The 44,229-nt window shown below is 70.7% G+C and carries 41 protein-coding genes; 18 read left to right on the top strand and 23 right to left on the bottom strand.

Annotated features, from left to right (window positions below; genetic code table 11):
- Nucleotides 1–258 precede the first annotated feature (258 nt).
- From D7W79_RS05365 to D7W79_RS05345, 5 genes are all read right to left on the bottom strand, one after another.
- Entirely contained in the window at nucleotides 259–1,674 is a 1,416-nt protein-coding gene (locus D7W79_RS05365; protein ID WP_244221608.1) for a sigma 54-interacting transcriptional regulator, read from the bottom strand.
- A gap of 90 nt (nucleotides 1,675–1,764) precedes the next feature.
- Entirely contained in the window at nucleotides 1,765–2,562 is a 798-nt protein-coding gene (locus tag D7W79_RS05360; protein ID WP_120524243.1) for a ZIP family metal transporter, read from the bottom strand.
- Nucleotides 2,563–2,666: 104 nt separating this feature from the next.
- Entirely contained in the window at nucleotides 2,667–3,671 is a 1,005-nt protein-coding gene (locus D7W79_RS05355; RefSeq protein ID WP_120524242.1) for a HEAT repeat domain-containing protein, read from the bottom strand.
- A complete protein-coding gene (locus D7W79_RS05350; RefSeq protein ID WP_120524241.1) occupies nucleotides 3,671–4,837 on the bottom strand; it encodes a HEAT repeat domain-containing protein in 1,167 nt (388 codons plus the stop codon). The genes D7W79_RS05355 and D7W79_RS05350 overlap by 1 nt, the downstream gene beginning before the upstream one ends.
- A gap of 109 nt (nucleotides 4,838–4,946) precedes the next feature.
- Nucleotides 4,947–5,492 (bottom strand): M23 family metallopeptidase, encoded by a 546-nt coding sequence (locus D7W79_RS05345; RefSeq protein ID WP_120524240.1) that lies wholly within the window; start codon nucleotides 5,490–5,492, stop codon nucleotides 4,947–4,949.
- 277 nt (nucleotides 5,493–5,769) lie between these two features.
- On the opposite strand from D7W79_RS05345, the gene D7W79_RS45655 reads away from it, so the two are divergent.
- Nucleotides 5,770–7,284 carry a M91 family zinc metallopeptidase gene (locus D7W79_RS45655; protein WP_120524239.1) on the top strand — a complete coding sequence of 505 codons (1,515 nt, stop codon included), beginning with the start codon at nucleotides 5,770–5,772 and terminating at the stop codon, nucleotides 7,282–7,284.
- A 3-nt stretch (nucleotides 7,285–7,287) separates the two neighbouring features.
- On the opposite strand, the gene D7W79_RS05335 is transcribed toward D7W79_RS45655, so the two are convergent.
- From D7W79_RS05335 to D7W79_RS05315, 5 genes are all read right to left on the bottom strand, one after another.
- The gene (locus D7W79_RS05335; RefSeq protein ID WP_120524238.1) at nucleotides 7,288–7,599 is read right to left on the bottom strand and encodes a protealysin inhibitor emfourin; all 312 of its coding nucleotides are present in this window, start codon (nucleotides 7,597–7,599) and stop codon (nucleotides 7,288–7,290) included.
- Nucleotides 7,600–7,616: 17 nt separating this feature from the next.
- The gene (locus D7W79_RS05330; protein ID WP_120524247.1) at nucleotides 7,617–8,768 is read right to left on the bottom strand and encodes a M4 family metallopeptidase; all 1,152 of its coding nucleotides are present in this window, start codon (nucleotides 8,766–8,768) and stop codon (nucleotides 7,617–7,619) included.
- A gap of 117 nt (nucleotides 8,769–8,885) precedes the next feature.
- Nucleotides 8,886–9,332 carry an acyl-CoA thioesterase gene (locus tag D7W79_RS05325; protein ID WP_208729641.1) on the bottom strand — a complete coding sequence of 149 codons (447 nt, stop codon included), beginning with the start codon at nucleotides 9,330–9,332 and terminating at the stop codon, nucleotides 8,886–8,888.
- 24 nt (nucleotides 9,333–9,356) lie between these two features.
- Nucleotides 9,357–10,664: a hydroxyacid-oxoacid transhydrogenase gene (locus D7W79_RS05320; protein WP_120524237.1), complete on the bottom strand. Its 1,308-nt coding sequence runs from the start codon at nucleotides 10,662–10,664 to the stop codon at nucleotides 9,357–9,359.
- 77 nt (nucleotides 10,665–10,741) lie between these two features.
- Entirely contained in the window at nucleotides 10,742–12,745 is a 2,004-nt protein-coding gene (locus tag D7W79_RS05315; protein WP_208729640.1) for a beta propeller repeat protein, read from the bottom strand.
- 352 nt (nucleotides 12,746–13,097) lie between these two features.
- Between D7W79_RS05315 and hflX the strand changes: the two genes are divergently transcribed.
- On the top strand, nucleotides 13,098–14,792 hold the full coding sequence (gene hflX, locus D7W79_RS05310; protein ID WP_120524235.1) for a GTPase HflX: 1,695 nt from the start codon (nucleotides 13,098–13,100) through the stop codon (nucleotides 14,790–14,792).
- Between the two features lie 14 nt (nucleotides 14,793–14,806).
- Here the strand turns inward: hflX and D7W79_RS05305 are convergent, their stop codons facing one another.
- From D7W79_RS05305 to D7W79_RS05295, 3 genes are read right to left on the bottom strand one after another with little or no spacing between them, the layout of a single operon-like run.
- A complete protein-coding gene (locus D7W79_RS05305; RefSeq protein WP_120524234.1) occupies nucleotides 14,807–15,943 on the bottom strand; it encodes an ABC transporter permease in 1,137 nt (378 codons plus the stop codon).
- Nucleotides 15,940–16,866 carry an ABC transporter ATP-binding protein gene (locus D7W79_RS05300; RefSeq protein WP_120524233.1) on the bottom strand — a complete coding sequence of 309 codons (927 nt, stop codon included), beginning with the start codon at nucleotides 16,864–16,866 and terminating at the stop codon, nucleotides 15,940–15,942. The genes D7W79_RS05305 and D7W79_RS05300 overlap by 4 nt, the downstream gene beginning before the upstream one ends.
- Nucleotides 16,863–17,861 carry an HlyD family secretion protein gene (locus tag D7W79_RS05295; protein WP_120524232.1) on the bottom strand — a complete coding sequence of 333 codons (999 nt, stop codon included), beginning with the start codon at nucleotides 17,859–17,861 and terminating at the stop codon, nucleotides 16,863–16,865. Before D7W79_RS05295 ends, D7W79_RS05300 begins: the two co-directional genes overlap by 4 nt.
- Before the next feature lie 330 nt (nucleotides 17,862–18,191).
- Here D7W79_RS05295 and D7W79_RS05290 point away from each other — a divergent pair, with 330 nt between their 5' ends.
- The 5 genes from D7W79_RS05290 (at nucleotide 18,192) to D7W79_RS05270 (ending at nucleotide 22,702) form a co-directional block, all read left to right on the top strand.
- The gene (locus tag D7W79_RS05290; protein WP_147441806.1) at nucleotides 18,192–19,541 is read left to right on the top strand and encodes a sensor histidine kinase; all 1,350 of its coding nucleotides are present in this window, start codon (nucleotides 18,192–18,194) and stop codon (nucleotides 19,539–19,541) included.
- A complete protein-coding gene (locus tag D7W79_RS05285; RefSeq protein WP_120524230.1) occupies nucleotides 19,538–20,902 on the top strand; it encodes a sigma-54-dependent transcriptional regulator in 1,365 nt (454 codons plus the stop codon). Before D7W79_RS05290 ends, D7W79_RS05285 begins: the two co-directional genes overlap by 4 nt.
- Before the next feature lie 164 nt (nucleotides 20,903–21,066).
- Nucleotides 21,067–21,510 carry a putative immunity protein gene (locus D7W79_RS05280; protein ID WP_120524229.1) on the top strand — a complete coding sequence of 148 codons (444 nt, stop codon included), beginning with the start codon at nucleotides 21,067–21,069 and terminating at the stop codon, nucleotides 21,508–21,510.
- A gap of 103 nt (nucleotides 21,511–21,613) precedes the next feature.
- Nucleotides 21,614–22,477, top strand: coding sequence for a hypothetical protein (locus D7W79_RS05275; RefSeq protein ID WP_120524228.1), 864 nt, complete (start codon nucleotides 21,614–21,616; stop codon nucleotides 22,475–22,477).
- 27 nt (nucleotides 22,478–22,504) lie between these two features.
- Nucleotides 22,505–22,702, top strand: coding sequence for a hypothetical protein (locus D7W79_RS05270; RefSeq protein ID WP_120524227.1), 198 nt, complete (start codon nucleotides 22,505–22,507; stop codon nucleotides 22,700–22,702).
- Between the two features lie 45 nt (nucleotides 22,703–22,747).
- Here D7W79_RS05270 and D7W79_RS05265 read toward each other — a convergent pair whose 3' ends face one another.
- Both D7W79_RS05265 and aac(3) read right to left on the bottom strand, forming a co-directional pair.
- Nucleotides 22,748–23,398: a hypothetical protein gene (locus D7W79_RS05265; RefSeq protein WP_244221607.1), complete on the bottom strand. Its 651-nt coding sequence runs from the start codon at nucleotides 23,396–23,398 to the stop codon at nucleotides 22,748–22,750.
- Between the two features lie 11 nt (nucleotides 23,399–23,409).
- Nucleotides 23,410–24,210 (bottom strand): aminoglycoside 3-N-acetyltransferase, encoded by an 801-nt coding sequence (gene aac(3), locus D7W79_RS05260; RefSeq protein ID WP_120524225.1) that lies wholly within the window; start codon nucleotides 24,208–24,210, stop codon nucleotides 23,410–23,412.
- Nucleotides 24,211–24,389: 179 nt separating this feature from the next.
- On the opposite strand from aac(3), the gene D7W79_RS05255 reads away from it, so the two are divergent.
- From D7W79_RS05255 to D7W79_RS05250, 3 genes are all read left to right on the top strand, one after another.
- Entirely contained in the window at nucleotides 24,390–25,538 is a 1,149-nt protein-coding gene (locus D7W79_RS05255) for a right-handed parallel beta-helix repeat-containing protein (protein ID WP_147441805.1), read from the top strand.
- Nucleotides 25,539–25,565: 27 nt separating this feature from the next.
- Entirely contained in the window at nucleotides 25,566–25,691 is a 126-nt protein-coding gene (locus D7W79_RS45650; RefSeq protein WP_272491389.1) for a hypothetical protein, read from the top strand.
- Nucleotides 25,692–25,812: 121 nt separating this feature from the next.
- Complete coding sequence (locus D7W79_RS05250) at nucleotides 25,813–26,880, top strand: alpha/beta fold hydrolase (protein ID WP_120524223.1); 1,068 nt, start codon at nucleotides 25,813–25,815, stop codon at nucleotides 26,878–26,880.
- Here D7W79_RS05250 and D7W79_RS05245 read toward each other — a convergent pair.
- A complete protein-coding gene (locus D7W79_RS05245; protein ID WP_120524222.1) occupies nucleotides 26,872–30,477 on the bottom strand; it encodes a DUF2135 domain-containing protein in 3,606 nt (1,201 codons plus the stop codon). The two genes, D7W79_RS05250 and D7W79_RS05245, sit on opposite strands and share 9 nt — an antisense overlap.
- Nucleotides 30,478–30,584: 107 nt before the next feature.
- Between D7W79_RS05245 and tam the strand changes: the two genes are divergently transcribed.
- The 4 genes from tam to D7W79_RS05220 all read left to right on the top strand — a co-directional run bounded on the left by tam (nucleotide 30,585) and on the right by D7W79_RS05220 (nucleotide 33,128).
- Nucleotides 30,585–31,355 carry a trans-aconitate 2-methyltransferase gene (tam, locus tag D7W79_RS05240; protein WP_120524245.1) on the top strand — a complete coding sequence of 257 codons (771 nt, stop codon included), beginning with the start codon at nucleotides 30,585–30,587 and terminating at the stop codon, nucleotides 31,353–31,355.
- Nucleotides 31,356–31,519: 164 nt separating this feature from the next.
- Nucleotides 31,520–32,362, top strand: a complete 843-nt coding sequence (locus tag D7W79_RS05230) for an AraC family transcriptional regulator (protein ID WP_120524220.1) — start codon at nucleotides 31,520–31,522, stop codon at nucleotides 32,360–32,362.
- A 28-nt stretch (nucleotides 32,363–32,390) separates the two neighbouring features.
- Nucleotides 32,391–32,750, top strand: coding sequence for a VOC family protein (locus D7W79_RS05225; protein WP_120524219.1), 360 nt, complete (start codon nucleotides 32,391–32,393; stop codon nucleotides 32,748–32,750).
- A gap of 192 nt (nucleotides 32,751–32,942) precedes the next feature.
- Nucleotides 32,943–33,128, top strand: a complete 186-nt coding sequence (locus tag D7W79_RS05220; protein ID WP_120524218.1) for a hypothetical protein — start codon at nucleotides 32,943–32,945, stop codon at nucleotides 33,126–33,128.
- Between the two features lie 31 nt (nucleotides 33,129–33,159).
- On the opposite strand, the gene D7W79_RS05215 is transcribed toward D7W79_RS05220, so the two are convergent.
- The 5 genes from D7W79_RS05215 to D7W79_RS05195 are packed head-to-tail and all read right to left on the bottom strand — an operon-like array spanning nucleotide 33,160 to nucleotide 37,182.
- A complete protein-coding gene (locus D7W79_RS05215) occupies nucleotides 33,160–34,827 on the bottom strand; it encodes a lipase family protein (RefSeq protein WP_120524217.1) in 1,668 nt (555 codons plus the stop codon).
- 38 nt (nucleotides 34,828–34,865) lie between these two features.
- Nucleotides 34,866–35,684 carry an alpha/beta fold hydrolase gene (locus tag D7W79_RS05210; protein ID WP_120524216.1) on the bottom strand — a complete coding sequence of 273 codons (819 nt, stop codon included), beginning with the start codon at nucleotides 35,682–35,684 and terminating at the stop codon, nucleotides 34,866–34,868.
- Entirely contained in the window at nucleotides 35,681–36,286 is a 606-nt protein-coding gene (locus D7W79_RS05205) for a TetR/AcrR family transcriptional regulator (RefSeq protein WP_158616892.1), read from the bottom strand. The genes D7W79_RS05210 and D7W79_RS05205 overlap by 4 nt, the downstream gene beginning before the upstream one ends.
- A 38-nt stretch (nucleotides 36,287–36,324) precedes the next feature.
- Complete coding sequence (locus tag D7W79_RS05200) at nucleotides 36,325–36,723, bottom strand: hypothetical protein (protein ID WP_120524214.1); 399 nt, start codon at nucleotides 36,721–36,723, stop codon at nucleotides 36,325–36,327.
- 57 nt (nucleotides 36,724–36,780) lie between these two features.
- A complete protein-coding gene (locus D7W79_RS05195) occupies nucleotides 36,781–37,182 on the bottom strand; it encodes a MarR family transcriptional regulator (RefSeq protein WP_120524213.1) in 402 nt (133 codons plus the stop codon).
- 160 nt (nucleotides 37,183–37,342) lie between these two features.
- Here D7W79_RS05195 and D7W79_RS05190 point away from each other — a divergent pair, with 160 nt between their 5' ends.
- Nucleotides 37,343–39,337 carry a S8 family serine peptidase gene (locus D7W79_RS05190; protein WP_120524212.1) on the top strand — a complete coding sequence of 665 codons (1,995 nt, stop codon included), beginning with the start codon at nucleotides 37,343–37,345 and terminating at the stop codon, nucleotides 39,335–39,337.
- A 130-nt stretch (nucleotides 39,338–39,467) separates the two neighbouring features.
- Nucleotides 39,468–41,453, top strand: a complete 1,986-nt coding sequence (locus tag D7W79_RS05185) for a S9 family peptidase (protein WP_120524211.1) — start codon at nucleotides 39,468–39,470, stop codon at nucleotides 41,451–41,453.
- Between the two features lie 12 nt (nucleotides 41,454–41,465).
- On the opposite strand, the gene D7W79_RS05180 is transcribed toward D7W79_RS05185, so the two are convergent.
- On the bottom strand, nucleotides 41,466–42,251 hold the full coding sequence (locus D7W79_RS05180) for an AraC family transcriptional regulator (RefSeq protein ID WP_120524210.1): 786 nt from the start codon (nucleotides 42,249–42,251) through the stop codon (nucleotides 41,466–41,468).
- Nucleotides 42,252–42,321: 70 nt separating this feature from the next.
- Here D7W79_RS05180 and D7W79_RS05175 point away from each other — a divergent pair, with 70 nt between their 5' ends.
- Together D7W79_RS05175 and D7W79_RS05170 are read left to right on the top strand one after the other, a co-directional pair.
- Nucleotides 42,322–43,257, top strand: a complete 936-nt coding sequence (locus tag D7W79_RS05175) for a DMT family transporter (protein ID WP_120524209.1) — start codon at nucleotides 42,322–42,324, stop codon at nucleotides 43,255–43,257.
- Between the two features lie 20 nt (nucleotides 43,258–43,277).
- Nucleotides 43,278–43,670: a RidA family protein gene (locus D7W79_RS05170; protein WP_120524208.1), complete on the top strand. Its 393-nt coding sequence runs from the start codon at nucleotides 43,278–43,280 to the stop codon at nucleotides 43,668–43,670.
- 4 nt (nucleotides 43,671–43,674) lie between these two features.
- Here D7W79_RS05170 and D7W79_RS43535 read toward each other — a convergent pair.
- Nucleotides 43,675–44,229, bottom strand: a 555-nt coding sequence (locus tag D7W79_RS43535; protein ID WP_500681241.1) for a Rossmann-fold NAD(P)-binding domain-containing protein, incomplete at its 5' end; no start/stop codon positions are given.

The raw sequence follows: 44,229 nt of genomic DNA, 5'->3' as shown, positions 1-44,229 counted from the left end.
GGGGAAGGGGGCCTGCTCCACCTGCCCGGCTGGGTGCGCGACGACGGGGAGGGCTCCACGGCCGTCGTCACCGGCCCGGCGCTGCGGGGACTGGAGATGGACTTCGCCGCCAGCCTCCTGCCGGACGCGCCGGAGCGCTGGCGGCTCTCCGCCAGACGGTAGGGAGGGCGGGTGCCGGGCGCGGTCCTGGGCAACTGGTCCGACTGTCGGACCAGTTGGGCCGCTTCGCCTCCGGCAGGGGGCTACCTCATGGCCCCCTCACGGCTTGATGCCGTGCCTGCGCAGGAGCCGGTAGAAGTGCACGCGGTCCATGCCCGCGGTGATGGCGGCCTGGGCCACCTTGCCCTGGTGTTTCTCCAGCAGCGCGCGCAGGTAGCGCCGCTCGAAGTCGTCCACCACGCGCCGGCGCTGCTCCGCGTACGGCCGCGACAGGTCCACCTCCAGCGGGCTGCCCTCCGGACGCGAGTCCTCCTCCGCCAGCGGTAGCGCGTCCTCGAACACCAGGCAGCGCTCCAGGTGGTTGCGCAGCTCGCGCACGTTGCCGGGCCACGCCGCGTGCCGCAGGCGCGACAGGAACTCCTGCGTGCGCAGCGCGCCCGTGCGCTCCGGGTCGGCGCCCAGCGACTCCAGGATGCCCGACACCAGCAGGGGCAGGTCCTCCGGGCGCTGACGCAGGGACGGCATCGCGATCTTCAGCACCGCGAGCCGGAAGAACAGGTCGGAGCGGAAGCGGCCCGCGTTCACCTCCGCGCGCAGGTCGCGGTGCGTGGCCGCGATGAGCCGCACGTCCACCGGCTGGTGCGTGTTGCTGCCCACCCGGCGGATCTCCCGGTTCTCCAGCACGCGCAACAGCTTGGGCTGCAGCTCCGGAGGCAGCTCGCCAATCTCGTCCAGGAAGACGGTGCCGCCGTCGGCCTCCTCGAAGACGCCCGCGCGCCGGCTCACAGCGCCGGTGAAGGAGCCCTTCTCGTGGCCGAACAGCTCGCTCTCCAGGATGTGCGGGGGGATGGCGCCGCAGTCCACCACCAGGAACGCCGCGTCCTTGCGCCGGCTGGCCTGGTGGATGGCGAGCGCCGCCTGGCTCTTGCCCGTGCCCGTCTCTCCCTCCAGCAGCACCGTGACGTCGCGCGCGGAGGCCCGCTCCATCATCGCGAAGCAGCCGCGCATGGCCACGGACGTGCCCACCAGCGTGCCGAAGCGCGTCAACTCCGACAGGGGCAGCCGGTTGCTCTCCGCGCTGAAGTCGAACCGCAGCACCACGCGGCCCAGCCGCAGCAGGCTGCCGCTGCGCAGGATGCCCTCCACCACCTGCACGCCGTCCACGATGACGCCGTTGAGGCTGTCCAGGTCCTTCACCTGCGGGCCCTTGGGCCCGATTCGCACCTCGCAGTGGAAGCGCGACACGGTGGAGTCCTCCACCGCGAAGTCGTTGAGCGGGTGCGAGCCCACCGAACAGGTGTCCGCCGTGGACTCCCACACCGTGCCCGCGCCCGGGCCCTCCACCACGGACAGGCGGAAGCGCCGCACCGTGGGCAGGTCCCCCGGACGGCGGGCCTGCTCATAGGGCAGCGTCACATGGAGCGCGGCTTCCGCCCCCTCTTCGTCCGGGCGGGCGCCCTTGTCCTTCGACTCCCCGGGGGGCCCGTCGATGCGGGTTCGATCCGACACAGACATGCGCTCGAAACTACCACGTCCGGGCCACCCGGGGCGGGGCAGCCGGGTGTCCACCAGGACACAGACGTGGCTCGCGCCCAGGGCAGCGCGTCAGCTCAGCGTCACGTCCAGGAACATCATCAGCACGAAGCCCACCATCAGCCCGGCAGTGGCCTCCTTCGCGTACTCCTGGCGGTGGCTCTCGGGGATCATCTCGTCGCTGACGACGTACAGCATGGACCCGCCCGCGAACGCGAGCGCCCAGGGCAGCACGCCCGACGCGAACGACGTGGCGAAGAAGCCCACCAGCGCGGCCACCCCCTCCACCAGCCCCGTGTAGAGCGCCACCAGCACCGCCTGCTTGCGGCTGTAGGCCACGCCCATCAGCGCCAGCGCGACGACGAAGCCCTCCGGGATGTCCTGCAACCCGATGCCCACGAGGATGGGCACCGCGATGGTCATGGAGCGGCTGCCCACGCCGGTGCCCACCGCCAGCCCCTCCGGGAAGTTGTGCAGCGCGATGGCCAGCACGAACAGCCAGATGCGCTTCAAGTTCACGGCCTCCGCGTTGCCCTCCTGGCCCTTGATGAAGTGCTCATGCGGGATGAAGCGGTTGCACAGGTGCAGGAAGAGGCCGCCCACCAGCATGCTGCCGCCCACCACCACCGCCGGAAAGAAGCGCGACGGGGTGCGCTCCTCCACCAGGTGGATGGCGGGCACGATGAGTGAGAAGGCCGTGGCCGCGAGCATCACGCCCGCGCTGAAGCCCATCAGCACGTCCTTGGAGCGCTGGGAGATGCTGCGCGCGGCCAGGGCGGGCAGGGCGCCCAGGCTGGTGGAGAGGACGGTGACGGCGCTGCCAACGAGCGCCAGGGCGAGGGTGGACGAGCCGAAACCGCTGTCGGACATGGCCCTCCCAACCTGTCGCACTCCCTGGCGCCCGGCCACCTTTTCGGCGGTGGCCGGACGCGGGGATGCCCGCCATGGAACAGGACGTCCCGGCGGGCACGCACTCAGGGCGACAGGCGCTGCTTCTCCCGCAGGATGAGGTGCCACTCCTGGAGGTTGCGCTTCAGCGCGGACAGCCACGCGTCGATCTCCGGATCCAGGCGCGGATCCACGCCGCGCAGGGACTCCAGGAGCGGCCGTGCGCCGGACTGCCCCAGCCGCGCCAGCCCCTCCAGCGCGGACTTGCGCACCGCCAGGTCGCTGTCGCTCTTGTACAGCGACGTGAGCGACCGGCGCGCGCCCGCGGACTCGGAGCCCGGCACGCCGCCCAGCGCCTTCGCCGCCGCCGCGCGCAGGCCCGCGTCCTCCGAGCGCAGCTGCTGGGTGAGCTTGCGCACCGCCTCCGGGCTCGCGGCCTCCATGGAGACCTCGCCGAGCAGCCGCTTCGCCACCGCCGGGTCATCCGAGGCCGCCGCGACCTTCACCGCCGCCTCCGCCAGCTCCGGGTTGTGGCCGAAGTAGATGCCGGCGCTCTCCGTCACCAGGTTCTCCACCACCGCCTGGCGCACCTCCGGCGCGCTGTCGCGCACCAGCTGCTCGTAGGTGACGACGTCGCCGTTCTTCGCCATGAACTCCACCGACGGCGAGCCCTGGAGCGCGCGCACCGCCGCGGCGCGCAGGCCCGGATCCACGTCCTGGCTCGCGCGGGAGAGCAGCGGCTGGAGCAGCTCCGGCTTCTGCGCGTTGCTCGCCTTGGTGGCCAGCGCCGCGCCCACGGCCTCCAGCACGGCGGGGTCGCGCTCCTGGCTCACCGCCCGGCCCAGGGCCTCCGGCGGCAGGGCGATGGCGGCCTCCTTCAAACGCAGCCGCGCGTACTTCCGGTACGCGGGCGAGCCCGTCTTCATGGCGACGCGCACCTCGTCCAGCATGCCCTCCACCGTGCAGGCCGTCTGCGTGGGAGCGGCGACGGGCGCGCCCTGCGCCAGGGCCAGCCCCGGCAGGAGCGACAGCCAGAGCGACAGCCGGAGCGACAGCCGGAGCCCAGGGGCCTTGTTCATTCGCGAGCCCATCAGTGCGGCGCTCCTTCCTCGACCACGCAGTCGTGGTGTTCCTTCTTGCCCAGCCAGATGCGCGCGAAGTCCGTCGTGCCGGTGGCGTACAGCGCCTTGAAGTCCAGGTAGTCCTGCCGCAGGCGCGGGTCCTTGCGCGCGAACTCCTCCACCAGGGGCAGCGCGTCCGCGCCGGCCGCGCGCACCGCGAAGCGCAGGAAGGCCCATCTCACGCACAGGTCGTGCTCACCGTCGAAGGCGGCGCGGTAGGCGGCCAGGGCCTTCTGCGGATCCTCGGTGACGGCGAGCCGGAAGGCGGCCATCTCGCGCACGTCGCGCTCCTTGTCGGTGCGCATCACCTTCGCCAGCGTGTCGATGGAGTCCGAGTCCAGCAGCGGGTCGGAGTACGACGGCATCTCCAGCGCGAGCAGCCGCACGGCCGTGTCGTCCGACGTGGTGCCGATGTCCAGCAGGTCCTTCCAGTACGGCGCATACGTGCCGGTGCGCTCGTAGTCCTCCTTCATCACCCGGCCCAGCGTGCGCGTGGCCACCCACGCGGCGGAGTCCGCCGAGTCATCCAGCGCGATGGCCTTGAGCCGGCCCCGCGTCTCCGGCGTGAAGCGGTGCTGCGTCTCCAGCGCGTCCAGCGCGGAGGCCCGGTCCGGCGTGGCCAGCGACTTGTCCTCCGCCACCGCGACCAACTTCTCCGTGACGCGCGGGTGGCGCACGGCGGGCGCGGCCTTGAGGGCCTCCAGGTAGATGGCCGGCTCCGGCGGCGCGGCCTTCACCGCCCACTCCACCAGTTGCAGCGCGCGGTCCGGATCATTCCCCACCAGCTCCGTCAGGCGCTCCTGGAGATAGGCCACCAGCGCGGTGTCGCGCGCCTGGATGGCGGCGGACACGGCGGCGTGCAGCGAGTCCAGCGTCGCGGAGCGGTCCAGCGCGGCCAGCCCGTCCCAGCACCCGGGCATGGGAATCTCCTCGCGCGGTCCGGCGCGCGCGGCGGGCGGAGGGGCCGTGGCGGCGGCGGTGTGGGTGGCGGCGCCAGGCGCGGAAGGAATCGCCGCGACGGACGGCGGAGGACCGGCGTCATCAGGCCCGGCCGAACCCCGCCACCACACGACGCCCAGGGCGACGAGGAGGACGAGGCCGGCGAGCACGACCTTGAAGAGGGGACGGGAGGTCATGTCGAAGGGAAGCTCACGCGGGAGGAGAAGGACGGGCGCGGGCGCGCCAGCCGTCGGGGACGTGAAGCCGGGCAGGGGACGTGCTGCCCCCGCCCGGCGGACACGCGGACTACAGCGTGGGAACGCCCAGCCGGTTGTTGCAGTAGGCGTTGGTGCCGCACGTGGTGCCGACGCTGGTGTACCAGGCCGACTTGCGCGTGCCGTACTGCCGGTTGTCCGAGTGCGAGTGCGGGCCGGTGGCGCTGCCCGTGCCGCCCACGAGCCCCAGCGCGCAGCGGTCGCACGTCTTCGTGCCGGAGCTGACGTTGGCGTAGAAGTGCAGCTGGCGGAAGTCCCAGCCGTTCGCGCCGGACACCACGTAGTAGTTGCCCGCGCCGCCGTTGCAGGTGGAGCCGTAGCAGGCCGCCGCGCAGCCGCCGTAGTAGTAATAGTAGTAGTTGCCCACCAGCATGCCGCGGTGGTTCCACTCGCCGCAGGAACTGTTGCCCACGTCGAGCGCCGTGTGGCTGCTCCCGGTGCAGTTGTAATAGGTGGTCGAGTTCACGTAGGCCGCCGTGTCGCAGATGGGGCCGTTCGCCGTGGCCGCCGTTCCCGGACTGGCCCACGCCGCGGCGGCCAGCGCCACCCCGGCGGACAGCAACGTCTTCAGCTTCATGCGGTGCTCCCTCCCGTCATCCGCCCTCCGTATCCCCGCGAATGGGGGGTGGGCGGTGAAGCCGTAATACATGAAATAACCGTCTTGATCTCGAAATTCGAGAATTGAGAAGTACAACGATTCCAGGGACTTCCGTGCCGCGCCGTGTCGTTCTGGGCCGGGCGACGCAACTGGCGGCAAACGTTCACGACAATCTGGAATGTCGGCGTTCGTCCGACCCTGGCGCCCCGTCGCCGGGACCTCTGGCCGGGTGTCCCCGTCACCTGGGAGTAGCGACATGACCACGATTGGAAAGCCCGGCTCGCGCAGCACGTCCCCTGTGTCCTCGCAGCCGGCGAAGACGCCCGCGGCGCCCGCGAAGCCCAACGCGGTGAAGGCCGCCGTCTCGCAGCGCATGTCGGACGGCTTCGACGCGGGGCCTCGCACGGCGGCGCGGCCCCAGGTGCTGAAGGAGGTCCGCACCACCGAGACGGCGCTGAAGAAGGACGGCGGCGGCATCCTGGGCGACATCGGTTCGGCCCTGGGTTCGGCCATCAGCAAGATCGGACAGAGCGTGGCGAAGGCGCTCGCGCCGCAGGTGAGCACGAACGCGCAGGGCCGCACGGTGGTGGACCTGGGCGCGGGCAACAACACCGCCACGGTGTCGCAGAACAAGGACGGCGGGCTCACCATCAAGTCCGGCAGCGACACGGTGACGCTCACCGCGGAGCAGGCCAAGGGCGCCATCATCAACGGCGGTGACGGCAACGACTCCATCACCGTGGACGCGAGCGTCACGCAGGACCTCACGCTGGACGGCGGCGCGGGCGACGACAAGCTCACCGGTGGCAAGGGCAACGACACGCTCGTCGGCGGCGCGGGCAACGACACCGTCATCGGTGGCGAGGGCAAGGACACGCTGCAGGGCCAGGACGGCGACGACTACCTGGAGGGCGGCGCGGGCGATGACCGCATCCTGGGCGGCGAGGGCCGCGACGTGCTCTACGGCCTGGACGGCAACGACTACGTGTCCGGAGGCAACGGCCGCGACTACATCGACGGTGGCGCGGGCAATGACCGGGCCTACGGCGGCGCGGGCGATGATCAGGTCATCGGCGGGCGCGGCGACGACACGCTGAGCGGCGGCACGGGCAACGACGCGGTGGCGGGCGGCGCGGGCAAGGACAAGGTGACGGGCGGCACGGGCACCGACAAGCTCTACGTCGAGGAGAACGAGACCACCGCGGACGCTGCCGCGGGCGAGCGCGAGATCGTCGACATGACGGACGCGGACCAGCGCGGCCGCTCGGTGACGGTGTCGGGCAGCGCGGACTTCCAGGCGCGCGTGCAGTCGGACCTGGACGCGATGCGCTCGCTGCCTTCGGGCCAGGAACTGCTGCGCACGCTGGACGACAGCGGCCACACGACGACCATCCAGCAGACGGCCCAGGGCAACTCCGCGTCCGCCCAGAACAAGGACGACGCCTGGCTCAACGCGGACGGCACGAAGAACAAGGGCACCAACGGCACGGTGAACTACAACACCACGCGCATCTCGCTGGGCACCGAGGACTGGCAGAACCGCCCGCCCGTCGTCGGCCTGTTCCACGAGCTGGTGCACGCCTCGGACTACGCCAACGGCACGCTGGCGCAGGGTGCGAAGGACGGCGTGAACAACCGCGAGACGTCCGCGGTGGGCCTGCCCATCGACCTGGACCAGAACCCCGCCACGCCGGACGTGGTGCAGGGCGGACGCCCCGGGGAGAACGTCCTCCGCGACGACCTGAACCTGCCCACCCGTCCGCACTACTAGGCGCTACCCCCGCGCGGCCTTCTGGATGAGCTCCAGCAGGGAGCGCAGGTGAGGCTCCTTCACCGGCTCCACCATCTGGACCGAGTGCCGCCGCCCACCGTCATCCTCGATGGTGACGGTGTAGCGCGTCCGGTCCGCCCCCGCCGTGGGCCCTCCGCCCACGGTGGCCGGCTGTTCGAAGAAGCGCGCCTCCCGCACCTCCCGCTGGAGTGCCTCCGCCGTGGCGGGAGGCAGTGCCGCCAGGTCCACGGTGCGGGGCCTGGCGAGACCCGGGAAGAAGGCGATGCCTCCCTCCCGCTTGAGTTCGATTCGCATTCCGTCGACCCCAGGGCCTAGTGCTTGCGCTGCACCGGCTGAGTGGCCTGCTTCGGCAGCTGCGGAGTCCAGGCCGGCGCGCCCGCCCGCTCCTTGGAGACCTTGATGCCCACCTGGTTCCAGGCGTCGCGCACGATCTGCTCCTCGTCGCCGCTGCCGTAGAGCCGGACGGCTGCCGTCACGGTGAGCCGGGCGAAGGAGAGGAACGAGGCGTTGGGCTTCAGCCGGGAGTCGCGCAGCGTCTCCAGCCAGATGAGGCCCGCCTTCTCCCACGCGTAGCCCTTCAGGTTGATGGCCGCGAGGCAGAAGGCCTTGTTGGGGATGCCGGAGTTGATGTGCACGCCGCCGTTGTCCTCCCACGTGCTCACGAAGTCCTTCATCAGGGCCGGCTGCGGATCCTTGCCGAGCACCGGATCATCGAACGCGGTGCCGGGGTCCTTCATGGAGCGCAGGGCCTTGCCCTGGACCTTGTCCGTCAGGAGCCCCGCGCCGATGAGCCAGTCGGCCTGGTCCGCCGTCTGGTTCAACAGGCGCTGCTTCACGATCGAGCCGAAGCAGTCCGACATGTGCTCGTTGAGCGCGCCCGCCTGGGAGAAGTAGGCAAGAGGGCCCTCGTGCTCCGTCACGCCGTGGGTCAGCTCGTGCCCGATGACGTCCACCGAGATGGTGAAGCGGTTGAAGAGGTCGCCGTCGCCGTCGCCGAACACCATGCGCTCGCCGTCCCAGAAGGCGTTGTCGTAGCCGCTGCCATAGTGGACGTGCCCGTTGAGGGGCATGCCGTTGCCGTCAATGGAGTTGCGGCCGTAGACATCCCAGTAGAGGTCGTAGGTCGCGCCCAGGCCGACGTAGGCCTCGTCGACCGCCGCGTTGCCGGTGTCGTTCGCTCCCTCGCCGCGGACCTCCACTCCCGGAAGGGCCTCGGAGTTCTTCACGTCGTAGATGGTGCGGCGCTTCTGGCTCTCCACGATCATGGGGCCCGGGATGAGGCGCTTCGCCGCCTGGGGCGCGCCGCTGGAGGACAGGCGGATGGCGCGCAGGGTGTTATCGATGGAGAGCGTCCGCAGGGCCTGCGCGCGCTGCTGCGGCGAGCCGTTCTGGGCAATGTGCCGGTGGATGTACGGCGGCAGGACGCAGTGGTGGGAATGCCAGATTCGAGTGTTGCAACACATCATCCATCTCCTTCTGTGGGGGTACACGAAGACGATGGTGATGACGGCAAGCCGGATTCGGGACACGGGACGGCAGGGGCTCCCCGGTCGCCAGGGAGCCCTTGCGGCACCTCGCGCTCAGGCCTGCTCGCGTGGCGTCACGACCAGCCTCTTCAGCGCTTCGCGCAGCCGGTCAGGCATGGCCACGGCCCTTCGCGTCTGCCGGTCCACGAAGACGTGCACGAAGTGGCCATGCGCCGCCGCCTGCTCGTCGCCCTCCTTGAAGATGGCGATGCCGTAGGTGACCGAGCGGTTGCCCAGCGTGTCCACGCGCAGGCCCGCCCTCAGGCGGTCCGGATACGCGAGCGGCGCGCGGTAGGCGCACTTCGACTCCACCACCAACCCGATGACCGCGCTGGTGTGGATGTCCAGGCCGCCCTCGTGGATGAGGTAGTGGTTCGCGACGGTGTCGAAGTAGCTGTAGTACGTGACGTTGTTGATGTGGCCGTACACGTCGTTGTCCATCCACCGCGTGGTGATGGGCAGGAAGTAGCGGTAGCGGTCGGCCGTCTCTGCGTCGGGCACGGGAGGGTCCTCGTCGGGTTCGGGTTACCAGTAGCGCAGCGCCTGGCGGAACAGCTCCGTGAGGACGGGGCGGGTCATCTCCCGGGGCGCGTTCTGGAGCAGGCGCTGCTGCGGGAATGCGCCCTCCGTGAGCGCGTCCACGTCCGCGCCCGTGTAGCCTACGCCCTCCAGGCCGTTGGGCACGCCCACCGCGCGCATCAACTGGACGACGCGGCCCGCGAGCACCTCGCCCGCGTCCCCGCTGCCCGCGCCGCGCACGTCCGCGCCCAGGAAGCCCGCGGCCTCCAGGTGGCGCTCCGGGTTGGCGGCGGCCGTGTAGCGGAACACCGCAGGGGCGTTGACGATGACGGCCAGGCCGTGCGGCACCAGCGGCTCGTCCTGGGGATAGCCGGACGGGCGGAAGTCGCGCACCCGCCCCGCCACCGCGTAGGCCATGCCATGCGGCGCATGCACGCCCGCGTTGCCGAACGCGATGCCCGCGAGCGTGGCCGCCCACATGAGCTGCTCCCGGGCCTCCGTGTCCCGTGCGTCCTTCACGCCGCGCTCCAGGTACAGGCCCATCAGGCGCAGGGCCTCGCGGCAGCCCAGGTCGCTCCACGGGTTGGCGCCCTGGCTCATCGGCCGGAGGCTCGGGCGCGCGGGGGCGGGACGGTGGACGAAGGGCCGCGCCGTATAGGACTCCAGCGCGTGCGACAGCACGTCCAGCCCGCTGGCCGCGACGACCTCCCCGGGCAGGGTCGCGGTGCAGTCCGGGTCGATGAGCGCCTCGGTGGGCCGCAGCGCCGGTGACGCAATGCCCGTCTTCGCGGACAGCGACAGCAGGTCGAAGATGGTGATGCCCGTCACCTCGCTGCCCGTCCCGGACGTGGTGGGGCACGCGATGTGCGGCTTGAGGGGCCCGGGAACCGCACGTCCCTCCCCCACCGGCGCGTTCACGTAGGCGAGGAAGTCCGCCGGATGCGTGGCGTAGAGGTTCGCCGCCTTGCAGGTGTCGATGACGGAGCCGCCGCCCAGCGACACGTAGCCGTCCGGCCGGGCCTCGGTGGCGAAGCGCGCCGCCTCCAGGAAGGACTGGTCCGTGGGCTCGACGTGCACGTCCGTGAAGACGACGACGTCCAGCCCGGCGGCGAGCAGCGACTGGCGCACCTTCGCGAAGTGCGGCAGCCCCGCCACGCGCGCGTCGGAGAACAGCGCCACCCGCTTCATCCCGAGCGCCCGAGCCCGGTCGCCCACCTCCAAGAGACAGCCCGGGCCGAAGGTGATGCGGGAGGTGTCCACCGTGAAGGCGCTGTCGCAGCCTTCCTTCACGGCGGGGTAGTGACAGCAGCCCATGCGCGCTCCTTGGCGGACGTGTCCCGCCCCAATCTACAGGGCGGGAGCGCGCCGGAGGTCGCGGTGAACGGCGGGTGTCAGGGTCTGTGCAGGACCGCCGTGTCCCCCACCATCCACAGCTCCGAGGACGACGGCGCCCACACGCCCCGGAGGACGCGGCGGGTGCCGGTGGTCTCCGCGGTCCACTTGCCGCCGTCGAAGCGCAGCAGCGTGCCGTTGTCCCCCACCGCCCAGACCTCGGTGGCGGAGCGCCCCATCAGGCCGTTGAGCTGGGACGAGGTACCACTGGCGACAGGAAGCCAGAGGGCCCCGTTGTAGCGCAGCAGCGTGCCCCCCGCGCCCGCGGCCCAGACGTCGTTCGGGCCGCTGCCCCATACGGCCTTCAGGGACACGGTGACGCCGGAGTCCAGGGCGGTCCAGGCGGCGCCGTCCCAGCGCATGATGGTGCCGGCGTCGCCCACCGCGATGGCCAGCGAGGCGCCCTGCACCCAGACGGCGTTGAGCGTCGCGCTGGCCCCCGTGGGCATCCGCGTCCAGGTGGCGCCATCGGAGTGGATCGCTTCGCCGGACTCACCCACCGCCCAGAGGTCCGTCGCCGACGCGCCGTGGATGGCGTACAGCTTCGGCGTATCCGACTTGAACTCCTCGTTGAAGCGGGTCCCGTCGAACCGGAGGATGCGGCGGAAGAACGACGTCGTCACCCAGACCGCCGTCGGAGAGGCCGCGTACACGCCCGACACATTGTCGGTGGTGAAGGAAGCCAGCGAAGGCTCGATCCAGCCGCCGCCGTTCCAGTGCAGCACGCGGCCCGAGTCCCCTACGGCCCACATGTCCGACGGCCCCGTGCCATGGATGGCCCGCGCCGCGCTCAGCATGCGCAGCGGCGCCCTGGAGCTCCACGCCTGCCCGGTCCACTTCTGCACCTGCCCGCCCGGGCCAAAGGACCACACGTCGTCAGGCCCGCTGCCGGTGATGGCCCCCACGGCGTCCTCGTCCGTGTCCGTCCACTTCGTGCCGTTGTAGACGTAGCCGAAGTCCTCTCCGCCGGTCAGCACCAGCGACGGCGACGCGGCGTACACGGAGAACAGCTGATCCGACGAGCGCAGCGACTGCTCGACGCCTGCGGGCGTGGTGTGGAACACCTGGCCGAAGTCGTCGCAGAAGATGCAGGGGTCATCCGAGGCCACGGTCCAGACGTCGTTCGGGCCGGTGCCCGTCACGTCGTGGAAGTCGATGTCCGTCGTGCCCGCGTCGATGCTGGAGACGGTGTTGCCGTCGTACCGGCGCAGCGTGCCGGACTGCCCCACCATCCAGACATCCGAAGGCCCGCTGCCCCACACGCCGTTGAGGTCCTTCGTCGAGGCCACGTCCACGCCCTGGAAACCGCTGCCCCGGTCGCGCCGCACGGTGCCGCCCGCGCCCACGGCCCAGACGTCGCTCGGGCCGGAGGCCCACACGGACCGCAGGTCGCGCGTCGTCCCGGAACTCACGGGGGAGAAGGCCCCGCCCGTCGTGGAGTGGAGCACGGTGCCGCCCGCGCCCACCGTCCACACGTCCGTCGGGGAGAGGGCGTGCACGTCGCGCAGCGACGTCAGCGTCCCGCTGGCCACGCGCGTCCACCGCGTTCCATCCCAGTGCTGGATGAAGCCGTCCTCGCCCACCGCCCACCCATCATCGGGAGCGCGGAAGTGCGCGCCCAGGAAGCTGTAGCCATGGGGCAGCGGATACTCCCAGCACCAGCCGTCGCTGCACTCGCGGGCGGCGGCGGGGATGCCGCAGGTCTGCTGCACGCCACGCCCCCCACACACCTCCGGCGCCGTGCAGACCCCACAGCTGATGGTGCCACCGCAGCCATCCGGTTCGACGCCACACTCCACGCCGGGGCTGCACTCCGTCTTCTGCGCGGTGCAGCCACAGACATTCTCCTGGCCGCCTCCACCACAGGAGGAGGGCGCCGAGCAGGTGCCGCACTCGAGCGGCTTGCCACAGCCATCCGTCGCCTCACCGCAGTTGAAGCCCTGCGACTCGCACGTCCGGGGAACGCAGTCCTCGTCGCCACAGCCGGCGGCGAGCGTCGTCATGAACAGGAGCACGGGTGGGAGGACCACCCTCCCCCACCGATGGAGGCTTGAACGCGGCGCATCCTGCCGGCGCGAAGTCCGCACCGCACCTGCCGCGAAGGAGTTGTCACGGGACATGGGCATCTCCAGACCGGACGCGGGAGTGAACCCCGCGAAACCACGTGGGGCGTGGCTCCGGTGCGCAAGGAGATTGCAATCAGCGGTCCGTTTGGATCGCCGCACCCCCACGAATGCTCCAGAGGACCGCATGTTGACGCGGCCCGCCGGGATGACGCGGCGGGCTGCGAGCGGGTGCTTAGCGTGAACGGAAGACCCTGGAGCACCGGCTCCCGACGACAGGAAGGCCCCCACGATGCCCGCCATCCATGGAAACACCCAAGGGCTCAAGCCCAGCCAGCTCCAGCGCCTGGAGGCGACCTGGGGCCTGCACGTGCGGCCCCAGGAGGTCGTGAGCCCCCAGCTCGCCGGGCATCTGTGCGCGCTCAGCCAGGAGACGGGCCGTCAGGTGGGCGTGCTCATCGACCGGCGCGGAGGAATCGAAGCCGTCATGGTCGGCGACGCGACCCGGCTGGAGCTTCCCGACGTGGGCCGCATGCGCGCGGGAGACACGCGGCTTCGCGGGCTGCGCCTCGTGCACACGCACCTGAAGGACGAACCGCTCACGCCCGACGACATCACCGACCTCGCACTGCTCCGGTTGGACCTCGTCTGCGCCATCGAGACGCGCCCGGACGGCCAGCCGGGCAAGGTCTACCTGGGCCACCTGGACCCTGAATCCGCTGGCCCCCGGGAGCGCTTCTGGAAGACGCGGAAGGCCCCGGACGTCCATGCGCTCGACGTCGACCCCGTGGCCCTGGCCGAGGAACTGGAGGAGGCCTTCGGCCATGCCATCGCGGGCCAGGAGGTCATCACGCAGGGGCGGGCCCTGCTCGTCGGAGTGGCCCTGGAGGGCCGCGCCGCCGCGGAGGCGTCCATGGCCGAGCTGCGGGAGCTGGCGCGGACGGCGGGCATCGAGGTGCTCGACGTCGCCTTCCAGGCGCGCAGCCAGCTCGACCCGCGGTTCGTCGTGGGCCGGGGGAAGCTGGAGGAGCTGAACCTGCGGGCGATGCAGCGGTTCGCGGACATGATCATCTTCGACCACGACCTGACGCCCGCGCAGGCCCGGCACATCTCCGACCACACGTCGCTGAAGGTGCTGGACCGCACGCAGCTCATCCTGGACATCTTCGCGCAGCACGCGCACAGCGCCGAAGGCCGGCTCCAGGTGGAGCTGGCCCAGCTGCGCTACCGGCTGCCCCGGCTCGCGCAGCGGGACGAAGGGCTCTCCCGGCTCATGGGCGGCATCGGCGGGCGGGGGCCCGGTGAGACGAAGCTGGAGATCGACCGACGCCGGGTGCGCGACCGCATCTCACTGCTGGAGAAGCGCATTGATGCGGTGGGTGCGGGCCGGCAGGTGCGCCGTCAGCGTCGCGTGCGGCACGACGTGCCCATCATCTCCATCGTCGGGTACACGAACGCGGGCAAGTCCACGCTGCTCAACCACCTGACGGACTCGGACGTGGTGGTGGAGGACAAGCTCTTCGCCACGCTCGACCCCAGCAGCCGCCGGCTGCGCTTCCCGCGCGACCGCGAGGTCATCATCACCGACACCGTGGGCTTCATCCGCGCGCTGCCGCGCACCCTGGTGAATGCCTTCCGCGCCACGCTGGAGGAGCTGGCGGACGCGGACCTGCTGCTGCACGTGGTGGACGCGTCGGACCCGGCGTACCGGCTGCAGATGGAGGCCGTGGAGAAGATCCTCCAGGACCTGGGCTTGCAGGACACGCCGCGCCTGCTCGTGTTCAACAAGAGCGACCTGCTGGAAGGCGGCGTGGAGGGCGTCATGTCGACCCTGGAGGCCCATGCGAACGAAGGCGTCCCCATCAGCGCGCGCACGGGCGAAGGGCTCACGGAGCTTTTGCTGCGCACGGAGGAGCTGCTCTGGCACGAGGGCAAGTCGCTCACCGCCAGCGGACGCTCGTTCCAGGAGGAACCCCTCCCCTACTGAGGGAAGGGGGCTCCTCAATCCAGGGTGGTGCGCGAACGCGCGAGCGCCGCGCCCGCCACCGCGAGCACGAACAGCCCCAGCGCCAAGAGGTCATTGCCCATGTCCGCGAGCACCTGCTCCTTGAGCAGCGCGCCCCGGACGATGCGCAGGAAGTGGGTGACGGGGATGATTTCGCCCAGGACCCGCGCCCACGGCGGCAGCCCCAGGAAGGGGAAGGCGAAGCCGGAGAGGAAGATGGACGGCAGCATGTAGAACATGGACATCTGCATCGCCTGCAACTGGCTGCGCGCCACGGTGGAGATGAGGTAGCCCAGCGACAGGTTGCCCACGATGAACAGCACGATGCCGCACGCCAATGCCAGCCATCCGGCGGCCGTGCGTGCCATGGGCACCGAGAACAACCCCCGCGCCATGACCAGCACGACGACGGTCTGGATCAGCCCCACGACGACGTACGGCGTGAGCTTTCCCACCATGATCTCCACCGGGGTGGCGGGCGTGGACAGCAGCGTCTCCATGGTGCCGCGCTCGCGCTCGCGGGTGACGGCCATGGCGGTCATCATCACCAGCGTCATGGACAGGATGATGCCCAGGAGCCCCGGCACGATGTTGAACGGCGAGCGGCTCTCCGGGTTGTAGCGCCGGTGCACCACCACCTCGAACGGCGGCGCGGTGGACCGGGGCATGCCCAGTCCCACCCGTTCGTTGCGCAGCGCCTCCGTGGGCAGCACGCTCACCGCGGCCAGCGCGCCCGCGGCGGCCTGCGGGTCGGAGGCGTCCGCCTCCGCCAGGATTTGAGCGCGCTCCCCCTTGAGCACCCGCCGGGTGAAGTCCGGGGGGATGGTGATGCCCAGCAGCACCTGGCCCCGGCGGATGAGCTGGTCCAGCTCTTCGTCGGAGCGCGGCAGGTAGCGCACGTCCACGTAGCCGGTGCGCTCCAGCGCTGAGACGACGGAGTTCGCCAGGGTGCTGGTGTCGTGGGACAGCACCGCGGCGGGCAGGTGCCGGGGGTCCATGTTGATGGCGTAGCCGAAGATGAGCAGCTGCATCACCGGCATGACGAGGATCATCGCGTACGTGATGCGGTCGCGCCGCAGCTGCGTGAACTCCTTGAGCAGCACGGCCAGGATGCGCGGCAGGGAGCCCCTCATGACGTGTACCGTTCGTCGCGCTCACGACCCATGAGCTGGATGAAGACGTCCTCCAGGGAGGGCGGCACCTCGCTCCACCGGAAGGGCTCCTTGCGCCAGGGGGCGAGCGCGGCCTCCAGGGCTTCGCGCTTCACCCCGCTGACGTGCACGGCGGCGCCGAACGCTGAGGCGCTGAGCACGCCGTCCGCCTGGGCCAGCAGGTGCGCCGCGCGGTCGATGCCCGGCCCTTCCCCCAGGAACGTCACCAGCCCCGAGTCACGGATGATCGAGTCCGCGGTGCCTCGGGCGATGAGGCGGCCATACAGGATGTAGCCGATGTCATGGCACCGCTCGGCTTCGTCCATGTAGTGCGTGGACACCAGCACCGTGAGGCCTCCCGCGGCGAGCGTATGGATTTCATCCCAGAACTCGCGGCGGGCCTTGGGGTCCACGCCCGCGGTGGGTTCGTCCAAAAGCAGCAGCCGGGGCTCGTGCAGCGTCGCTGCGGCCAGGGCCAGGCGCTGCTTCCAGCCACCGGAGAGCGCGCCCGCGAGCTGCCGGCGCCGGTCGAAGAGGCCCAGCCGGTGGAGCGTGTCCTCCACGCGCTCGCGCCGCTGCTCCAACCCGTGGACGCGCGCGACGAAGGCCAGGTTCTCCTCCAGCGTCATGTCCTCGTAGAGGGAGAACTTCTGCGTCATGTAGCCCGTCTGGCGCTTGATGGCGTCGCCCCGGGCGCGGAAGTCCAGGCCCAGCACGGTGCCCTCGCCGCTGTCGGGCGTGAGCAGGCCGCACAACAGCCGCAGCGTCGTCGTCTTGCCGGAGCCGTTGGGGCCCAGGAAGCCGGTGATGCGCCCGGTGTCCACGGCGATGGAGACGTCCCGCACGACGTGCCGGTCGCCAAAGGACTTGTTGAGCCCGCGCACGTCGATGGCCCGCTCGTTCATCGGTCGGCCTCCACCGATGCCTGCTTCAGCGGCGTCACGTCGATGGGCTGTCCTGGCAGCAGCCGCGTGGGCGCGGAGGGCACGGCCTCCACCAGGAACACCAGCTTCTGCCGCGTCTCCAGGCTGTAGATGATGGGCGGCGTGTATTCAGGGCGCGAGGCGACGTAGTCCACGCGCGCCGTCATCCCGGTGTCGCAGCCGTCGCAGGCGATGTTCACGGCGGTGCCCGGCGGAAAGGACGCCACCCGCCCCTGCGGCACGTAGAAGCGCACCTTGAGCTTCGCGTCCGGGATGATGCTGACGACGGGGGCGTTGGGCACGGCCCACTCGCCCGGCTGGAAGAGGACGTCCTCCACGCGGCCCACGACAGGCGACACGGGCGCCAGCTCCACGACCTGCTGCTGCGCGGCGGTGACGCCCGCGCGTCCGCTGGTGAGCTGGGCGCGGACGACCTCCAGCTGCGCCCCCGCCGCCGCCACGTCCGTGCGGGCCGCGTCGCGCTGGGCGTGGGCGCGGGTCGCGGTGGCGCGCAGCAGGTCCAACTGCTGGGGCGTCACGGCGCCCTCCATCGCCTTCTGGACGGCGACGAGGCGGGCCAGATCCGCGTCCGCGCGCTCCACTTCCGCCTGCGCGGCGGCGAGCGAGGCACGGGCGCGGGCCACGTCCGATTGCCGCGCGAGGAGCTGGGCTTCAATCTGCCCCACCTGCGCCCGCGCCTGGTCGGCCCGTGCCACCAGCGACGTGGGCTCCATGCGGAACAGCGGCGTGCCTGGCTCCACGCGCTGCCCGCGCACCACCGCGACGGACGCCACCATGCCGGCCACCGGGGAGGACAGGTAGACGTTGTCGCTGACGACGTAGCCGGTGAAGCGCGGCGGCGGTTCCGGGACCGGCCGCCGCAGCCAGAGGATGCCGCTGGCGATGACGGCGACCAGGATGGCCCCCGCGACGATGCCTCGCTTCGAGTGTTTCGACTTCCTGCCCGGTCCCGACACCCCAGCCTCCTGGCGCGGCCCATGCCGCGAATGAAGCGCCCCCGGAACGCGGCGGCTCCACGCTACGCCTGCCCGTTCCAGGGAGTCCGCGTCCGGCGCACGGGGCCGTCCTGGCCCTGTGTCCTGGCGTCACCTTGAGCACCGGACGTGCCAGCACTGAACGCCAGGGGAGCCCCCGGGGGCAGGGCCCTGCCCTGTTCGGATTTCCGACGCGGGCGCCGGGCCGCCGAACAAGAAGGGGGCGAAGCGGGAGCGGCGCCAGGGCACACGGGCTGGGGCATCCGCCTTGCTTGGGCATAGGGTAGCGCCCACGGTCCAGGAGGACGCGCCTTGCATTCCCTACCCCAGCCCACGGCCGCCGGAGTCGAGCAGGTCCAGCGCGAGGCGTTCTCGCGGATGTTCCGGCAGGTGACGAAGGTGCTGCTGTTCCTGAGCCCCCTCCCGGTGGTGATGGGGTCGCTGGGGCTCATCGGCGACACGGCGGAGTGGCGCCGGTGGTGCGTGGCGTTGGCGTTGGGGCTGGTGCTGGTGGGGTTGGGGGTCGCCCGGTCATGGCGGCGGCAGCCGGTGTTGTCACACGAGCAGGGCACGGCCTTGCCGCTGGTGGCGTTCCCCCTGTTCACGGTGGTGAACCTGTCGCTGGGAGGACTGGAGAGCCCGCTCATTCCCCTGGTGCTGCCGGTGGCCTTCGCCACGGCGATCCTCTTTCCACCGGCCAGGGCTCGCAGGTGGGCGGGCTACCTGCTCGCGCTGGTGGGCGTGCAGGCGGCGGTGACCTTCACGGGTGTGGTGGGGGACCTGGTGCCCGCGCTCTTTGGAGGAGGACAGCGCGCGGGGCACAGCAACGCACTGCTCGTGACGATGCTCGTGGTGACGACGTTCCTGGTGGTCTGGGCGAACTTCATCGGCACGACGATGCGGCACACGTTCCGGGGCATGGTGCGCACGGCGCTGGACGCGCGGGATGAAGCCCTGAAGGCCCACGAGGAGCGGGTGCGCTCGCTCACCACGCTGTCGGGAGAGATTGCCCACGAGCTGAAGAACCCGCTGGCGAGCGTGAAGGGATTGGCCGCGATGATCGCCCGCGAGGTGGAGGGCCGGCCCGCGGAGCGGCTGGCGGTGCTGCGCCGGGAGGTGGACCGGATGCAGGAGATCCTCGAAGGGTTCCTCAACTTCTCCCGGCCGCTGCTCCCGCTCAATGAAGCGCACGTGCCATTGGACGGCCTGTGCCGGCAGGTGGTGGAGCTGCACGAGGGCATGGCGGGAGAGCGGGGCGTGGCGCTGAGAGTCACCGAGGGGCCACCCGCGGAAGCGTGGTGCGACGCGCGCAAGGTGCGGCAGGTGCTGATCGATGTCGTGCAGAACGCGCTGGACGCCGCGCCCAGGGGAACCACGGTGGAGCTCCAGTCCTGGGCGCTGCCGGGAGGCGGGGGCCGCGTGGAGGTGCGCGACCGGGGCCCCGGGCTCGCGGAAGAAGTGAGGGAGCGTGTCTTCGAGCCGGGCATCACCACGAAGCCGCATGGCTCCGGACTGGGACTCGCGCTGTCGCGAGCGCTGATGCGACAACATGGCGGAGAGCTGAGCCTGCGCGCACGCGACGGCGGAGGCTGCGTGGCGGAGCTGCTCCTTCCGGCCGCGTCCCCGATGGTCGAAGCGCCGCGAAAGGAGGCCCTGTCGTGAAGGCGCGCGTGCTGGTGGCGGATGACGACGCGGGTGTGCGCTACACGCTGCGTGGCCTGCTGGAGGACGACGGACTCACCGTCGAAGAGGCCGTGGATGGAGAGGCCGCGCTGGCTCGCCTGGACACGGAGCCGCCCGTGGACCTGGTGCTCAGCGACCTGCGCATGCCGCGTGTGGATGGCATGGAACTCCTGCGCCGCGTCGCCGCGCGTCCGCATGCGCCCCGCGTCATCCTCATCACCGCGCATGGCTCCGAACGTCATGCCGTGGAGGCCATGAAGCTCGGCGCGCTGGACTACTTCCGCAAGCCGTTCGACGTGGACGACGTGCTGGCCGTGGTGCGCCGCGCGCTCGGAATGGTCCAGCTGGAGGCGGAGAACGAACGGCTGTCCGGCGAAGTGAACCTGCTGCGCTCGCTGGTCTTCGTGTCGCCGTCCATGGCCCGCCTGGCCCTGCTCATCCAGCGCGTGGGCCCCCGCGACGTCACCGTGCTCATCACCGGCGAGAGCGGCACCGGCAAGGAGCGCGTCGCCGAGGCCCTGGTGCGCGCCTCTCCGCGCGCGGACAAGCCCTACGTGCGCTTCAACTGCGCCGCCCTCACGCCGGAGCTCGCGGAGGCGGAGCTCTTCGGCCATGCGCGGGGCGCGTTCACCGGCGCCGTGCGCGCCCGTCCGGGCCTCTTCCGCGAGGCCTCCGGAGGCACCCTGCTCCTGGACGAAGTGGGAGAGCTCGCCCTGCCCCTCCAGGCAAAGCTCCTGCGCGTCCTCCAGGAGGGCGAAGTGCGGCCCGTGGGCGAGGACCGCTCCTTCCCCGTGGATGTCCGCGTGCTGGCCGCTACCCACCGCGACCTGCCCCAGCGCGTGGCCGAGGGCCGCTTCCGCGAGGACCTCTACTACCGCCTCAAGGTCGTGACGCTCCAGGTGCCCCCGCTGCGAAGCCGCCCGGAAGACATCGCCGCGCTCGCGAAGCACTTCCTCGCCCGCCACACCGAGCGCTTCCGCATGCCGCCGGTGCAACTGACGCCCACCCTCCTGGAGCGCCTCACGGCCTACCCCTGGCCCGGCAACGTGCGCGAGCTGGAGAACGCCCTGGAGAGCGCCGTGGTGCTGTCCCCTGACGGCACGCTGGACCTGGAGCTGCTGCCCGGCGGTGGCCCCAGCACGCCCCAGGTCCCATCCACCGGCGCCACGCTGCGCGAGAAGCTGGATGCGCACGAGCGGGAGCTCATCCTCGCCGCGCTCGCGGCGTCCAAGGGTCAGCGCACGGAAGCCGCGAAGGCGCTGGGCATCGGCCGCGCCACGCTGCACGACAAGCTTCGCAAACACAGTCTCCTGAACGAAGACGAAGAACCGGAGCGCTGAAGGCTCACGTCTCCGGTGCCACGGGCCCGCCAGGGTTCGTGGCTGGAAACATCGGAAGTCCCTTCCCGGACGCATGGCGCGGATGCGTCAGCGCCCGCATTGACCTGTCCGCCTGGAATGACAGAGAACACGAGAGGTGGGTGACGCAGGAAGGAGCGGGGGGCATGAAGCTCGACAGGTCCGACCACGAGTCCCTGGCCCGCTGGGCCGCCGACTGCGCCGAGCACGTGCTCCCCTTCTTCGAAGAGAAGTTCCCGGAGGACCTCCGTCCCCGCCGTGCCATTGAAGCCGCGCGAGCCTGGGCACAAGGAGCACTGGCCATGAGCGAGGCACGCGCCGCCGCCTTCGCCGCGCACGCCGCCGCCCGCGACGCCACCGCGCACGCCTCCGCCTGCGCCGCGGCCCGTGCAGCGGGACATGCCGCCGCCACCGCCCACGTCACGACCCACGCGCCGCACGCCGCCACCTACGCGGCGACCGCCGCGGCCCACGGCGCGGCCGAAGCCACCGACGTCGCGGAAGCCACCGCCCGCGAGCGCGCCTGGCAGCGGCAACAGCTCCCGGAGCCCCTCCACGCGCTGGCGTTTCCGGCGCGAACCAATCCCTGAGCGCACTGCGCGTACGCGACGCAATCCGGCCATGCCAAATGGCGGGCAATGCCATGGCCTCGCCATTTGACAAAGCAGGTAAAATAAGATTTCCATTTTTATCATGAACTTCCAAAAAGCAGTGATGTGCACCGTGGTGCTGAGCTCCGTCGCCTGTGGCGGCGAGGTGCTTGAGGGGGAGGACCTGGCCACCACGCGGCAGGCGGCCTTCTCCGGCGTGAACGGGACGGTGTGCGAGGAGAGCCCGTACAACTGCAAGCTGCGGCCCTCCGGCGGCAACCGCGTGGAGACCAACGACACGACCGACGATGATTCATGGGGCATCACCACGGGCGTGCCCATCCGCGACGGCAACGGCACCATCATGGGCACGTCCACCCGGACGCGCTCCCTCTTCAACTACGGCCAGACGCGCACCTTCGCGGGTGAGCTGCACGCGTTCGCGACGTCGACGTCCAACTCCAGCTCCGGCTGGCTGCCCATGTCCGCCATCCTGGGGCGCACCTCCTTCGAGGAGAAGGTCGGCCACGTCTCCGCGCTGAGCTCCGGGCTGAGCAAGATGGCGTGCTACGCCGTGCGCAACTCGCACGACCCGGCGCTCGAAGTGAAGAAGGTGGTCTACGACACGACGTCGTCCAACGAGCGCGCGGGTGACTACCTGCCGCTCGTGCGCGCCAACGGCCTGCGCTCGGCGAACCTCACCTTCAACGTGCCGGGCTTCGGCCTGGGCGGCGTGGCAGTGGACCACTTCCCCGCGGGCACGAAGTTCCAGCGCCTGGACGTGCCGACGAACTCGGGCGCGCCCTCCATCGACATCCCGCTCTGGGTGCAGGACAGCGCGGGGCGCTACCGCCAGCAGTCGGGAACCATGAAGTTCATCTATGGCTATGTCATCGCCGCCACCGGCACCCGCCGCAACGGCTGGATGGCCTATGACGCGCTCGAGGTCAGCTCCGGCTGCCCCTGAGCCCCCTGTCGCACCGGGGCGACGACCTTGCAGACCGTGCCGTTCACCGCGAGCACGTCCGCGTTCTACACGCTGACCCTCACCGTCAGCGGCACCTCCATCCAGGGCTTCGTGGACGGTGTGCTCCGCGTGCAGGGAACGGACACGAGCCTGACCGCGGGCAAGGTCGGCTTCTACGCCACGGGCGTGGCGACCTACGACGACGTGCGCGTCACCAGCCCGTAGAAGGCAGCCAAAGGGGCCCGCGTTCCAGGACGCGGGCCCCGCCCCTCAGCGGGCCTTCTTCGCGAGGGAGCTGACGACGAACCGGCCATCGACGTAGTCGACCGTGCCCAGCTTCTTCCCATACACGCCGGCCGGCTCGTCCACGTTCGCCTTGATGGTGATGACGCGGCCCTTGCGCGGCAGGGCGAGGGTGACGATGGAGCCCGCCCAGTCCTTGAGGGTCTGCTCGCTCAGGCCCTTCTTCGCGTTCGCCTTGAGGAGCCCCGCGTCCGCGTAGAGCTGGATGGCGTCCGCGTCGGAGAGCTGCAGGGCCGTGTTGTCGGCCTTCAGCCCTTCCGCGTCGCACTTGAAGACCGCCGTGTGGCTCACGGACGCACCCGACGACACCACCACCAGGTGGTAGCCGTTCGGGTTCTTGAACAGCGCGGCCTCGTAGGTCTCGATGAGGTCCGGGCTCTCCACCAGCGCGTAGCCATTCGGCACGTCGCGCACCTTCAGGGACTCCGCGATGAACTGGGGCGTGATGGGCTCGCCGGAGTCCCGGGCGACGTCCAGCGTCCCGCCGTCCTTGTAGCGTTCGAACAGGTGGCGGAGCGCGACTTCGATGTTCGTGGTCGCGCACCCGGGCTTCGCGGGCGCGGCTTCGGGGGTGGCTGAGGTCAGGGCCAGGATGAGGGCGGTCTTCAAGAGAATCACGGCGGCTCCTTTCAGCGGGGGGACTCCTCCAACCATGCGACGCCACGTCGTACCAACCGGCGCGCATCAAAGAGATGGGATGGTGCCTGGGCAACCGTTCCGGAGCGGCCGATTCCCTCCGTGAGGCATTGCTCTCCAATGAGCGTGAAGGGGTCCACACTGGACGCGCGCAGGGCGTCGGTTACCGGCTCGCTGGTGTCGAACTCCTCGAAGTCCACCCAGCGCCGCTCGCCGTTGACGAGGAGCGGCCGCTGGTAGCGGACCACGCGCTTGCCTGGGAGGTCCGCCAAGTGCTCCGCGTGGTGCAGCAGCGTGAGCTTCTCCAGCGGAGCTCCGAGCATCAGCACCTTGCCCCCGGCCTCCACCAGCCGGGCCAGCGGCGAGCCGGGGCCGTAGCCATAGCGGAAGGGATGGCCCGCGCAGAGCCACTCCGCCCGCGCGCCGATGGCGACCATGCCCGCGTCCGGATGGTCGCTGCGGACCGCGCCCGGCCACGTCCGCAGCGTCTCCGCGAGGATGCCGTGGTCGCGGCTGGCCCGCGCGGTGCGCTTGTCGAAGGTGGGGATCTCCTCCCGGAGGCGCGGGTCCTCGAAGTCCTCCGGCTCCACGCCCATCTCCCAGTCCAGGTACGCCATGAGCGTGCCCCGGGGGCCCACCGCGTCGAGCAGCGCCTGCACCACGGTGTTCACCCCGCCCAGGACGGGCCCCAGGCTCCGCAGGCCGGCATGGACCATCACGAGGTCTCCCGCATCCAGGCCCAGCCGCCGCAGCGCCTCCCTCAGGTCGGTCCGGGTGGCGGGTGCCCTCGTCATGGTGCTCCGTCCTTTCTGTCGCAGCGGACCGGAGGATAGCAACAGCCCTGCCCCTGGGGACGCCAGGACTGTCTCCCCCACGCAGGCGCCTGACACCGCTGGGCGGACTGGGGGGCGTGAAGCGGTGTGAGCAGCCTCCTCGCGCGGGGGCGGAAGGCCTCCAGCCAGGGGGAAGCACCATGCAACGGATTCGAGGTGGGGTCGTGACGTGGCCCCTGGCGTTGTTGCTCCTCGCGGGCACCACCGCGAAGGCCAGTCCCCAGGGGGAAGGGGAAGCCAGCGAGGCGCGTGCCGTCCGGTGCGGGGAGGTGCTGACCCGGAACACGCGGCTCACGCGCGACCTCTCTTGCCCGGGCACGCCAGACCCCGCGATCCGGATCGCCGCCCCGGGCGTCGTGCTCGACCTGGGGGGCCACACCGTGCGCCGCTCCGGGCCCGCGACCGAGGACTCCATGGGCATCGTGGCCGAGGAAGGGAGCACCGTGCGCAACGGCACGGTCCGTGGGTTCAACTCGGGCTACGTGTTCGACAGCGGGCCGGTGTGGCTGCACCAGGTCGCGCTGCTCGACAACCAGACCGCCATCTACCACCGCCAGGGCTACGCACGGATCCTCCTCACGGACTCCCGCATGGAGGGGAACGCCGTCGGGATGAGCAGTGAGTTCGACGCGGCCAATGGCGTCGTCGAGGTGCGGGGATCGCGGTTCACCGGAAACGGGACCGTGCTGTTCGTGGATGACCACGAGGTCAGCGTGTCCGGTTCGACCTTCACGTCGAACGCGAACGTCCTGTACTGCTTCTACGGCCGTGTCCGCTTCAGGTCGAGCACGCTCGCCTGGAACACCTCCGTGGCCGACCTGGCCTGGAACAACAGCGGCTTCGACAACTGCTGGGAGCTGGTGTTCGACAACACCGTCATCGCGAACAACACCGCGTTCGGGACGCCCGAGCATCCCAACTGGGAGCCGTTCGACTTCCAGCTGCGCAACTCGTGGGTGATGAACAACGGCGGCGGCCTGAACGTCGCGACCCGCACGGTCGACATCCGCGGCAATGTCTGGCGGGACAACGCGGGAGGACTGACCCTGGCCGACCTGCCGGAGTTCGAGCCCCCGCCGCTCGTCGGCGCCGTCCGCAACAACCGCTTCCTGTCGAATGACGGCGACGGCCTGCGCGTCCTCCCGGTCAGCACCCCCACCCTCGCCAACAACGTCTGCCAGGGCAACACGGGTTGGGGCATCTACGCGCCCACGGCCATTGACGGCGGAGGCAACGCCGCACGTGGCAACGGCACGGGCGGCTGTGTAGGGGTCGTCTGCGCCCCGTAAGGCGAGGAAGCGAACCGCGTCGTCGAGATGGCGGTGCCCAGCGCCTGCACCGACGCGTGCGACGCGAAGTACTACCAGTGCTACTTCGGTGGCGGCGACCCGTACTACTGCAACAGCTATCGCGCGTTCTGCATCTCGCAGTGCCCTCCCTGACAGCGCGCCACGCTGAAGGACTGGCACCGCCGGGCCCCGCGAAGCGACCGCTCAGGCCTGGCGTGGGACCGCTCGGAAACCGAGAGGACTTCCGGGCGGCTCCTGCCGCGATGCTCGTGGCATGAACGCCTCGCGGCATCCTCTCTCCCGGTGGGCCTTCGGCCTCGGGCTCGTCACGGCCCCCATCACCTGCGGTCTCTTCGTGCTGGCGGCCTGCATCGGCGCGTCGGCCTCCGGCTGGGGATACGCGCTGGGAGGCGTCCTGCTCTCGCTGGGCCTCCTGACGAAGCCCTGGCGGACGCGGCGTGGACTGGCCCGCGCGGGGCTGGGGCTCATCGTCGCGGTCGCGGCGGTCCGGCTCGCGGTGGCGGATGGCCCCCGGGTGCACACCGAGCGGATGCCGGCCCCGGGAACGCGCTACCTGAACCGGCTGGTGGACGAACGGGACGGGACGCTCGTCGCGGCCCATGCCCTCCTGCTCGCGCGGCGGCTTCCCGCCTCCGACACGGCCGGGTTCATTCCCGCGCTGGAGTCTGCCTTTGACCGGCTCGCCCGGGAGGAAGGGCCGGTGGCCACGCCCGCCATCGCGACGTGGCTCGGGCTCCAGTCACCCGAGTCCTTCGACACGGTGGTCATCACCCCGGAGCACCCCAGCCCCGACACGGCCGTGGTGATGCTTCACGGCTTCACCGGCAACTTCACCGTGTATTGCTGGCAGATGGCCAGGGCCGCCCGGGCCATCTCCGCGAGGACCGTCTGTCCTTCCGTGGGGCCCAGGGGAGACTGGTGGACCGCCGACGGGGCGAGGACGCTCGAACAGACCCTGGCATGGCTCAAGGGCCAGGGCATCCGCCGCGTGTACCTGGGCGGACTGTCCAACGGGGCCGTGGGAGCGCACGTGCTCAGCAGCCGGGTCGCTCAGGCGGGCATGGAGCTGCGGGGGTTGGTGTTGATCTCCGGTGCGGAGCGCCGCGCGTCGACCCCGGCGGTCCCCGTGTTGTTCGTGCAGGGGACGCGCGACACGATGATGCCCGCGCGCATCGCACGGGACGTGGCCGCGCGCCTGGGACGGCGCGCGACCTGGTTCGAGGTGGACAGCGGCCACTTCGCCTTCCTGGACCGCCATGCCGCCTGCGAGGAGGCTATCACCACCTGGCTGCTGCGGCTGGAAGGCCGGGCGTCACGGTGAGGGCTGCGACGACACGCGGTCCTTCCCCGCCACCAGCTCCTCGCGCCGCAACAACAGCCGTGCGTTCGCGTTGGGCAGGATGCGCACCTGGAAGCGCCGCTGGGTCATGCCCTCGGGGGTGAAGACGTTCCGGTCGCTCACGAGCAGCAGCGCCGTGGGCACCACGTACCGCGCCGAGTGGTTGCCGTAGTAGTGCACCACCACGTGGTACGGCCCCGGCGCGGCCTTCCGCGCGTGGTACAGCTCCGGCCCCAGGCCATCCGTGATGTCCCAGTACAGCCGCCCGCCCAGCGACGACTGCATGTGCTGGTAGAAGCACTTCTCCCCGTTCGGCTCGATGACCCACAGGTCGATGTCCGTGTTGTCCGAGTTCCAGTGCGTCGTGAGCTGGTAGTCGATGGGCCGCGCGTCCGCGAACGGCGCGTCACCGTCGGGGCTGCGCAGCCTAGCGCGGCGATCGCGGAGCACGGGGGCCACCTCCGCGAGCTGGGGCTGCCGCTCCAGCCCCGCCAGCATGCGCGCGTAGTGGAAGCTCGCCACCGTCCGCAGCTCCTCGCCATGCCGGGGCCACGGCCGCGACAGGACAATCTCGTAGTTCCGCGCGGCTTCCGAATAGCGCCCCGCCGCATCCAGCGCGAGCGCCTCCTCCAGGAAGGCCTGCGCCTCGAAGGGACGGTTGAGGCGCACGTGCTCGAAGAGCTCCGCCGCCGCCGGGTACTGCCCCAGCGCCAGCAAGCCGTACCCCACCAGCCGCAGCGCCTCCGCGTCGCGAGGCCGCAGCTCCACGGGCGACGACAGCGCCCGCACGGCGCCCCAGGTGTCGCCGGAAAAGGCACGCCTGCGGGCCACGGCCTCGTAGATCATCACGTCGTCCCGGTTCTCCCGCCGCGCCTTGCGGTAGGCCAGCTCCGCCTGGAGCCGCTCGTCACCGCCCGCGTAGGGCATGTCCCGCAGCGGCTGGCGCCGCAGGAGCGCGGGCACGCCCTTCTGCTCGGCGAGCCGGGCCACCACCGCGCGACCCGAGGAGTGCACGTCATCCAGCGCGATGCCCAGGAGCTTGTCGCGGCGCTGGTCCTCCTCCCTGCGCCGCAGCGACTCGAGGTTCTCCAGGTCCACCTGCTCGTCGCGCACGGCGTAGCGCGTGTAGTCACCCTCGGACTCCAGCACGAGCATGGACGCGCGGGCGTTGGCCAACCGGTAGTGCTGGCTGAGCGCCACCACCATCCGGTCCAACCGTTCGTCATCCAGGGACACCAGCCGGGATACGAAGAGCTCCGCCCACGCCCGGGGCGCGAAGGCGCTGTCCTGGTCGGACGGCAGGGGGATGCGCAGCGTGCGCTCGGGCCCGGTGCCCGCCTGGGTCACCACCTCCAGCGCCGCGTCGCCCTTGCCCGGCAGCCGTCCCGCCACCTGCAGCTCCTGCCCGGGGAAGACGAGCCGCGGCCGGCCCGCCACCACCAGGTCCTTCACGTCCGCGCCCACCACGGCCACACGGGACAGCACCACGGACGCCGCGCGGTGCGCCTTCGCCGCGGCGTCCACCTCCGCCGCGGACAGGACGTTCACGACGCGTCCCCCGCTGGAGCGCGCCAGCGCGTCGAAGAGCTCCGTGTTCACCGCCGCCTCGCCGAAGCGGTACGTCACCCAGCGCAGCGACTCCACGCACGGGTGTCGGGAGAGGAGCGCGTCCACGCGGCTCTGCCCCCAGGTGATGTTGCCGTCGGAGAGCAGGAAGGCCGTCACGCGCTCCCCGGGGGCGGAAGGCTTGAGCCATTCACGTCCGGCCCGGTCCAGCTCCTCCAGCGCGCCGTCCACGTGGGACGCGCCCTCCAGGAAGACGTGCTCCAGCTCCGCGAAGCTCGCCTGGCGGTGCGCGGCGTCATTCGGGCGGAAGCCCGGCCCGTGCAGCCAGCGGGGGCGCACGTCGAAGAGCAGCACCGCGTACTCCTTCAACGTCGCGTCCTTCTCCAGGAGGGCGCGCAGCGTGGCCGCCTGGATGGCCCAGGCGTTGCCGTCCTCGGAGGACAGCGAGGTGTCCACCACCAGCACCGCGCGGCCCGTGGGAGGGCCCTCCGCGCCGGAGGTGAGCTGTCCCGGCAGCCGCACCCGCGCGTGGAAGGCGCGGCCCGGGAGGCCTGCATTGTCAGCCCCCACCAGCACGTCCGCGTCCTCGCCGCGAGGCTTCAGGGCCAGCCCCAGCGCCCCATCCCCCGTGAGCTTCGGGAAGTCATAGACCTGCCACGCGCCCACCGTGCGGGCCTTCGCGCCCGAGTCGGGCTGCACCGTGACCTCCGGGGCCTGTCGCGGATCCACGTGGACGCGAGCCGTGACGCGCAGCTCCTTGCCCGCGCCCGGAGGCAGCGGCCACGTGTAGCGCAGGCGTGTGCCGTCGAAGAGGAGCGTCTGCTCGTACGCGATGACGACGCGCTTGAGCGACTTCGGAGGCAGGGGGAAGACGCGGGCACTGAAGGTGGACGCGCCCGACCATTCGAGCAGCGCGGGGTCCACGTTCCGGCGCACGACGTCCTCGTACACCTCCCGGGCGCGCTTCTGCTCCACGACGCGGGCCTCCTGGATGTCGCCCCAGGAGCGCTTCGACCCGCGGGCCGCCGGAGGCGCGGAGGCAGCCAGCCGCTCCGACTCCGTCGAATCGTCTCCGAGTGGCGGCAGCAGGTCCGACGACTGGAACAGCGAGGGCGTGTCCACCGTCACCGCGCCCGAGTACAGCGCGAAGCCCGCCACCGTCGCTCCACCGGGCAGCGGGTAATAGAACGTGCCTTCGAGGCTGCGGCCGGTGTCGTTCTCGAAGAGGTGGTCGACCACGGTGCGCGCCCGGGAGCCCTGGATGTACGTGACGACGCGCACGGCCCGGGCCTTGAGGGGCTGGTAGCGGCCGTCGTCGCTCATCACCAGCACCTTGGCGGCGCGAGGCGCGGCCTCCACGCGAGGCAGCACGGGCGTCGGAGCATCCGGCTCCGCGGAGCCACCGCTGCTGCCACCGCCACCGCCACCGCTACCCTTGCGGTTCAAGAGGGCCGAGCGGACGCGCTGATCCCCGATGGGAGCCGCTGGCGGCGCGAGCTGGCCACCCAGGACACCGCCAAGGACGCCTCCCACCACACTGCCCTCCACCGCGGGCGCTTCCGCGGGAGGCGCTCCCGCGGAGCGCTGCGCTCCAAGCCGGGCCCGGTCCGCGCGAACTTCGTTCTCGCGACGCGCCATGGCTCCGCCCATCTCGGCATCCAACACCTCCGCTTCTTCCAGCCCGGGAGCGTCGGCGCTGCTTCTGGGAGCAGGCGTCGCGACATTCCGTTCAGGCGTGCTCCCCAACGTGAGCTTTTGCAGCTCCTCTTCGGAGAGCACCTGCGGATCCGCCACGGAGTCGCGCAGCGCCGCGAGGTCCACCTCGCCCGTGTCCGGCGCTCCCGCGGCGGTCGCGGGGGCCACCAGTCCCGCCTGGACGAAGGGCGCCGGAGCTTCGACCGGAGCGGAGGCCGGAGCGGCGGCCTTGGGCGGAGGACCGTCCGGGTCCCTCTTGCAGCCCGCAGCGAGGGCCCCCATCAGCAACACGACGGCGGAAGCACGAAAAAGGCGCATGATTGGAACGCTAACCCATCCGCGAATGGCGAGCTCATGCCCGCCAAGACATGGACAGCCCATGACACCGCCGTGACGCGGTAGGTTCCCAAGAAAAGGGGATGCCCATGGACTGGTCAGCGGCGCAGTACACGCGATTCGAAGACGAACGGAACCGTCCCATCCGGGACCTGCTGGCCCGGGTTCCCACGTCCGAGGTGAAGCGGGCCGCGGACATCGGCTGCGGCCCCGGCAACTCCACGGAGCTGCTGCGCGCCCGCTTTCCACAGGCCGCCGTCACCGGAATGGACAGCTCGCCGGACATGCTCACCGCGGCACGCAAGCGGCTGCCGGACGTCCGGTTCGACCTGGGGGACATCGCGACCTGGAGCGACCCGGGCCCCTATGACGTCATCCTGGCGAACGCGGTGCTGCAATGGGTGCCAGACCATTCCGCCGTCATGCCCGCGCTCCTGGGCAAGCTGGCGGAGGGCGGAAGCCTCGCCGTGCAGATGCCGGACAACCTGGACGAGCCTTCGCACCAGCTGATGCGGGAGACCGCCAGCGAGGGCCCCTGGGCCGGCAAGCTGGGGGCCGCCGCGAACTCACGGACGGCCCGCCTCGGTGCCGACTGGTACTTCCGCGTGCTGCGCGACGCCGGTGCCACGGTGGACGTCTGGCGCACGATCTACTTCCACCCGCTGACCGGAGGCGCCGGAGCGGTGGTGGAGTGGTTCAAGGGCTCGGGGCTCAGGCCCTTCCTCGAACCGCTCGATGCGGACGAGAAGACAGCCTTCCTCGCCCGCTATCAGGCTGGGATTGCCCGGGCCTATCCTGCCCTGCCCGACGGGACGGTCCTGCTGCCCTTCCCCCGGCTGTTCATCGTCGCGACGCGCTAGCAAGGCCCGCGGCTTCCCCAGCGTGGCGACGGCATCACCTGTCCCCGCGTGTCGAAGGCCTTGCACGGGCGGGGACGCTCCGGACCGAAGTGCAGGTCGCCGTAGATGTCGTCCTCGGCAAGATTCTCCAAGTCTTCGCGCGCCGCGCCTGCTAGCCAGCGCGGATGCGCGCCTCCCTCCTGCACCGTTCGCCTTCCATCTCCGTCGTGGACTGCCGGTGCGACGCGAAGCCGGGCGAACGCCCGTTCGAGGAGCGGCATCGGGCTTTCTCGGTGTCGTACGTCCGGCGGGGGAGCTTCGCCTATCACTCCCGCGGCGCGGCGCATGAGCTCGTGGCAGGCGCAACGCTCGTCGGGTTCGCGGGAGACACCTTCCACTGCACCCACGAACACCACCTCGCGGGCGACGAGTGTCTGTCGTTCCAGCTCTCCGACGCGCTCGTGGATTCGCTCGAAGCCCCCCTGGACGTGTGGCGCGTGGGCGCCCTGCCACCGGTCCCGTCCCTGGTGACGCTCGGCGAGCTCGCCCAGCAGACCGCCGAAGGCAGGACCCACCTGGGCCTGGATGAGGTGGCGCTCGCGTTCGCGGCACGCGTCATGGGGACCGTCACCGGGAAGCATGAAGCCCCGGCGCGGATGCATGCGCGGGATCGCCGGCGGGCCGTCGAAGCCGCGCTCCTCCTCGACGCGCAGGCGAGTGAGCCGCTGACGCTCGAGGACCTCGCCGCGAGGATGGGCCTGAGCCCCTTCCACTTCCTCCGTGTCTTCCGTGGCGTGCTGGGCGTCACGCCGCACCAGTACCTGGTCCGCATGCGGCTTCGTCAGGCGGCGCGCATGCTTGCAACGGATGCCCCCATCGCTCGCATCGCGTACGACGTGGGCTTCGGGGACCTGTCGAACTTCGTGCGCACGTTCCACCGCGCGGCGGGCGTCTCACCGCGTGCGTTCCGGAAGGCATCGCGAGGCGACCGCAAGATCCTCCAAGAGAAGATGGCGATTCACTCCTAGAAGTGAAGCCTCACTCCAGGAGGCAGTCGTGTTCGATCACATCGGTCTACGTGTGAAGGATCTCCCTCGCAGCATCCGGTTCTACCAGGCGGTGCTCGCCCCATTGGGCTACGTGCTCTGTCACCAGGACGCGACAAGTGCTGGCTTCGGGCCCAAGGGGCAGCCGGCGCTGTGGCTCTATCCCGCGAGCGACGCCCGGAGCACCGGGCATGTCGCCTTCCAGGCCACCGAGCGCGGCGCGGTGGACCGGTTCCACGCAGCGGGCGTGGCCACGGGCGGGAGCGACCATGGCGCGCCGGGCATCCGCGCGGATTACGCGGACAACTACTACGCCGCGTTCGTCCTCGACCCGGATGGGAACAACGTCGAGGCCGTGTGCTTGAAGTGAGCGCGTCCGGCAACCGCCCGGGCCGGTAGAACGCCTCAGCGGGGTGGCCTGCGTTCCCGGTGAACGCAGGCCGCGGCCAGGGCTGACGCCGCGCCGCCCGTGCGGGCGATGCCTCCCGAGGGAGCGAGGATTGGCCCCGGGATTGCTCTCTGTCCGGATGCAGGGCCCATCCCCTCTTCCGCGAAGCGCGCCGTGTTCGCCATCACCCCGGAGGGGCGCTGGATGGTGGAGCAGGCGGGACGTCCGGAGGTGACCATGGACGCGGTGGAGACACCGCTCGTCGCGACCGGAGCGTTCCAGGCGCTGCCGGGCCAGATGCGCGTGGAGCGCATCCTCCCGAAGTACCACCGCTCCGTGCGCGGTCCGTCACGCGCCTGATTCCAGACGCCTCACCGCCCCGCGGCCGGCGTCACACGAGGTCGAGCCCGTACTGCGCCGCGGTCAGGTACTGGAGCATCACGAAGTAGACGCTGGAGGAGGCCTTGTGGCCGGAGGCCCCCTGGTAGGACTTGATCATCTCGTTGCGCAGCTCCTTCAACTTCGACTTGTTCTGCTTGCGGTTCTCCGTGAAGGGATTGCTCAGCTCCGCGACCAGCTCACAGGCACTGGCGAAGGCGTCGAAGGAGTCGCCGTCCGTGTCCTCCAGGACCGCGTAGTCGTCCTTCTTCTTTCCACTGCCCTTCACCACGTCCGCCCAGAGCTGCGCGCGCACCCGCGCCCGCTCTTCCGAGACACTGGTCAGGAGCGCGATCTTCAGGTGCGCCGTGAGCGCATCCACGCCCGGCCGCACCGACATCCCCCACATGCCCGTCGGGTTGAAGTCGAACGTGGGCCAGAAGCCCGGATCCTCCGGCAGGCGCGTTCCGGTCTCCTTCCGGACCAGCCCGACGAGGCCCGTTCGCACCTCCTCGGGCTCATGCGCGTCCGGGAAGGCCCGCGTGCAGTCCTTCAGGGGAATCTCCTGCCCCAGGTGGACGGAGGACGTGAGCGGATGGGTGAAGGTCCCCACGACCGAGTTCACGGCCGTCACCGCGGAGAGATTCACCTTCTTGCTGTTGTGCACGGCGTCGTGCGGCGAGAAGTGGTGGAACACCTGCGGCTCCCCGCCAAGGTGCACCGTGAGCATCTCCTTCGCCTTCGAGCCGAGCACGACGGGCGGAGCGGAGAGTGCGTAGCAGGAAACGTGCACCCGGCTCTTGATCTTCGCGTAGACCTTCTCCAGCAGCTCGCCGCCCACCAGGTCCAGGTAGGCGCACTGCGCGAGCGCGCCCCCCAGGCTGTGGCCGGTGAAGAGGATCTCCCGCGGAACCCGGCCGTGCATCGCCTCCAGGCAGGCTGCGGCCAGGGACTCCTGGCAGCTGTCGTAGGCGTACCAGAAGCCGGCGGAGAGCGTCGCGTTGCTGAACCGGCCGACACGGGCCTCCTTCAGGTGGTTCATGTCGGTGACCCAGTCCGGGCTCCCCGTGCTCTTGACCAGCGCCTGTCCCAGGGCACGTCCGCCGCTTCCGCTCCGGCTGCCGCGAAACACCACCACCAGCCGCTCGAGGTCGGGGTCGTAGATGGCGGCCCCCAACCAGCTGGGCCAGCCCGCCTTCGGGTGCGTCTGGGTCATCCCCGTCTTGCCCTGGAAGTAGCAGCACCGCTTCGAGCCGGTCGCCTGGGAGTGCTCGCGCCCCAGCAGGGTCTGCTCCCCGAAGAAGGTCTCGACCTTGATGGGGATGTCCTCGCCCTCCAGGTCCACGCCCTTCGAGAAGGAGATGGAGCGGTCGAGGTCCCGTGGCTGGAAGAGGATGTAGGGCGAGTCGCCGGTGCCACCCCGGTACACGACCCCGAGCGTGGGGTCTGGCGGAGTCGTCAGGTCGTATTCGATGGGGTCGAACTTGTGGACGTGCGCCTCGCTGCCGCGCAGCTTGTGCACCCGGGCCAGCACCCGGTCCCGCGCGCCCTGCCACATCCCGGCCCCGTGGGATTCGTAGAACGGATCCATCGGGTAGACGCAGGACTGGGCGTACGCCTTGTAGGCGAAACGGCAGTACTCCAGCATCTCCAGCGCCGTCTCGGCATTGGGGTGGGGCACGGGGTGACTCCTGGGGAGCGTGTGTCGGAAGCCCGGAATCAAACTGTCGACATTGATACAGAGTCAAGGTGCTCCCGGAGCGCGGGCCCCAGCACCTCGGGCGCTTCCAGCTGCGGGAAGTGCCCCACGTCCTCCAGTTCCAGCACGCGCGCCCGGGGCAGGGACTGCTTCCACCGGGACAGGTGCTCGGGCTTCACGATCTGGTCCGCCCTACCCCAGACGACGAGCGAGGGCACGGCCGCGAGCCTGCCCAGCCCCTTCCCCTGCTCCTCCATCCACGGGCCTTCATGGGAGATGGAGCGCGCGAAGCCCCACGTGCCCATCCGCGACGCGCGGTCCGGGAACCGCGACAGGAAGGACTGGTGCAACTCGCGCGTCAGCTTCGTGCGGCGTCCCCAGGACATCTTCACCAGCACGCGCGCGGAGAAGTTCCAGGACAGGTACAGCCACCGCATCAACGCGTTGTCGACGTTGGGGCCCTTCAGGTCCCACAGCCAGCTCTGCACCACGGTGAGGCTCAGCACCTGCTCCGGCGCCGCGATGGCGAGCGGCAGCGCGATGGGCCCGCCGAAGTCATGCACCACCAGGTGGAACGGCCCCAGCGCCATCTGGCCCAACCACGCCCGCAGGTTCTCCGCGTGCCAGGGCAGTGAGTAGGTGCGCCAGTCCCCAGGGCGCTCGCTGTCCCCGAAGCCCAGGTGGTCCGGCGCGAGCACTCGGTACGACGGCGTGAGGTGACGGGCCACGTCCCGCCACTCGCGCGAGGACGAGGGCGTCCCGTGCACCAGCACCACCGGCGTGCCCTGCCCTTCCTCCCACCACGCCATCTCACCGCCAGGAACCTTCAGCCGCTTCATGGGGCGTCCGCCTTTCGCTTGCGAAGAGCACCGGGCCACTTCCGGGCCATGGCGCGAATCACGTCGGCGGCGGGGTAGCCGCCTTCTTGCTGCAGGTACTGCTGGGTGAGGCCCTCCACCGTGGCGAAGAGCACCCGCGCTTCGATGCCCGCCTCCGGCAGCCCGCGCGCCGCCAGCGCCCGCTCCAGCCGCTGGTGCGTGGCCCCCAGGAAGTGCTCCAGCGGCAGCTTCAGCCGCGCCAGCACCTCCGGCTGGTGGCGCAGCCCCTGGCTCAGCCGCCAGAGGTCCCGGTGCGCGTCCAGCATCGCCACGGTGGACGTGAGCAGCGCCGTGACGAACCCTCGCGCGGTGGGTTCGCGGTCCGCGTCCTCCAGCGTCCGCGCGACGTCCACCATCGACGACTGCATCAGCGCCAGGAGCACCGCCTCCTTCGACTCGAAGTGCGAATAGAGCAGCCCCACGGCGATGTCCGCCTCCTCGGCGAGCGCGCGGACGCTGGTTCCATCAAAGCCGTGCCGGGAGAAGAGCCGCACCGCGGCCTGGAGCACGCGCTCCCGCGTCTTCTCCCGGAGGGCTGCGTTGGCATCCGCGGTACGAGGCATGCCCCGCATCTTTGAATGAACGTTCGTTCAATGTAAAGTCAGCCGGCGGAAGGAAGGTCCAGGGGCCGCAGGTCCGGCTCGATGAACCGGATCCGCGCTTCGGCGCCGAAGAGGACCTCGCGGGAGTAGTAGTCGTCGAGCAGGTCCCTGCGCAGCAAGCGCGGGTGGGCGTCGATGAACGCGGCGAAGTCGCGGCCCGGAGCCGCCTCCACCCGCTCGCTGACGAGCCGCGCCCACGCGACCGTCATGGTCTCGTGGTACTTCTCCGGCACGCCGAGCTTGCCGGTCAGCGCCCGCAGTCCCGCGCGGGTGAGCGCGACGGCCGCCTCGCCGCCGGCCCTGCGCGTGTAGAGGTAGACCACCCGCACATGGTCCAGGTGGGCAAACCCGCTCACCTCCCCGCGTGAGAACCCTTCGAGAAACACGTCGTCATCCATGGCCGCCTCCCCATTGCTACGAAAACGTAGTACGTTTTCGTAATAAAGAGAAGTGGCTCAGGAGAGGTCGTTCAACCGCTTCATCAGTGCGTGGTGGCCCCGGACGGCGTCGCGGCCTGCTTCGGCGAGCTTCGCGTCGAGCCGCGTGAAGGCAGCCTCGGCCGCCTTGCACTGCACCTCGCCGGAGCCGGTGATGGCGACGAGCAGGGAGCGTCCATCCTCGGGGTTGCGAGAGCGTCGCACGTACCCGTGCTTCTCCAACCGCGACACCAGGCTGGTCGCCGTGGACGCGCCGATGTGCAGCGCGGACATGACCCCGGTCATCGTCATGGGGCCCGCGGTAAGCACGGACAGGAGCACGGCTTCGCCGGCGCTGAGACCGGTGGCTTCGAGCTCCACCTCCAACAGCCTTGCCGCCTTGTGCCCGCCGACGAGCAGCCCCGCGGTCAGTCCTACCATCGACTTTGATACAGCCACCGTTCGTCCACCTCCGTCGGACCGCGGACTCTACCCTTCCACCGCTCCTGGGGCCGCATTGACCTGTTTTTCAAGAAAAGCTAACTACACGGGGTGTGCGAGGGCATCCGTCCCGGTGCCCGCACCTTCCCCGTGAGGCCGAATGAAACTGAAACTGACCCAGGCGGTGAGTGCCCTCTCGTTGCTGGCCGCGGCATGCGGCCCGATGCCCGAAGGACAGGAGCCCGACAGCGAGCAGATCGGTCACACGGCGCAGATGATCCGCCGGGAGCGGGCCATCCCTGGTGAGTACATCGTCGTCCTGCGCGACTCCGCGCAGGAGGTCCGGCAGCAGGGGGCGGCGAACATCGCCCGGGAGCTGACGTCCCTGGGCGGGGGCAAGGTGCTGCGGACCTATGAGCACTCCATCCACGGCTTCCTGGCGAACATGAGCGAGGCGGAGGCCCAGCGCCTGCTGTCCGACCCGCGCGTGGCGTACGTGCAGGAGAACGGCCTCATCCACGTGTCGGCGACGCAGACCGGCGCGACCTGGGGCATCGACCGCATCGACCAGCGGGACCTGCCGCGCAACAGCTCCTACACCTACAACGTCGACGGCACCGGCGTGCACGCGTACGTCATCGACACCGGCATCCGGCTGACCCACACGGAGTTCACCGGCCGCATCGGCAACGGCTACGACTTCATCGACAACGACAGCGACCCGTCCGACTGCCATGGCCACGGCACGCACGTGTCCGGCACGGTGGGCGGCACGACCTGGGGCGTGGCGAAGAAGGTCACCCTCCACGGCGTGCGGGTGCTCGACTGCACGGGCTACGGCAACGACGCGCAGGTCATCGGCGGTATCGACTGGGTGGCGGCCAACCACGTCAAGCCGGCGGTCGCCAACATGAGCCTGGGCGACGTCGGCATTCAGGCCATCGATGACGCGACGGAGCGGTTGATCGCCGCGGGCGTCACGACGGTGGTCGCCGCCGGCAACGACAGCGCCAACGCCTGCGACTACTCGCCGGCCCGTGCGCCCAACGCCATCACCGTGGGCTCCACCACCAGCAGCGATGGCCGCTCGTCGTTCTCCAACTACGGGACGTGCGTGGACATCTTCGCGCCGGGCTCGAGCATCACCTCGGCCTCGAACTCCGGCAACACGTCGAGCACCTCGATGAGCGGCACGTCCATGGCCTCGCCGCACGTGGCCGGCGCCGCGGCGCTCTACCTGAGCGCCAACCCCTCCGCGACGCCCGCGCAGGTGCGCGACGCGCTGGTGAACAACGCCACGCCGAACAAGGTCACCAGCCCCGGGACGGGTTCGCCCAACAAGCTGCTGTACACGCTCTTCATCACCGGCGGCGGCGGCAGTGACACCACCCCGCCCACGACGTCCATCACCTCGCCCGCGGGCGGCTCCACGCTGAGCGGCACCGCGACCCTGAGCGCCAGCGCCTCCGACAACGTGGGCGTGGCGCGCGTGGAGTTCTACGCGGGCAGCGCGCTGCTGGGCACGGCGACGGCGGCGCCGTACAGCTTCGCGTGGAACACGACGTCGGTGGCCAACGGCACCTACGCGCTGACCACCAAGGCGTATGACGCGGCGAACAACGTGGGCACGTCGTCCACGGTGTCGGTGACGGTGAACAACGGCACGGGCAGCTGCTCCATCACCGAGCAGCTCCTGCTCAACCCGGGCTTCGAGAGCGGCAACACGGGCTGGACCACCTCGTCGGGCGTCATCGACGGCACCACGTCCGGCAGCGCGCCGCGCACGGGCACGTACAAGGCCTACCTGAACGGCTACGGCGCCACGCGCACGGAGTTCGCCTACCAGGACGTCACCATCCCCGCCTCCGCGTGCAGCGCCACGCTCACCTTCTGGGCGCGCATCACCACGGCGGAGACGACGACCACCACGGCCTACGACAAGCTGGCCGTCCAGGTCCGCAACAGCGCGGGCACGGTGCTGGCCACGCTGGCCACGTACAGCAACCTGGACAAGGGCACGGCCTACGTGCAGCGCACGTTCGACCTGGCCGCGTACAAGGGCCAGACCGTCCGCATCTACTTCAACGGCACGGAGGACTCGTCGCTCCAGACGAGCTTCTTCCTGGATGACACCGCGCTGAACATCGTCCGGTAATCCTCCGGACGAAACGAAAACGGGAACACCCACGGGCGTGGGCTGTTCCAGGGCCCAGCAATCCCACCGGGTTGCTGGGCTTTTCTTTGGCTCCGCTCCGTCCCGAGCCACGACGTGACAGGGAGACCCGATGCTGCTGCGCCATGGGGTGATGGTGTTGATGTTGTGGGCCGTGCCCGCGCTGGCGGAGGTGCCGCCCGTGATTCCCCGGGAGCTGCTGTTCGGCAACCCCGTCCGGGATGATCCGACGCTGTCACCGGACGGCGAGAAGCTGGCCTGGGTCGCGCCGGATGCGAAGGGCGTCATGCAGGTCTGGGTGCGGACGCTGCAAGGCAAGGACGACACCCGCGCCGTCACGAAGGAGCCCGAGCGGGGCGTCCGGTATTACGAGTGGGCGCAGGACTCGCGCACCCTGCTCTACCCGCAGGACTCCGACGGCGACGAGAACACCCATGTCTACGCCGCCGACCTGTCGACGGGCGTGGTGCGCGACCTGACGCCGTTCCAGGGCATCCGCGCCCGGCTGCTGGAGGCCTCGCCCACCGCGCCGCGAGAGGTCCTGGTGACGATGAACCTCCGGGAGCGCACGGGGTCGGACATCTACCGCGTGTCGCTCGACACCGGCGCCATCACGCTGGACACCCAGGACCCGGGCGACGTGATGACCTGGACGGCGGACGCGAAGCTGAACGTGCGCGGCGCGCTGGCGCAGAAGCCGGACGGCACCACGGTGCTGCGCGTCCGGGACTCCGCGCGCACCCCGTGGCGGACGCTGCTGGAGGTGCCCCTGCGCGAGAACGTCTTCCCGCAGTACATGGGGTTCATCGGCTTCTCACGCGACGGCTCCCGCGTGTACCTGAAGAGTCCGCACGGCTCCAACACCTCGCGGGTGGTGGAGAAGGTGCTGCGCACGGGAGCGGAGAAGGTGCTCGCGGAGGACGCGGGCTCGGACGTGATGGACGTCCTCTTCCACCCCGAGCGCAAGGTGGTCCAGGCGGTGGCCTTCAACACGGACGGCCACCAGCGGTGGAAGGTGCTGGACGCGAGCCTGCGCGAGGACTTCGAGGCGCTGGGCCGCGTGGCGCCCGGCGACTTCTCCCTGGTCAGCCGAGACCGCGCGGACCGCCGGTGGGTGGTGGCCTTCGAGCAGGACACCGCGCCCTTGCGCTACTACACCTACGACCGGTCCACCCGCGGCGCCGAGCTGCTCTTCTCCAACCAACCCTCGCTGGACGGGGTGCCGCTGGCGGAGATGAAGCCCTTCCAGCTGAAGTCCCGCGACGGCCTGACGCTGACGGGATACCTGACGCGGCCGGTGGGCGCGCCGCCGGGCCCGCTGCCCACGGTGCTGCTGGTGCACGGGGGCCCGTGGACGCGGGACACGTGGCGCTTCAACCCGGAGGCGCAGTGGCTGGCGAACCGGGGCTACGCGGTGCTCCAGGTCAACTTCCGCGCCTCCGCGGGATTGGGAAAGTCCTTCCTCAACGCGGGCAACCGGCAGTGGGGCCGCGCGATGAACGACGACCTGGAGGACGCGGTGGCGTGGGCGGTGAAGGAGGGCCAGGTGGATCCCGCGCGGGTCGCCATCATGGGCAGCTCCTACGGCGGCTACGCGGCGCTGGCGGGCGCGGCGTTCAGCCCCTCGGTGTACCGCTGCGCGGTGGATGCCTTTGGCATCTCCAACCTCTTCACGTTCCTGAAGTCCTTCCCGCCGCAGTGGCAGGTCATCCGGGGCTCCTATGCCCAGCGCGTGGGCGACGTGGACGACCCGGCCGAGCAGGAGCGGCTGCGCGCCACCTCGCCCGTCTTCGCCGTGGACCGCATCCGCATCCCGATGTTCGTGGCGCAGGGAGCGAACGACCCGCGCGTGAAGCAGGCCGAGTCCGAGCAGATGGTGTCCGCGCTGGAGAAGGCGGGGCGCGACGTGACGTACGTGCTCTATCCCGACGAAGGCCACGGCTTCTACCAGCCGGAGAACAACCTGGACTACCACGCGCGGGTGGAGGCGTTCCTGGCGCGCAACCTCGGCGGCCGGCTCGAGCCGCTTCCGAAGGAAGGCCGCGTGCCGGGCTCCAGCGCCGTCGTCCGTCAATCCGGCGGCGCGGCGAAGAAGTAGGGCGTTGGCCCGCTACGACGCCACGAAGCCGTGGCCGCGGACCTTGTCCGGCGTGGTGCCCGTCATCCGCCGGAACATCGCGATGAAGGCGGAGGCGCTGCTGTAGCCCAGGTCCAGCGCGATGGCCTCCACCGCGTGTCCCTGCTCCAGCATCGCGAGCGCCTTGACCACGCGCAGCCGCTGGCGCCACTCGCTGAACGACAGCCCCAGCTGCTGCTGGCAGCGCCGCTCCAGCGTGCGCTCGGTGGTGTGCAGCGCCTGGGCCCATTCGGCCAGGGAGCGCTCATCCTCCGGGTGTTGCTCCAGTGCCGTGAGGACCGGCTCCAGGAGCGGGTCATCGGACATGGGCAGGTAGCTGCCGTGGGCGGGGGCCAGCGCCAGCTGGTCGATGAGCACCCGGAACAACCTGCGCTCGGCGCTGGTGCGTGGCTGCGCCAGCTCCTGGGCGCGCAGGTGCTCCATCAAGGACTTCATCAGCGGGCTGACCGCCATCGCGCACGCCGTCCTGGGCAGGCCCCGGCACCACTCGGGCGCGAGGTAGAGCGAGCAGTGGCTCGCCTCGAAGCGGTTCATGCCCCGGTGCTCCAGGTCCGGCGGCAGCCAGATGCCGTACTGCGGTGGCGCGAGGTAGTGGCTGCCCGCCAGCTTGAGCTCCATCACCCCGCTGAAGGCGTAGACGAACTCACCCCAGGGGTGGCGGTGCTGGGGGTAGCTCGCCGCCACGGGCAGGCTCGCCGCGCGGAAGTACACGGGGTGGGGAAGCTTTGAGGTGAAGGGAACTTGGAGCTGCTTCGCCATGGCGGCTTCTCGGCATGGGTTGTCGGAATCTCGCTATATCCATCAGCCCCGCCAGCTGCAGGATGAAGTCATGAGTGTTCATCGGAAACCCGCGGACGGCTTCGCGCTCGGGACCATGCTCGTGCTGTGCGCCATCTGGGGGATGCAGCAGGTGGCGGTGAAGCTGGCCGCGCCCCACATCCCGACGATGATGCAGATGGCGCTGCGTTCAGGGCTGGCCGCGGTGCTCGTGGGGCTGCTGTGCTGGCTGAGGGGCGAGCGGGGGCTCTTGCGTCGTGGGCCCTGGCGCGCGGGCATGCTGGTGGGCGTGCTCTTCGCGTCGGAGTTCCTCTTCGTGGGGGAGGGGCTGCGCCACACGCACGCCTCGCACATGGGCGTCTTCCTCTACACCGCGCCTGTCTTCTCGGCGCTGGGCCTGCACTGGCTCGTGCCCTCCGAGCGGCTGAAGCGGACGCAGTGGCTGGGCATTGGCGTGGCCTTCGCAGGCATCGCGCTGGCCTTTGGCGGCGGCTGGCTCCAGGGGGGCATTGGCCCGGGCGTGCTCCTGGGCGACACGATGGGGCTGCTCGCGGGCCTGGCCTGGGGCGCCACCACCGTGGCGATTCGCGTCTCGGCGCTGTCCGACGCGCCGCCCACGCAGACGCTGCTGTACCAGTTGGTGGGTGGCGTCGCGATCCTGCTCCCCGTGGCCCTGCTCACGGGCCAGGCCGGCCCCATCACGATGGCGCCCGTGGCCTGGGCGAGCCTGCTCTTCCAGGGCGTCATCGTCTGCTTCGCCAGCTACCTCGCGTGGTTCTGGCTGTTGCGCCGCTATCTCGCCTCCAACCTGTCGGTCTTCTCGTTCATGACGCCCCTGTTCGGCGTCAGCGCGGGCATCTTCGTGCTGAACGAGCAGGCGGACCTGTCCTTCGCCGTGGGCGCGGTGCTGGTCCTCACTGGCATTCTCATCGTGAGCGGCGCTGGACTGTTACGCTCCGCGTCCGCGCTGAAGCCCGGCGAGACTTGAGCCCCTCAAAGGAGAAGCCCATGACGTCAGCGAAGCACCAGCCCATCGTCGCGCCTGGACTGCCCAAGCCCGCGGGCCCGTACTCTCCCGGCATGCAGCTGGACCGCCTGCTCTTCATCTCCGGACAGGCGGCCCGGGACCCCGCCACCGGCGTGCAGGCGGAGGGAATCGAAGCGCAGACGGAGCAGGTGCTGCGCAACCTGGAGCGCATCCTCGTGGCCGGAGGCTCCAGTCTTCAGCACGTCCTGCGCTGCGGCGTGTTCCTGGTGGACATGCAGGAGTTCCCCCGGATGAACGCCGTCTACGAGCGCGTCTTCGCCGGGCACCGGCCCGCGCGGACCACCGTGCAGGTGTCCGCGCTCCCCGACGTCGGCCTGCGCGTGGAGATTGACTGCATCGCCTACGTGCCTTGAGTCGCTACATCGCCGCGTAGGCGCGGGCCAGCTCGTCGGCGAAGTCCTCGAAGCGCGTGGGCGTCGTGTTCGCCGGCGTGCGTCCCTCCAGCGACCGGACGCGCCCGTCGTTGATGGCCTGGGCCAGTTCCACGTAGAGGCGCGCCAGGTCCGCGGAGAAACCGCCCTGGACGAGCGCCCCCGCCATCTCGTCCGGAGGGAGCTTCACATACGGCAGCTCCGGCTGGCCGATGCGCTCCCCGAGGATGCGCGTGGCCTCGGCGTAGCTCAAGTCGCGGGGGCCCAGCAGCTCCCGCACCACGAAGCCCTGCCAGTCCCGCGCACGGAGCGCCGTCACCGCCGCGTCGGCGATGTCCCGCGTGGCGATCATCGGGACGGGACGCTCGGGCTCGACGACGTCAGCGGTGACGCCCTGGTGGCGGATGACCGGCAGCACGTCGAAGAAGTTCTCGAAGAACGACCCCGCGCGCAGCACCAGCACGTTCGCACCCGGGAGCGTGCGCAGCCGCGCCTCCTGCGCGTGCAGGCTGTCGACGGGGCCCGTGCCCATGCCCTGGTC

The sequence above is a fragment of the Corallococcus exercitus genome (genome assembly GCF_003611585.1).
Lineage (GTDB): Bacteria > Myxococcota > Myxococcia > Myxococcales > Myxococcaceae > Corallococcus > Corallococcus exercitus.
Note: the sequence above shows the minus strand (reverse complement) of the source record. Positions and strands in the feature narration are given on the sequence as shown.

What these genes read in the sequence shown, in the direction of transcription:
- D7W79_RS05365 (WP_244221608.1), bottom strand. Translation starts at nt 1,674, where the DNA reads ATGTCTGTGTCGGATCGAACCCGCATCGACGGGCCCCCCGGGGAGTCG.
- D7W79_RS05360 (WP_120524243.1), bottom strand. Translation starts at nt 2,562, where the DNA reads ATGTCCGACAGCGGTTTCGGCTCGTCCACCCTCGCCCTGGCGCTCGTT.
- D7W79_RS05355 (WP_120524242.1), bottom strand. Translation starts at nt 3,671, where the DNA reads ATGGGCTCGCGAATGAACAAGGCCCCTGGGCTCCGGCTGTCGCTCCGG.
- D7W79_RS05350 (WP_120524241.1), bottom strand. Translation starts at nt 4,837, where the DNA reads ATGACCTCCCGTCCCCTCTTCAAGGTCGTGCTCGCCGGCCTCGTCCTC.
- D7W79_RS05345 (WP_120524240.1), bottom strand. Translation starts at nt 5,492, where the DNA reads ATGAAGCTGAAGACGTTGCTGTCCGCCGGGGTGGCGCTGGCCGCCGCG.
- D7W79_RS45655 (WP_120524239.1), top strand. Translation starts at nt 5,770, where the DNA reads ATGACCACGATTGGAAAGCCCGGCTCGCGCAGCACGTCCCCTGTGTCC.
- D7W79_RS05335 (WP_120524238.1), bottom strand. Translation starts at nt 7,599, where the DNA reads ATGCGAATCGAACTCAAGCGGGAGGGAGGCATCGCCTTCTTCCCGGGT.
- D7W79_RS05330 (WP_120524247.1), bottom strand. Translation starts at nt 8,768, where the DNA reads ATGTGTTGCAACACTCGAATCTGGCATTCCCACCACTGCGTCCTGCCG.
- D7W79_RS05320 (WP_120524237.1), bottom strand. Translation starts at nt 10,664, where the DNA reads ATGGGCTGCTGTCACTACCCCGCCGTGAAGGAAGGCTGCGACAGCGCC.
- D7W79_RS05315 (WP_208729640.1), bottom strand. Translation starts at nt 12,745, where the DNA reads ATGACGACGCTCGCCGCCGGCTGTGGCGACGAGGACTGCGTTCCCCGG.
- hflX (WP_120524235.1), top strand. Translation starts at nt 13,098, where the DNA reads ATGCCCGCCATCCATGGAAACACCCAAGGGCTCAAGCCCAGCCAGCTC.
- D7W79_RS05305 (WP_120524234.1), bottom strand. Translation starts at nt 15,943, where the DNA reads ATGAGGGGCTCCCTGCCGCGCATCCTGGCCGTGCTGCTCAAGGAGTTC.
- D7W79_RS05300 (WP_120524233.1), bottom strand. Translation starts at nt 16,866, where the DNA reads ATGAACGAGCGGGCCATCGACGTGCGCGGGCTCAACAAGTCCTTTGGC.
- D7W79_RS05280 (WP_120524229.1), top strand. Translation starts at nt 21,067, where the DNA reads ATGAAGCTCGACAGGTCCGACCACGAGTCCCTGGCCCGCTGGGCCGCC.
- D7W79_RS05275 (WP_120524228.1), top strand. Translation starts at nt 21,614, where the DNA reads ATGAACTTCCAAAAAGCAGTGATGTGCACCGTGGTGCTGAGCTCCGTC.
- D7W79_RS05255 (WP_147441805.1), top strand. Translation starts at nt 24,390, where the DNA reads ATGCAACGGATTCGAGGTGGGGTCGTGACGTGGCCCCTGGCGTTGTTG.
- D7W79_RS45650 (WP_272491389.1), top strand. Translation starts at nt 25,566, where the DNA reads ATGGCGGTGCCCAGCGCCTGCACCGACGCGTGCGACGCGAAGTACTAC.
- D7W79_RS05250 (WP_120524223.1), top strand. Translation starts at nt 25,813, where the DNA reads ATGAACGCCTCGCGGCATCCTCTCTCCCGGTGGGCCTTCGGCCTCGGG.
- D7W79_RS05245 (WP_120524222.1), bottom strand. Translation starts at nt 30,477, where the DNA reads ATGCGCCTTTTTCGTGCTTCCGCCGTCGTGTTGCTGATGGGGGCCCTC.
- tam (WP_120524245.1), top strand. Translation starts at nt 30,585, where the DNA reads ATGGACTGGTCAGCGGCGCAGTACACGCGATTCGAAGACGAACGGAAC.
- D7W79_RS05230 (WP_120524220.1), top strand. Translation starts at nt 31,520, where the DNA reads ATGCGCGCCTCCCTCCTGCACCGTTCGCCTTCCATCTCCGTCGTGGAC.
- D7W79_RS05210 (WP_120524216.1), bottom strand. Translation starts at nt 35,684, where the DNA reads ATGAAGCGGCTGAAGGTTCCTGGCGGTGAGATGGCGTGGTGGGAGGAA.
- D7W79_RS05205 (WP_158616892.1), bottom strand. Translation starts at nt 36,286, where the DNA reads ATGCCTCGTACCGCGGATGCCAACGCAGCCCTCCGGGAGAAGACGCGG.
- D7W79_RS05200 (WP_120524214.1), bottom strand. Translation starts at nt 36,723, where the DNA reads ATGGATGACGACGTGTTTCTCGAAGGGTTCTCACGCGGGGAGGTGAGC.
- D7W79_RS05195 (WP_120524213.1), bottom strand. Translation starts at nt 37,182, where the DNA reads ATGGTAGGACTGACCGCGGGGCTGCTCGTCGGCGGGCACAAGGCGGCA.
- D7W79_RS05190 (WP_120524212.1), top strand. Translation starts at nt 37,343, where the DNA reads ATGAAACTGAAACTGACCCAGGCGGTGAGTGCCCTCTCGTTGCTGGCC.
- D7W79_RS05185 (WP_120524211.1), top strand. Translation starts at nt 39,468, where the DNA reads ATGCTGCTGCGCCATGGGGTGATGGTGTTGATGTTGTGGGCCGTGCCC.
- D7W79_RS05180 (WP_120524210.1), bottom strand. Translation starts at nt 42,251, where the DNA reads ATGGCGAAGCAGCTCCAAGTTCCCTTCACCTCAAAGCTTCCCCACCCC.
- D7W79_RS05175 (WP_120524209.1), top strand. Translation starts at nt 42,322, where the DNA reads ATGAGTGTTCATCGGAAACCCGCGGACGGCTTCGCGCTCGGGACCATG.
- D7W79_RS05170 (WP_120524208.1), top strand. Translation starts at nt 43,278, where the DNA reads ATGACGTCAGCGAAGCACCAGCCCATCGTCGCGCCTGGACTGCCCAAG.